This is a genomic window from Paenibacillus thiaminolyticus (assembly GCF_003591545.1).
In the GTDB taxonomy this organism is placed as follows: Bacteria; Bacillota; Bacilli; order Paenibacillales; family Paenibacillaceae; genus Paenibacillus_B; species Paenibacillus_B thiaminolyticus_A.
Genome location: NZ_QYZD01000016.1, coordinates 57,672 through 115,342, shown reverse-complemented (window position 1 = coordinate 115,342; position 57,671 = coordinate 57,672). Strand labels below are relative to the sequence as shown.

General features: G+C 46.3%; 53 protein-coding genes, 6 pseudogenes and 1 riboswitch (1 of these 60 only partly in view). Of the genes and pseudogenes, 20 read left to right on the top strand and 39 right to left on the bottom strand.

Going from position 1 to position 57,671, the window contains the following annotated elements; genetic code table 11:
• Positions 1-39: 39 nt before the first annotated feature.
• Positions 40-375: a metal-sensing transcriptional repressor gene (locus tag DQX05_RS17750; RefSeq protein WP_119794851.1), complete on the top strand. Its 336-nt coding sequence runs from the start codon at positions 40-42 to the stop codon at positions 373-375.
• Positions 376-385: 10 nt separating this feature from the next.
• Entirely contained in the window at positions 386-1,756 is a 1,371-nt protein-coding gene (locus DQX05_RS17745) for an MATE family efflux transporter (RefSeq protein WP_310735677.1), read from the top strand.
• A gap of 331 nt (positions 1,757-2,087) precedes the next feature.
• On the opposite strand, the gene DQX05_RS17740 is transcribed toward DQX05_RS17745, so the two are convergent.
• The 5 genes from DQX05_RS17740 to DQX05_RS17715 form a co-directional block, all read right to left on the bottom strand.
• Positions 2,088-2,351 carry an AraC family ligand binding domain-containing protein gene (locus DQX05_RS17740; protein WP_119794850.1) on the bottom strand — a complete coding sequence of 88 codons (264 nt, stop codon included), beginning with the start codon at positions 2,349-2,351 and terminating at the stop codon, positions 2,088-2,090.
• Between the two features lie 334 nt (positions 2,352-2,685).
• Positions 2,686-3,978, bottom strand: a complete 1,293-nt coding sequence (locus tag DQX05_RS17735) for a helix-turn-helix domain-containing protein (protein WP_119794849.1) — start codon at positions 3,976-3,978, stop codon at positions 2,686-2,688.
• 583 nt (positions 3,979-4,561) lie between these two features.
• Positions 4,562-4,984, bottom strand: a complete 423-nt coding sequence (gene arsC / locus DQX05_RS17725; RefSeq protein ID WP_119794847.1) for an arsenate reductase (thioredoxin) — start codon at positions 4,982-4,984, stop codon at positions 4,562-4,564.
• Between the two features lie 24 nt (positions 4,985-5,008).
• Positions 5,009-6,070, bottom strand: coding sequence for an ACR3 family arsenite efflux transporter (gene arsB, locus DQX05_RS17720; RefSeq protein WP_119794846.1), 1,062 nt, complete (start codon positions 6,068-6,070; stop codon positions 5,009-5,011).
• 14 nt (positions 6,071-6,084) lie between these two features.
• Complete coding sequence (locus DQX05_RS17715; RefSeq protein WP_397335647.1) at positions 6,085-6,408, bottom strand: ArsR/SmtB family transcription factor; 324 nt, start codon at positions 6,406-6,408, stop codon at positions 6,085-6,087.
• 196 nt (positions 6,409-6,604) lie between these two features.
• Between DQX05_RS17715 and DQX05_RS17710 the strand changes: the two genes are divergently transcribed.
• Positions 6,605-7,060, top strand: coding sequence for a putative iron-sulfur cluster-binding metallochaperone (locus DQX05_RS17710; RefSeq protein ID WP_119794844.1), 456 nt, complete (start codon positions 6,605-6,607; stop codon positions 7,058-7,060).
• Positions 7,061-7,146: 86 nt separating this feature from the next.
• On the opposite strand, the pseudogene DQX05_RS32270 reads toward DQX05_RS17710, so the two are convergent.
• Positions 7,147-7,419, bottom strand: a pseudogene (locus DQX05_RS32270) (GNAT family N-acetyltransferase); the annotation flags it as partial.
• A 42-nt stretch (positions 7,420-7,461) separates the two neighbouring features.
• Positions 7,462-7,677 (bottom strand): annotated as a pseudogene (locus DQX05_RS32265) (MarR family winged helix-turn-helix transcriptional regulator); the annotation flags it as partial.
• A gap of 384 nt (positions 7,678-8,061) precedes the next feature.
• On the opposite strand from DQX05_RS32265, the gene DQX05_RS31450 reads away from it, so the two are divergent.
• From DQX05_RS31450 to DQX05_RS31445, 3 genes and pseudogenes are all read left to right on the top strand, one after another.
• Positions 8,062-8,229, top strand: coding sequence for an EamA family transporter (locus DQX05_RS31450; RefSeq protein ID WP_220483204.1), 168 nt, complete (start codon positions 8,062-8,064; stop codon positions 8,227-8,229).
• A gap of 49 nt (positions 8,230-8,278) precedes the next feature.
• Positions 8,279-8,419, top strand: a pseudogene (locus DQX05_RS32260) (EamA family transporter); the annotation flags it as partial.
• 117 nt (positions 8,420-8,536) lie between these two features.
• Positions 8,537-8,812 (top strand): EamA family transporter, encoded by a 276-nt coding sequence (locus DQX05_RS31445; protein WP_220483203.1) that lies wholly within the window; start codon positions 8,537-8,539, stop codon positions 8,810-8,812.
• Between the two features lie 217 nt (positions 8,813-9,029).
• On the opposite strand, the gene DQX05_RS17690 is transcribed toward DQX05_RS31445, so the two are convergent.
• Positions 9,030-9,890 (bottom strand): hypothetical protein, encoded by an 861-nt coding sequence (locus DQX05_RS17690; protein WP_119794843.1) that lies wholly within the window; start codon positions 9,888-9,890, stop codon positions 9,030-9,032.
• 1,030 nt (positions 9,891-10,920) lie between these two features.
• Between DQX05_RS17690 and DQX05_RS17680 the strand changes: the two genes are divergently transcribed.
• Positions 10,921-12,213, top strand: coding sequence for a hemolysin family protein (locus DQX05_RS17680; RefSeq protein ID WP_119794842.1), 1,293 nt, complete (start codon positions 10,921-10,923; stop codon positions 12,211-12,213).
• An 82-nt stretch (positions 12,214-12,295) separates the two neighbouring features.
• On the opposite strand, the gene DQX05_RS17675 is transcribed toward DQX05_RS17680, so the two are convergent.
• The 9 genes from DQX05_RS17675 to DQX05_RS17640 form a co-directional block, all read right to left on the bottom strand.
• On the bottom strand, positions 12,296-12,493 hold the full coding sequence (locus tag DQX05_RS17675) for a hypothetical protein (protein WP_119794841.1): 198 nt from the start codon (positions 12,491-12,493) through the stop codon (positions 12,296-12,298).
• Between the two features lie 24 nt (positions 12,494-12,517).
• Positions 12,518-12,925, bottom strand: a complete 408-nt coding sequence (locus DQX05_RS17670) for a NusG domain II-containing protein (protein WP_182914804.1) — start codon at positions 12,923-12,925, stop codon at positions 12,518-12,520.
• Positions 12,926-12,957: 32 nt separating this feature from the next.
• Positions 12,958-13,170, bottom strand: a complete 213-nt coding sequence (locus DQX05_RS30905; protein WP_182914803.1) for a hypothetical protein — start codon at positions 13,168-13,170, stop codon at positions 12,958-12,960.
• Entirely contained in the window at positions 13,167-14,435 is a 1,269-nt protein-coding gene (locus DQX05_RS17665; protein ID WP_259392084.1) for a sensor histidine kinase, read from the bottom strand. The genes DQX05_RS30905 and DQX05_RS17665 overlap by 4 nt, the downstream gene beginning before the upstream one ends.
• Before the next feature lie 137 nt (positions 14,436-14,572).
• Complete coding sequence (locus DQX05_RS17660; protein ID WP_119794838.1) at positions 14,573-15,280, bottom strand: response regulator transcription factor; 708 nt, start codon at positions 15,278-15,280, stop codon at positions 14,573-14,575.
• Positions 15,281-15,707: 427 nt separating this feature from the next.
• Complete coding sequence (locus tag DQX05_RS17655) at positions 15,708-15,911, bottom strand: DUF2933 domain-containing protein (RefSeq protein ID WP_119794837.1); 204 nt, start codon at positions 15,909-15,911, stop codon at positions 15,708-15,710.
• 115 nt (positions 15,912-16,026) lie between these two features.
• Positions 16,027-17,616 (bottom strand): multicopper oxidase family protein, encoded by a 1,590-nt coding sequence (locus tag DQX05_RS17650; RefSeq protein ID WP_119794836.1) that lies wholly within the window; start codon positions 17,614-17,616, stop codon positions 16,027-16,029.
• 210 nt (positions 17,617-17,826) lie between these two features.
• Positions 17,827-18,207 carry a VOC family protein gene (locus DQX05_RS17645; RefSeq protein ID WP_119794835.1) on the bottom strand — a complete coding sequence of 127 codons (381 nt, stop codon included), beginning with the start codon at positions 18,205-18,207 and terminating at the stop codon, positions 17,827-17,829.
• A 158-nt stretch (positions 18,208-18,365) separates the two neighbouring features.
• Positions 18,366-19,337, bottom strand: a complete 972-nt coding sequence (locus DQX05_RS17640) for an alpha-L-fucosidase (RefSeq protein ID WP_119794834.1) — start codon at positions 19,335-19,337, stop codon at positions 18,366-18,368.
• Between the two features lie 129 nt (positions 19,338-19,466).
• On the opposite strand from DQX05_RS17640, the gene DQX05_RS17635 reads away from it, so the two are divergent.
• Positions 19,467-20,345 carry an AraC family transcriptional regulator gene (locus tag DQX05_RS17635; protein ID WP_119794833.1) on the top strand — a complete coding sequence of 293 codons (879 nt, stop codon included), beginning with the start codon at positions 19,467-19,469 and terminating at the stop codon, positions 20,343-20,345.
• A 193-nt stretch (positions 20,346-20,538) separates the two neighbouring features.
• Here the strand turns inward: DQX05_RS17635 and fabG are convergent, their stop codons facing one another.
• Positions 20,539-21,318, bottom strand: a complete 780-nt coding sequence (gene fabG / locus DQX05_RS17630) for a 3-oxoacyl-ACP reductase FabG (protein ID WP_119794832.1) — start codon at positions 21,316-21,318, stop codon at positions 20,539-20,541.
• Positions 21,319-21,881: 563 nt separating this feature from the next.
• Positions 21,882-21,966, top strand: a riboswitch (cyclic di-GMP riboswitch).
• A gap of 102 nt (positions 21,967-22,068) precedes the next feature.
• Between fabG and DQX05_RS32870 the strand changes: the two genes are divergently transcribed.
• Positions 22,069-26,187, top strand: coding sequence for a glycosyl hydrolase family 18 protein (locus DQX05_RS32870; protein ID WP_220483200.1), 4,119 nt, complete (start codon positions 22,069-22,071; stop codon positions 26,185-26,187).
• 221 nt (positions 26,188-26,408) lie between these two features.
• Positions 26,409-26,714 (top strand): DUF5316 domain-containing protein, encoded by a 306-nt coding sequence (locus tag DQX05_RS17615; protein ID WP_119794831.1) that lies wholly within the window; start codon positions 26,409-26,411, stop codon positions 26,712-26,714.
• 529 nt (positions 26,715-27,243) lie between these two features.
• Here DQX05_RS17615 and abc-f read toward each other — a convergent pair.
• Positions 27,244-28,800 carry a ribosomal protection-like ABC-F family protein gene (gene abc-f / locus DQX05_RS17605; RefSeq protein ID WP_119794829.1) on the bottom strand — a complete coding sequence of 519 codons (1,557 nt, stop codon included), beginning with the start codon at positions 28,798-28,800 and terminating at the stop codon, positions 27,244-27,246.
• A gap of 135 nt (positions 28,801-28,935) precedes the next feature.
• Positions 28,936-29,088, bottom strand: a pseudogene (locus DQX05_RS17600) (aspartate/glutamate racemase family protein); the annotation flags it as partial.
• Between the two features lie 608 nt (positions 29,089-29,696).
• Here DQX05_RS17600 and DQX05_RS17595 point away from each other — a divergent pair.
• Positions 29,697-30,377: a chitinase gene (locus tag DQX05_RS17595; protein ID WP_259392083.1), complete on the top strand. Its 681-nt coding sequence runs from the start codon at positions 29,697-29,699 to the stop codon at positions 30,375-30,377.
• Between the two features lie 189 nt (positions 30,378-30,566).
• Here the strand turns inward: DQX05_RS17595 and DQX05_RS17590 are convergent, their stop codons facing one another.
• Positions 30,567-31,913 (bottom strand): 4-hydroxyphenylacetate 3-hydroxylase N-terminal domain-containing protein, encoded by a 1,347-nt coding sequence (locus DQX05_RS17590; RefSeq protein ID WP_119794828.1) that lies wholly within the window; start codon positions 31,911-31,913, stop codon positions 30,567-30,569.
• A gap of 224 nt (positions 31,914-32,137) precedes the next feature.
• Between DQX05_RS17590 and DQX05_RS17585 the strand changes: the two genes are divergently transcribed.
• The 3 genes from DQX05_RS17585 (at position 32,138) to DQX05_RS32235 (ending at position 33,999) form a co-directional block, all read left to right on the top strand.
• Entirely contained in the window at positions 32,138-33,079 is a 942-nt protein-coding gene (locus DQX05_RS17585; protein ID WP_119794827.1) for an LCP family glycopolymer transferase, read from the top strand.
• A 157-nt stretch (positions 33,080-33,236) separates the two neighbouring features.
• A complete protein-coding gene (locus tag DQX05_RS32245) occupies positions 33,237-33,530 on the top strand; it encodes an SGNH/GDSL hydrolase N-terminal domain-containing protein (protein WP_259392082.1) in 294 nt (97 codons plus the stop codon).
• 220 nt (positions 33,531-33,750) lie between these two features.
• Positions 33,751-33,999 carry an SGNH/GDSL hydrolase family protein gene (locus tag DQX05_RS32235; protein ID WP_259392080.1) on the top strand — a complete coding sequence of 83 codons (249 nt, stop codon included), beginning with the start codon at positions 33,751-33,753 and terminating at the stop codon, positions 33,997-33,999.
• 97 nt (positions 34,000-34,096) lie between these two features.
• Here DQX05_RS32235 and DQX05_RS33225 read toward each other — a convergent pair whose 3' ends face one another.
• The gene (locus tag DQX05_RS33225) at positions 34,097-34,282 is read right to left on the bottom strand and encodes a hypothetical protein (RefSeq protein ID WP_397335638.1); all 186 of its coding nucleotides are present in this window, start codon (positions 34,280-34,282) and stop codon (positions 34,097-34,099) included.
• Between the two features lie 388 nt (positions 34,283-34,670).
• Positions 34,671-34,832: pseudogene (locus DQX05_RS17575) on the bottom strand (SDR family NAD(P)-dependent oxidoreductase); the annotation flags it as partial.
• A gap of 251 nt (positions 34,833-35,083) precedes the next feature.
• On the opposite strand from DQX05_RS17575, the gene DQX05_RS17570 reads away from it, so the two are divergent.
• A complete protein-coding gene (locus DQX05_RS17570) occupies positions 35,084-35,401 on the top strand; it encodes a magnetosome magnetite crystal formation protein family (protein ID WP_119794865.1) in 318 nt (105 codons plus the stop codon).
• A gap of 204 nt (positions 35,402-35,605) precedes the next feature.
• Here the strand turns inward: DQX05_RS17570 and DQX05_RS17565 are convergent, their stop codons facing one another.
• The 3 genes from DQX05_RS17565 to DQX05_RS17555 all read right to left on the bottom strand — a co-directional run bounded on the left by DQX05_RS17565 (position 35,606) and on the right by DQX05_RS17555 (position 37,212).
• Positions 35,606-36,340 (bottom strand): thioesterase II family protein, encoded by a 735-nt coding sequence (locus tag DQX05_RS17565; protein WP_119794825.1) that lies wholly within the window; start codon positions 36,338-36,340, stop codon positions 35,606-35,608.
• The gene (locus DQX05_RS17560) at positions 36,337-36,585 is read right to left on the bottom strand and encodes a hypothetical protein (RefSeq protein WP_119794824.1); all 249 of its coding nucleotides are present in this window, start codon (positions 36,583-36,585) and stop codon (positions 36,337-36,339) included. Before DQX05_RS17560 ends, DQX05_RS17565 begins: the two co-directional genes overlap by 4 nt.
• 243 nt (positions 36,586-36,828) lie before the next feature.
• A complete protein-coding gene (locus DQX05_RS17555) occupies positions 36,829-37,212 on the bottom strand; it encodes a 3-hydroxyacyl-CoA dehydrogenase family protein (protein WP_119794823.1) in 384 nt (127 codons plus the stop codon).
• Between the two features lie 396 nt (positions 37,213-37,608).
• Here DQX05_RS17555 and DQX05_RS17545 point away from each other — a divergent pair, with 396 nt between their 5' ends.
• A complete protein-coding gene (locus DQX05_RS17545) occupies positions 37,609-37,998 on the top strand; it encodes a hypothetical protein (protein WP_119794822.1) in 390 nt (129 codons plus the stop codon).
• Between the two features lie 50 nt (positions 37,999-38,048).
• Here the strand turns inward: DQX05_RS17545 and DQX05_RS17540 are convergent, their stop codons facing one another.
• From DQX05_RS17540 to DQX05_RS17525, 4 genes are all read right to left on the bottom strand, one after another.
• The gene (locus tag DQX05_RS17540) at positions 38,049-39,170 is read right to left on the bottom strand and encodes a Ger(x)C family spore germination protein (protein ID WP_182914802.1); all 1,122 of its coding nucleotides are present in this window, start codon (positions 39,168-39,170) and stop codon (positions 38,049-38,051) included.
• Between the two features lie 8 nt (positions 39,171-39,178).
• Positions 39,179-40,276 (bottom strand): GerAB/ArcD/ProY family transporter, encoded by a 1,098-nt coding sequence (locus DQX05_RS17535; protein ID WP_119794820.1) that lies wholly within the window; start codon positions 40,274-40,276, stop codon positions 39,179-39,181.
• The gene (locus DQX05_RS17530) at positions 40,269-41,735 is read right to left on the bottom strand and encodes a spore germination protein (protein WP_182914806.1); all 1,467 of its coding nucleotides are present in this window, start codon (positions 41,733-41,735) and stop codon (positions 40,269-40,271) included. Before DQX05_RS17530 ends, DQX05_RS17535 begins: the two co-directional genes overlap by 8 nt.
• Before the next feature lie 282 nt (positions 41,736-42,017).
• On the bottom strand, positions 42,018-42,596 hold the full coding sequence (locus tag DQX05_RS17525) for a DNA-3-methyladenine glycosylase I (protein WP_119794864.1): 579 nt from the start codon (positions 42,594-42,596) through the stop codon (positions 42,018-42,020).
• A gap of 926 nt (positions 42,597-43,522) precedes the next feature.
• On the opposite strand from DQX05_RS17525, the gene DQX05_RS17515 reads away from it, so the two are divergent.
• A complete protein-coding gene (locus DQX05_RS17515; RefSeq protein ID WP_119794818.1) occupies positions 43,523-44,266 on the top strand; it encodes a YheC/YheD family protein in 744 nt (247 codons plus the stop codon).
• Between the two features lie 41 nt (positions 44,267-44,307).
• Here DQX05_RS17515 and DQX05_RS17510 read toward each other — a convergent pair whose 3' ends face one another.
• From DQX05_RS17510 to DQX05_RS17495, 4 genes are all read right to left on the bottom strand, one after another.
• A complete protein-coding gene (locus DQX05_RS17510; RefSeq protein WP_259392079.1) occupies positions 44,308-44,955 on the bottom strand; it encodes a histidine phosphatase family protein in 648 nt (215 codons plus the stop codon).
• Between the two features lie 79 nt (positions 44,956-45,034).
• Positions 45,035-46,402 (bottom strand): sensor histidine kinase, encoded by a 1,368-nt coding sequence (locus DQX05_RS17505; RefSeq protein WP_119794817.1) that lies wholly within the window; start codon positions 46,400-46,402, stop codon positions 45,035-45,037.
• Complete coding sequence (locus DQX05_RS17500; protein ID WP_119794816.1) at positions 46,395-47,102, bottom strand: response regulator transcription factor; 708 nt, start codon at positions 47,100-47,102, stop codon at positions 46,395-46,397. Before DQX05_RS17500 ends, DQX05_RS17505 begins: the two co-directional genes overlap by 8 nt.
• A 69-nt stretch (positions 47,103-47,171) precedes the next feature.
• Positions 47,172-47,438 (bottom strand): FAD/FMN-containing dehydrogenase, encoded by a 267-nt coding sequence (locus DQX05_RS17495; RefSeq protein WP_119794815.1) that lies wholly within the window; start codon positions 47,436-47,438, stop codon positions 47,172-47,174.
• A gap of 90 nt (positions 47,439-47,528) precedes the next feature.
• Between DQX05_RS17495 and DQX05_RS17490 the strand changes: the two genes are divergently transcribed.
• On the top strand, positions 47,529-48,869 hold the full coding sequence (locus DQX05_RS17490; protein ID WP_119794814.1) for an MFS transporter: 1,341 nt from the start codon (positions 47,529-47,531) through the stop codon (positions 48,867-48,869).
• Between the two features lie 628 nt (positions 48,870-49,497).
• Here DQX05_RS17490 and DQX05_RS17485 read toward each other — a convergent pair.
• Positions 49,498-50,685, bottom strand: a complete 1,188-nt coding sequence (locus DQX05_RS17485; RefSeq protein WP_119794813.1) for a multidrug effflux MFS transporter — start codon at positions 50,683-50,685, stop codon at positions 49,498-49,500.
• Between the two features lie 197 nt (positions 50,686-50,882).
• On the bottom strand, positions 50,883-52,289 hold the full coding sequence (locus DQX05_RS17480; RefSeq protein WP_119794812.1) for an aminotransferase-like domain-containing protein: 1,407 nt from the start codon (positions 52,287-52,289) through the stop codon (positions 50,883-50,885).
• A 149-nt stretch (positions 52,290-52,438) separates the two neighbouring features.
• Here DQX05_RS17480 and DQX05_RS17475 point away from each other — a divergent pair, with 149 nt between their 5' ends.
• Positions 52,439-53,374 carry a DMT family transporter gene (locus DQX05_RS17475; protein ID WP_119794811.1) on the top strand — a complete coding sequence of 312 codons (936 nt, stop codon included), beginning with the start codon at positions 52,439-52,441 and terminating at the stop codon, positions 53,372-53,374.
• A gap of 1,024 nt (positions 53,375-54,398) precedes the next feature.
• Here the strand turns inward: DQX05_RS17475 and DQX05_RS17470 are convergent.
• Together DQX05_RS17470 and DQX05_RS17465 are read right to left on the bottom strand one after the other, a co-directional pair.
• Positions 54,399-54,800, bottom strand: a pseudogene (locus DQX05_RS17470) (response regulator transcription factor); the annotation flags it as partial.
• 134 nt (positions 54,801-54,934) lie between these two features.
• Entirely contained in the window at positions 54,935-56,044 is a 1,110-nt protein-coding gene (locus tag DQX05_RS17465; protein ID WP_119794809.1) for an MGDG synthase family glycosyltransferase, read from the bottom strand.
• Between the two features lie 173 nt (positions 56,045-56,217).
• Between DQX05_RS17465 and DQX05_RS17460 the strand changes: the two genes are divergently transcribed.
• Positions 56,218-57,087 carry a metallophosphoesterase gene (locus DQX05_RS17460; protein WP_119794808.1) on the top strand — a complete coding sequence of 290 codons (870 nt, stop codon included), beginning with the start codon at positions 56,218-56,220 and terminating at the stop codon, positions 57,085-57,087.
• Positions 57,088-57,119: 32 nt separating this feature from the next.
• On the opposite strand, the gene DQX05_RS17455 is transcribed toward DQX05_RS17460, so the two are convergent.
• A protein-coding gene (locus tag DQX05_RS17455; protein WP_259392078.1) for a YkoP family protein crosses the window boundary here: on the bottom strand, positions 57,120-57,671 show its 3' portion. It continues 18 nt past the right edge of the window; the window shows 552 of its 570 coding nt (coding positions 19-570); its start codon lies beyond the right edge, outside the window; its stop codon occupies positions 57,120-57,122.

Genomic DNA, 57,671 nt, shown 5'->3' with positions numbered 1-57,671 from the left:
AGGGGGGATATAATCAAACAAAAAGGAGGTTTTTATTCGATGTCAAACCAGGAGCACGATCATGGGCAAGGAATTGAACATACTCATACGATTTCGCATACCCATTCCCATACTCATAAAAATACGAAAGCGGTTGTCAATCGACTTGCCAGAATTGAAGGTCATGTCCGATCGATCAAAGAAATGGCTGCCAATGAACGAGATTGTTCCGATATTTTGTTGCAGATTGCAGCAGTTCGAAAAGCGTTAGATAGTACAGCCAAGGTACTCTTAAAAGACCACCTTGAAACCTGTGTGGTAGAGGCTGTTTATCATGGAAATGAATCCGAAGTGCTTCGAGATCTCAACAAAGCACTGGACCACTTTATAAGATAGTGAGTGATGAATGATGCCTGCAGATTTAATAACCCAGCCAACATCAGATAAACAGAGACTGAGGATTATTCTTGCTTTAGCAATCCCTGCAATGATTGAAAATTTACTGCAAACCGTTGTTGGTTTTGTTGATACACTTTTCGTTTCAAAATTAGGACTTATTGAAGTCACAGCAGTTGGGATCGCTAATACACTGATCGCTGTATACTTAGCTATATTTCTCGCTCTTGGTACGGGGACGTCAGCTTTAATCGCAAAGTATGTCGGTGCCGGTGAACTTGGGAAAGCGAAAGCTATTGCCCATCAATCAACTTGGATCTCAATTCTGCTTGGTCTCCTATTCGGAATTGTCACCTTTTTCTTTGCGGAGCCTCTACTATTATTAATGGGTGCTGAACCTGCTGTAATAGCTGATGGTGCTATCTATTTTCGAATTGTTGCTATTCCCTCTGTTTTCATTTCACTAATGACGATATTCGGAAGCATTCTGCGGGCATCTGGCGATACGAAAACCCCGATGAAGGTCGGGTTATGGATCAATTTGATCCACATTGGTATTGATTATATACTGATTTTCGGTTTTTTATTTATCCCTGCCATGGGGATAGCAGGGGCCGCTTGGGCGACAGTCATCATACGGATAATTGGTTCAATTGCCTTATTTCTTGCCATACGTAAATCAAAACTGTCTTTCAACTTATGGAAAGAAAACTCCAAAGAGTACACCAAACCGTTGCTTACATTATCAGTCCCTGCCGCAATAGAACGTCTTATCATGCGATTTGGACAGGTGCTTTATTTTGGGTTAATTGTCCGGATCGGAACCGAGGTATACGCAGCTCATACCATAGCCGGTAATATCGAGATTTTCTCGTACATGCCGGGTTATGGCTTGGCCGTTGCCGCTACAACGCTTGTAGGGCAGCATATGGGGGCTGGTAAGCCGCAAGATGCCTATCGATACGGGATCCTGACTACAGCTGTTGCCGTGGGTTTTATGTCGATAATAGGCGCCTTGTTATTCTTCTTCTCTCCATTGGCTGCGACATGGTTCACTGGTGAAGGTAATGTGGTAGAAATGGTCACAACCGCACTTCGAATAGACGCTTTTGCTCAGCCCTTTCTTGCAGTTAGTTTAGTAATTGCAGGTGCATTACAAGGTCTTGGAGATACAAAAAGTCCAATGTATAGTACAGCTGTTGGTATGTGGTTCATTCGGGTCGTCGGGGTTTATGTGTTATGTCTTTATCTTGGTATGGGGATAGCAGGTGTCTGGCTCTCAATAGCCCTAGATCTACTTGTTCGAGCATTATATTTGTTCATTCGCTTCCGAAACATATTTAATAACCAACAGGAAGAACAGATACCTATGAGAAATTAAGTATGGAAAATCAAAAAATAACGTCGACGATGATGGTGTTTTTTGTTTAGGATGACATTAGTTCCTTTATTGAAGATGTGGAGTCCGATGCCTCCTTGAGAACAATTAGGACATGTCGGCTTCACTGATGCAGTCCCATGAAACGGACATTGACTATCGCTTGAAAATTGATTGGTGAAGCCACTCCCATCGATGGTGGATCACGACATTATTTTCTGTGATAGTTTCCGAACGCGGGATGTTAAACTGCAGAAGAATCCCACTGCGATGACCCTTCTGCCCCATAATGGTTTCAACTTTGGACCAATCAAAAACAGAAGGTTGTTGAATGTTAGAAGGCGAGCATTTTGTATTTCCATTGCGCATCTTCCGCAGGCTGACAGGCGTAGAGAATGAGCGGCGGAAAGCTGATCATTCGTCCCGTCTCTACGCGCCACAAGACGCCGTCACACCATGCTTGCGTCTCGCCTTCATCGATTAAACCGATGGAATATTCCTCGTGAAAATGCTTCTGATACGCCAGGTCATTCTTGTGGCATCGCTTTGCCTCCAGAAAAGGCAGCGCTTCGTCCCGGTAAAAGGTCACATTCGCCATTTAAAAGCCTCCATATTAGAATAGCTGGTAAGGCCAGGCTAATGCCTGACGTGTACGTACCAGTTTAACACAATAGTTACAGTTCGTATTGGGATCACTGTGAACGTAGTAACCACCTGCCACATCAGCCTCTTTTCGCCTTTGTTATCCTTAGCTGATTTTGCCTAACGTCATATCTATCCCAAGAGATGAACAAATAAAAAGAGCACCATGAAGGTGCTTTACCAAGGATGAATGATTCCAGTATCACCAGAGAATGCCGCCGCCGTTGTTACGAAGATAACTGTGTAGAGCAAGGAATTGAAATATAGATTTTTAATAAGTTTTTTCATGCTTAACCCTCCATTTTATTAGCGCTTTTAACATAGTAAGAACTTAACTTTTCAAGTGTAGCCTTGTGCATAGGGATATTTTGTTCTATATGACTTCGTATAATCATGTTAAGACATTCTTTCTCTTTGATAGTATCGTTAATCTTTGAGAAATATAAAGCTCCTTTCATTAAATGGCTTATATAGTTATCATATTCACCTATAGCTAAGTAGTACTCCCCTTGAAGCCGAAGGTACTCAGCGTACCCATAATAAGTCAACGGATTCGTATTATCTAATATAGATGAGCTTATTTTGCTATTTTCTAGCACGGCTTTAACGCCTTCGGTGTTGTTCTGTTCCAAGTACAATTGAATGAGATGCCTTGTTGCAGAAAGAACAAAGATATCACTACAAGTATCGAGGAATGACCACAACTGTTCAATGGCTTTAGCGGTATTGCCCTTCTTAGCATGGAATAATGCTTCCATCAGAACAACTTGCTCGTGCGTGTGCGGATAATTAAACTGTTTGTATTGTATAGAGTACATCTCAGCCTCTTTGTATTCCCCTATACCAAAGTGCGCGTCTCTAAGCACACCAAGTGCATATATTTTGTAAGGACTTTGACCGCCATCTTCCGCGAGTACTTTTTTGCAATGGTCGATACTCTCGCTGTAAAACCTCAAGTTGTAAGCGTGAACCCCTAATTTGTAGTGTAACTCAAGTTGCTCATCTTGCGGCAAGAAATCGATGTAATGCAAAATGTACTTTCCGCTATAGTATGTTTCCTTCAATCGGCTGAAATCATTTCGTTCAATAAGATAACGTTGATACATGCTTTTAGCTATGTAGGGCATAATTCCGTGGGAACGTGAGTAGTCAAGGATGAGGTCATACAACGAAAGTTTAATGGAGTCGATATCGATGGAGTCGATTTCGCGATACAATTTCCCTACTAGGTACAGGCTGTCTTCATTCGGTGCTTGAAGAAATTTTGCGGCTATTTTCGGTATCAGCGAAGGATATTCAAGTGTTGTTAATTCGTTCTGTAAAATAGTGTAGACGACTTCTGACTTATGTCCAATTTCGATGTACTTCTCTACGACGTCGTTATGGGGAATGTCTAATACTGCAGCGATGGACAAGATGGATTGAAAATCAGGGCGCTTAACCTCGCTGTTTTCAATTCTCGACAGGCTGCCTTTATCGATGCCGACCGCTTCCTGCAGCTTAGCCAGAGTCATTTTCTTCCTCTGACGATAGTGCTGTATTAGCTCCCCCAAGCACTTGGGCTTTGCAGCAACGGTACTCACAGACTCACTCCTTTCGCAATGCAAGTGGTTGACCACCTATAGATTACCATAAAATTCGATTTTTGCGAACACCACCCAACAAATATATTCATATTTCGTTCTCTTCATTACCAAATGGAAAGATGCGCCTTCGGACTTAGACGCATCTTTTGGGGAGATACTTATGGACATCACCGGTTATTCAGCATGTTGGAGGTTTGACAGCTTGAATATTCGCAGACACAATATAATTCTCTGCATTGGCTCCAGATACCCTAGCCCTAAGTTAGCACCTCCAGGAACCGACGATAATTCTTCAATGGAGTATCCCATCTGAATTAGGGCTTGATTAGGTGCTGCATTTCCGTTGCAGATGGAGCTACTTATTTTAGGAGAGCAGCAGCTTGTTTGTTCTTGTTCCTGAACTACAACCTTTTTATAGTGGGCGCGTACCGCCTGGCGCACTTGATCTTTTTTTTGATTCCATTACAACCCCTCCACCTTAGAGTTTTAGCTTCGCATGTTCTTCCTTACCTCTACAATCATTTAATAATTGAATGGAGCGAATTACGATTTGACGCAATGGATGCCGACCTTAATTAGCTTACTTACCTTCTTTCAGAAACTGTTCAATGCGAGCCTTAATATCATCACGAACTTGACGGAACTCGGTCATGATCTTTTTTTCGATTCCTGTTGCTTTAGCGGGGTCATTGAAGCCCCAATGCCATTTGACTACATCCTTGTTAGAGATGACTGGGCAATGCTCGTCAGCGTGGCCACAAAGTGTAATCACATAATCTGCACGATTCAAGAGCACTGGATCAATAACATCGGATGTATGTTGTGAAATATCAATCCCTGCCTCCTTCATGACCAGAACTGCTCTAGGATTAAGTCCATGAGCTTCCAGACCTGCACTTTTCACCTCATAACGGTCACCACCGAGAGCTTTCAACCAGCCATCTGCGATTTGGCTGCGGCAAGAGTTGCCTGTACAAAGAAAGTAAACTAATTTTTTGTGCATGATGTCGTTAACTCCTTCAACTTCTTAGGTTGAGTGCAGCTTTGAGTCAAAATACTTACGTCTGAACCAGAAGGCAACATTAACAAGTCCAATCAACACGGGAACTTCAACAAGTGGCCCGATTACAGCGGCAAAGGCTGCTCCAGAATCGATGCCAAACACCCCAATAGCTACCGCAATGGCCAGTTCAAAGTTATTGCTGGCGGCTGTAAAGGATAAGGAGCAACAAATCGGATAAGATGTCCCTGTTCGAATGGACATAAAGAATGAAAACAAAAACATGATAACAAAGTAGATTAAAAGCGGAATCGCGATTCGTACCACATCAAAAGGTAGAGTTACAATGAGATCAGCCTTTAACGAGAACATGAGGATGATTGTAAACAGCAACGCAACAAGCGTTAATGGACTGATTTTGGGGATAAAGACATTCTCATACCACTGTTGTCCCTTCAGCTTTATGCCTATAACCCGTGTAAACATCCCAGCTACGAACGGGATACCTAAGTAGATTAACACACTTTCCGCAATCTGTCCCATCGAGACATTCACTTCAGCCCCTTGAACCCCGAACCATCCCGGCAGTACTGTGATAAAGATGTAGGCAAATACGGAGTAGAACAGGATTTGAAAAATGGAATTGAACGCGACGAGACCGGCCGTATATTCCGGGTCCCCTTTTGCTAAGTCACTCCAGACGATGACCATAGCGATGCATCGTGCAAGACCGATCATGATGAGACCAATCATATATTCTGGCATATCACTCAAGAACAGGATAGCAAGAAAAAACATAAGAAAAGGCCCTACAACCCAGTTCTGGACTAAGGATAGGCTTAAAACTTTCCAATCTGTAAATACTCGACCGAGCTTCTCATATTTCACCTTTGCAAGCGGTGGATACATCATGACGATTAAACCGATGGCAATGGGAATGGATGTTGTCCCAACCTGCATCCCTGACAGGCCCTCCGAGAATCCAGGTACCAAGTACCCCAACACTATTCCTAACGCCATCGCGCCAAAAATCCAAAGTGTTAAGTATCGATCCAGAAACGATAATCTCTTCGTCGTTCCCTGGCTCATGCTAGTCACTCTCCTCAATCACAAATCGATTCATTCATTTTCTGTTTGAGAGCTTCATCTACATCCGGTAAGTATTTAACGATATCCTGTAAGTGAGGCTTACCTTGAAGGTGTAAGGAATAATAACTCCACTGGCCTCTCTTCTCTTCTCGAACCAACCCTGCATCCTTTAATTTGCGTAGGTGTTGGCTAATATTTGGCTGTGTTGTATCCATTAATTCGACAAGCTGACATACACACATTTCTTGAAAATAAAGCATAGAAATAATTTTTAATCGCGTGCGATCACCGAGCAGTTTGAAATGTTCGGCCATAACCTCAATCAATACGGTATTCATCATTTACACCTCCCTGTTCGAAATCATTATATAAGTGCTTAATTATATAATCAAGTAATTATTTAAAGTGAAAAGTCTTCTTGAACTATATAAGTGGTGTAGGCTGAGGCTAACATGTTTATTCTCTTAGCAATTGGTGAGATAATTATCTGGGGAATTGCAGAAAATTAATGTATCAGATATGGGGTGACCTCAAATGGATTGCTGTGCATCATCTAATAATACAGGAGTTATAAAAATAAGAGAGTGCCCTTCCTGCGGTGAAAAGGGTAAGAACGTGCAAATTATAACGCTCAAGTCCCTGCTAAAAGCGTTGGCTTTAGAAACCATTGAATCCGAGAACTCTTACGCCTTTTGCTCCAACCCTGCTTGTTCTATCGTCTACTTCAGTGGGAACCATTCGCAAACATTTATGGAGAACGACCTCAAGGTACCTGTATACCAAAAGAACCCGAGCACGAATGTGCCAGTATGCTACTGCTTCGATTGGACAAAAGATCGACTCCAAGCGGCAGGCACCGATCAACGACCTGCTGACGAAATCAAAGCCCATGTTCAGGCGGGTAGCTGTGGGTGCGAGGTAAACAACCCCCAAGGTGCTTGCTGCCTAGGAAATGTGAGTGCTTTTGTGAGAGGTCTCAAAAAGGGTTAATTCCTTTTAACTTGAAAAAGCCGGTAATCCTTAGAGTAGGAAAATCCGGCTTTTTCGCATATATAAATGTCTTGGCGTATATTTTCCCGATCAATGTAAATAGACAGATCCGCCACTCCTTGATACGCACAGCGCTGTGAATATGGGTTTAGTGAAGCCCAACCAATGGTCTTGCCATTATGACAAGCAAGGAGAATCTTATATCGGCCTTGATGATTGTCATACCAATTCATCATATAACCCAGGTCTTTAAGGTCAGTCTCTAACGTAGCAATTCGGTCCTCAATACCTTGGTTATATATCTGTAAAATAGCTGGAATATCTGAATCATAAGCAAGCCGTATTGTAAGATTAAGCAGAAATAATCCTCCTGTATACTCTGGAATTTGCAACAAATCTTATTATGAGCAGCATGTTTTAGATTTTGCCATACATTCATTTAGCAATTGAATGGAACGAATCACAGTTTGACGCTCAAATTCATTCATATGGGAGAAAACTTCATCTAAATATGCATTCATCTGTTGATCGATATATCCCACAACGAAGGCACCTTCTGTTGTTAGAGATAAAATATATACCTGATCGGATTTCTCGTATCGACGAGGTGTTCTCCTCGTTCACCAAGAGGGATCGGATCGAACATCTCGAACAAGAGATAGATGATCAGGGAGATGATGACCATGCTGAGTCGCCATAAACATCGATCACACCTCTCCCCTCCAACCCAGCAAAGACGATTAAGAACAAATTGGGCCGCTTAAATTTTCTTCTCCAACGCTCGAGACAAGCCATTTATCGAAAAGTCCGCTTTATTATTCGTTCTGCCTCCAGCGGAGACCATGAAATGTTGACGAGCGGTTTCATGACTGGCGCGCTATTCACTTGTATGATCTATGTAACATATTGCTTTAGGGAAGAAAGGTGAACTGAAAAATGCGGAATCTGACTAATCTAAACTTAATTTGATTGCTCCTAATCTAAAGTCAGGGGAAGGTTGCATGAAGAAAAGTACAGTTATATCGTTTCTTGTGCTTGCGAATATATTTTGGGCAGGAAACTACATATTCGGAAAGTACGTAGTGGCAGAAATGACACCGATTCAAATGACGTTTTCTAGATGGCTAATCGCAGTAGTCTTCCTTTTTCCGATTGCCTCATCTGATTGAACATCCGAATTGGAAAGAAGTATGGGCACGCTGGAAGATACTGCTTGTGATGGCGGTAACAGGTGTAATAACGTGCAATTATTTGTTGTATGAGGCACTCCGATATACTTCATCGCTGAATGCCTCCCTTGTGAATTCGGTGAATCCGGTACTTATAGCTCTATGTTCAGCACTTATTTTAAAAGAAAAGATCCCTTTTAAAAATAAGATAGGACTATGCATCTCTTTATGCGGAGTACTGCTCGTCCTAACGAAGGGGCAGCTGCTGCAGATCTTTCGTATTGAATATAACACAGGAGATCTGCTTATGATTCTTGCAATTCTGGTCTGGACGGTGTATTCGATTCTTGGTAAAAAGATTCAGTCCATACCGCCGATATCTGCAACAGCGGTATCGGTACTCAGTGGACTTGTAGTGATGATCCCCTTTGTGCTGTACGTAGGAATCCAGATTCCTCAAAGTGCTCAAGCGATCATGGGCATTATCTACATGGGACTATTCCCATCTTTAGGGGCCTTTATTTTCTGGAATATTGGCAATTGCAGGGGGCATTGTCGTCTTTATCGGGGTATATATGTCTAGCAGTAAACCTAAGTGCGTACATGATGCAAGACAATAGAATAGAAGCTTTAGCAGTATCCCCTACTACATTTCTAATTTAGTAAGTGGAACTTACTCACCTTTTTAAATTGGTCCGGTAGGTCGATGACGTATCATCCGTCGCAAACAAAAATACCGCAAATTTCGCGGTATTTTTGTTTGTGATTTTTCTCTTAGTTTAATGGAGCTGGGTTTAAAATTATTTTGAGTCGTCAGTCAGCTTGGAAATAAAGTCTCCAGGGGCATAAGTCACTTTGTGGTAACCCAAATCCAATACTCCCCACTTATCTTTATTGATAACTCTAACTTTGTCCCCTTTTGCAAAGGTCTTGTTGCTTTCATTCGGAAAATCGATTTCTACCGTCTGGATGTTTCCCTCAGAATCCTGATATTCAACAGTTGCAAAGTATGTATCTGCATCTGTGATTACGCCGATGACCGAGTTTTCAACTTGTGTGTTGCTAGTTAGCTTAAAAATATAGTCTCCAGGGGCATAAGTCACTTTCTGGTAACCCAAATCCAATACTCCCCATTTATCTTTATTGATAACTCTAACTTTGTCCCCTTTTGCAAAGGTCTTGTTGCTTTCATTCGGAAAATCGATTTCTACCGTCTGGATGTTTCCCTCAGAATCCTGATATTCAACAGTTGCAAAGTATGTATCTGCATCTGTGATTACGCCGATGACCGAGTTTTCAACTTGTGTGTTGCTAGTTAGCTTAAAAATATAGTCTCCAGGGGCATAAGTCACTTTCTGGTAACCCAAATCCAATACTCCCCATTTATCTTTATTGATAACTCTAACTTTGTCCCCTTTTGCAAAGGTCTTGTTGCTTTCATTCGGAAAATCGATTTCTACCGTCTGGATGTTTCCCTCAGAATCCTGATATTCAACAGTTGCAAAGTATGTATCTGCATCTGTGATTACGCCGATGACCGAGTTTTCAACTTGACTTTGGGACATGTTAATCACGTTGGAAATGGAGTCTGCAAAAATAGTAGACGGATTTAAAAGTAAGGTTCCTGTAACAATTCCTGCTGCAATAAGATTTTTCTTCATCAACTCTACACCCCTAATAAATTTTTACTAGTCGGTAAAATAGTAGAGAAACAAGGATTCTAATATATACCAACTCAGTTGTAACTAGTATAGTTACAACTGATAAGAATCGTCAATCAAAAAATTATTACACTTTTGTAAGGTAAGAAAGCTTCTCTCTTTTTTAGCAAGATTAAGAAACTTCATTTTCAGTTCATTCCTTGGTCTTCCCGATGCTTTTTCCTGTATCATGTATACGAACCGTACTTTGGATCATACTAGCCGTAACGAGATTGGAGTATTTTCTGCGAAGACCGGTTCTGTTCCTGGACAGGATGGAAACGGAAGTCGCCGTGCTCATCCACAGACACCTCGTCAAAATATACGTTCCCTCGATTCGGCCGCGACTCCAATTGGATTATATATATGTCAGCCGGCATTTCCGAATTGCTTCAACCGAGGTCATCACGAGCTTCCCTGTTGCATCGGATCATTTGCCCCTGAAGGCGACGTTATGCTTGACCAATCGTTTCTTTTCCTGATTTCCGGGGATGGCGTGTATAGCCCCGCAGCTTCCCGGGGAGTTCCTCATTCAAGTTATTAACCATAATAACGGTTAAAAAAGAAACAATAGAAGATGCCATTTTTGCGTCTGATTTCTTACGAAAAGATGCACGTATTTATTCAAACAAAATATTTATTTTAGGTCATAGTTTAGGGGGAATGCTGGCTCCTCGAATTGATGCAGAAGGTGGAAATTTTCGTAGAAAGAGATTTTCATGGTTATAAAAACATTTTGGGCGATACGCCAAATGCAACATATAAACTATATGCGAACCTAAATCATTTGTTCATGCCTTCTGTTTATGGAGAGATACTAAAAGCCAAAAAAGAATATAAGGTTGCACAACATATAGATAAACAAGTTATTAATGACATTTCAGACTGGATTCTTTCCTTCCAGAGCTCGGATCCGCTCTTCGAATGATGAATATTTTTTGCTGCATGGAACCAAAATAACTTAAAAGCTTCTGGAAAGAGAGGATTGTGAGTGTTCACGCTTAATTTATTTCTTGTAGCTATCTTAATTATTGCGACAGCTTTTTTTGTTGCTGCTGAATTTGCGATTGTTCGATTACGATCCAGCAGGGTAGATCAAATGGTTATGGAAGGCAATAAGAATGCTACGGCTGTAAAGCGAGTAACGTCCAACTTAGATGGCTATCTGTCAGCCTGTCAATTAGGGATTACCATCACAGCATTGGGTTTAGGTTGGCTGGGTGAACCTACAGTTGAACGTATGCTGCACCCTCTTTTTGAGCATTTTAGTCTGCCCGTTGGAGTAAGTACGATTTTATCTTTTGCGATCGCGTTCGCTCTCATCACATTTCTGCATGTGGTTCTCGGTGAGCTTGCGCCCAAAACGGTTGCCATACAGAAAGCGGAACAAGTCAGTATGCTTACTGCAAAACCTCTTATATTTTTTTATAAAGTCATGTATCCGTTTATTTGGGCTTTAAATGGCTCCGCTAACTGGTTTGTACGCTTATTTGGTGTAAAACCAGCTAAAGAGCACGAAGAGGCCCACTCTGAGGAAGAACTGCGCATTATTTTAACAGAGAGTCTGCGAAGCGGAAAAATTAATCAATCTGAATACGGTTATGTCAATAAGATATTTACATTCGACGAACTGCTTGCTCGCGCAATTATGGTACCCAGAACAGACATGGTATGTATTGATATTCAGGATGACAAAAACGAAATCATTGACCTAATGAAAACGGAACAATATACACGTTTTCCTGTCATGGATGGGCATAAGGATCAGATCATCGGCTTCATAAATACAAAACAGTTTTTTATGCAATTAAATGACAATCCCGATGTGGACATATCCGAGTTCATACAACCGGTTCTCAGCATTTCAGAAGCCATGCCCGTAAAACATCTCCTTCACAAGATGCAACAGCAGCATGTTCATATTGCAATACTTGTGGACGAATATGGAGGAACATCCGGATTAATCACGATTGAGGATATATTAGAAGAGATCGTTGGAGAAATTCGGGACGAATTTGATGACGAAGAAACTCCCGATGTCGTAATCATCGACGAGAATCACATCTTAGTTGACGGCAAGGTGTCACTGGATACGATAAGTAATATTTTAAATTTAGAACTAGAGAGCGAAGACTTAGATACGATAGGAGGATGGCTCTATACTATAAATCCATCACTAAAGAAAGATGTAACGTGGACATACGATACATTGCATTTTATTATTAGGGAGAAGGATCGGCATCGAATCCGAAAAGTGGAAATTAAAAAGATGAATGCGAAGTGACAAAACATAAATTGCCTACCGTATCGGTTAGGATAACCCCAGTGCGCTCCGAGGCAAGTTCTCCTTCAAGTAATCTGGTTGTTTAGAGATTATCTTTACCATTTTGCTGCCAATCTTTTTCCAAGCCAAACCGTTCCTCCACTTGAGAAGGCGGTGTTGCAGATTGAAGTCTCTGTACTTCTGCAGGCTCATCCGTGTGAATGTTAATAGCATTAATTACTACGAATATGACGACAACAGAAAGCAATGAAGCCCCTATCCATATCACTGATTTTTTCAAAGCAAGTCTCCTTTTAAAATAGGTTTATGACACGATCGCATCCAGCTCGTCCGGATCACTTGGGTTATCACTTATGATGGTGATGTACATGTGAAGCGGTAAACATATAATTGCTTCATTTTTCTTCGTAATATGACCGAAAGTAAAACAGATTTTTTGTGGACAGTCTGACTCGACAACTTCTATGCCATAATCACGAACTCGAAGCAAGTCATAGCCCCTGTCTGTTCGAATCTCAATCCACTGAGTCTCCTTGGTGAGCTTGACTGTCTGGTAGATCTCGCCATCTACCTGAATTTGGGCGTGAGCTTCACCTGCCAGCAGCTCATCATAAAATGGCTGCAAAGCGTAAACTCCGTATATCATCACTGCGGCAAGAAGCAGAATGGATATCAGGATGCAGTCCCCTTTTTTTAGTTTGAACGGATTCAATTTTTTCCTACCTCGTGGAGTCCGCATCGATATTAGTCTTTCTTTCCTTTCCGTTGTTTGAACTGAACGAGTCGATACATGAGATAGGTGACTGCCCCAATTATCGCCATCCAGATGCACATTGATTCGAAAACACTCCATCCGCCCGAAGCAGAATTGTTTTGATAGTATGAAGCTGACACGGTTAAACACATCAACCCGATAGCGATAAAGCACGCCGCAATGAGCCAGTCAACTTTTTTCATATTTTTTCCTCCTGCATGGTCGGGAGTGTGAATGTAACCGTGAAGCGAGTACCAGCATCTTTCTGACTGCTTACTTGAATAGACCCTCCTTGCAATTCCACCAATTTCTTGACGATGGAAAGCCCTAGACCCGTACCGCCTGTCTTCCGCGATCTTGACTTCTCTACCCGATAGAAGCGATCAAAAATATAGGGCAGCTCATCCTCAGGAATCCCAATGCCCGTGTCCTCTATCGACAGGGAGAGTGTGCCAGGTGTGCTCCGTAGATGGACTTCAATTCGTCCTTCTTCGGTATAACGGACTGCATTCTCCAACAGGTTGCGTACAATTTGCTCCATTCGCCTCCCATCGCCGTGGATTAACGGTACAGATGCGACAGGATGAACGATAAGTTCGAACTCTTTCTCCTTCGCTTGTAGCGAGACCGCCTGTACAGCTTGGTCCACAACATCCTTCAAGTCCACCCATTCCATGGACAGACTGATCTTTCCCTCCTCCATCTTGGCCAGTTCAAATAGATCATTCACCAAGTGCTGGATACGCACACCTTCTTGATAAATAATGTCCAGATAGCGATCCTTCTCTTCCTCCGTCTCATATAACCGGTTCTTCACGACCTTGGCATAGCCTTCCACGTAAGTGATTGGCGTTCTTAGCTCATGAGAGATAGCCGCGAAGAATTCCTGCCGTGTATCTCGATACCTCTGCAGATCGGCAGCCAAGTTATTAATCGCTGCTGCCAGATCACCAATCTCGTCTTTACTATGGATATCTAATCTAGTTTCTAACTCTCCGATAGCGATTTTGTTCGTCGCTTGCTGCATCATAATGAGAGGCCGCGCAAAGAGCAGTGCCATAATCCAGGTGATTCCAATAGCGAGCAAGAAAGCTCCAACTCCTGACAGGAGTATCAGATTGCGCACCGTAATAAGAGATCGATCCATGCTTTGCATGGAGGCCATCACATAAATAGCCGAGGAAATCTGATTATCATGATAGAGCGGCTGGCCAATGACCATGTAGCGATTGCCTAGCGGATCTTCGTGTTCTAAATGAATGGACTTCCCCGCAAAAATTTGCTGTACATCCTCTGTCCGAATAAATGACCGATCAGCAGCGCTATGTCCGCCTGAATGAAGGGTGACCTCACCTGCGGCGTTGATATAGAACATACTTACATTTGAAAAATCTGCAAATGTCCGTATCATTTCTTCCATGGATGATGAATCCGTTGTCTCCGCCATGGTTCTGAAATGAGAGGTCAACTCTGTGACCTCCGTTCTCATCTCGGCATGATAAAAGTTGGAGAACATTTGATACAAGCTCACGCCAAGAAGCAGGAGGACGATAAACACGATCGAAGCGATGACGAGTCCGAGTTTCATCCCAATTCGATTCCGTCTCATCTCTCTCCTCCGTCTGGCGAGAATTTATAGCCCACACCCCACACCGTTTGTATCGGATCATAGCCAAGTCCAGCGCGTTGAAACTTTTCACGAATATTTTTGATATGAGTATCCACGACACGGGCATCCCCCGTATATTCGTAGCCCCATAATCGTTCCACCAGTTCTTCTCGTGAAAATGTGCGTTGACTGTGTTTCCCCAGATAGAGAAGTAAATCAAATTCTTTTGGCGTAAAATCAACGCTTTCTTCATGAATGTGAACTTCACGAGCTTCTTCATTTATTTTGAGGTTATGAAAATTTATGGTCGACTCTTGAAGCTTGTGTGCTTGATTGATCATAGAACGTCTCAATAACGAAAAGACACGTGCTAGTAACTCTTCAGGTTCAAATGGTTTCGTTACATAATCATCGGCTCCGAGTCCGAGTCCATGGACTTTATCTTTGGTCTCCGATCGAGCCGTAAGCATCAGGATCGGCATGGTTTCCGTTTCTCGAACGGCTTTACAGACCTGCCAACCATCCATGCCCGGCATCATCACATCCAATATCAGAAGATCGAACGAATGCTGCTTCATCATCGACAGGGCTTCATATCCAGACGAAGCCTCCCTGACTTCAAAGCCCTCTTTCATAAGATAAATGCGAAGCAGATTCCGCATATTCCATTCGTCATCTACGACAAGTACCTGAATTTTAGCCATATGTTCACCTGCTTCGTGTGTAACTTGTAACCCCAATGTAAACGATCCAGACACTGCATTCAAGATGAAGCGGGAATGAAATCATCCTCAGCAAACGAAATGCCGTCAGCATCAAGCAAACGGCATTCCGATCGTTAATTTGATGTATTTCGATTACTTATCTTGTTCATCAATGGCATGAAAATCATATGGGAAAGTGGACAAATCAACAGGATGCCCATAAGCAGATAATTTGTCGGTTCACCTCGATATGCATTGATAAGAACGGTCAATACAACAAGCACGATTGGAAGTACACAACATAATGTCATCATCCAATGATGTGATTTTGAACCCTGTCCATCGTGGGAAGGATGTTTGGTGTTGCTGTATCTATGATTATGATTTCCACAACACTTCAATGTTCATTCCTCCTTGGTGGACGTACTTATCGAGACAAGTTTTGAATATCTTTTCTCATTCGCTCATTCTGAGCTTTTACTTCGTCCAGCTCTCTTTGCATCTTTTGCATATCCTCTGGAGTCCCTTTTCCATGATTCCCATGTCCGTGTCCGTGACCTCCATGCATACCGAACATCATCAGAACCATCATGATGGGACAAGCCAGTAGTAATAACCATGTCCAATCCATCTTTTACGCCTCCCTATGCTAGAAAGTATTTGTATACTTGAATGGTAGTTCAAAAATGTGTGGATTCTGTGTTGATACCACGAAGTATCGATGCAGTTGAACTGGACCCTCCACATTATTCTGGTTTATTACCAACGCTCGGGTCAGGGGTATAGTTGCTTTGATAATCACTATACTTTACATCCGTAACCATACCTGCTGACGCGTGGTGCAGATCATGGCAATGGAACATCCAATCCCCCGGATTATCCGCTTCGAATGCAACCACATATTCCTCGCCCGGCTTCACGTTGAGGGTATCCTTAATGACAGGTGCTCCTTCTAAAGGTTGTCCGTTTTTACTTAACACTTGGAAGAAATGTCCGTGCAGATGCATGGGATGATCATCGGTCTTCGATTGGTTCACGAAAGTGACCTTTACCTTTTCCCCTTTATTAACTTTAATGGGATCAGTATCAGGAAATACCTTGCCGTTTATGGTATAGACCATCTCTCCGTTCTTCATTTCTGTATTCAGATTCAGAAGAACATCCTGATCAAAGGATTCAGTCAATGAGAACTTGGTTTCGGCTTGTTTACCGTAGTTCATCAGATCGAATTGTGGCAACGATTCGGATGCGTTAGAAGCATCGGATTGTACCGTAGAGCCTTCGTACGCAATAACGGCTCTCATGTTGTTCACTTTGTCATCACTTCCATGCTCTTCCAGCAACCAAGACCCAGGGTTGTTCGCTGTAAATTCAAGATCATAACGTTCTCCTGGAGCGATGGCAATCCCTTGATCCGTAATCACCGCAGGGCTATTTACAGGTTGACCATCTGAGGCAACTACCTTGAATTCATGCCCATGCAAATGCATCGTATGCGTCAGATATCCAGCATTGATCAGGCGGATTCGAACTTTCTCACCTTCTTTAACCATTAGCTTATCAATGGCCTCGCCAGTCTTTCCATTGATGGTGTACAGGTCGTACATGCTCATATCATGACCTTCCATGCTTCCCATGCCACTCCTATTCATCTGACTGTGATCCATGCCTTTCATATCTCCCATGTCCATCTTGCCATGATCCATGCCTTCCATATCCGTGCTGCCTGAACTTATCCATTCGTCCAACACAAGGGTGTAATCCCGATCGTAGCTATCGTTCGGATCTTCCACGATAAGAGCACCGTAGAGCCCTTTATCAAGTTGATTGACACTATCTTGGTGCGAATGATACCAATAGGTACCGGGAACGGTAGCTTTGAACTCATACGTGAACGTTTTGCCTGGAACAACAGCATCTTGGGTAACGCCAGGAATCCCATCCATATCATTCGGTACAGGGTAACCGTGCCAATGAATGGACACGGGTTCTTCGAGCTCATTCTTTAGGTTGATCTTTACCGTTTCTCCCACGGTGACACGAATCTCTGGACCGGGTACAGAATTATTGAATGTCCATACAGGCAGAGTCTTATCATCGGATACCTTCAAATTGCTCGCTTGTGCCGTGATGGTATACTCCTTGCCATCTACCCTCGTCGTTTCATTCGTCATGATGTTGCCAGTATTATTCGAGCCCTGTGTCTGGTTGCTTTCCACGTTCATTTGGGAAGAATCCAATTCCTCCATCGCATCTTTAGCATTAGAACTAGCACAGCCAGCCATCACGATGCTAATCGCACCGATTGCAAGGATTATTTTTAATTTACCTTTCATCAGACATACCTCCACTTCATATTCTGGTATTTCATACTGTAACCAGAAATTATGTGGAAACGATGAAGATATCAAAATTTTTAAATATCACTTGTAAACCGGCCTAGTGTATCTTGCCCCCGAAAAAGCCAAGAGCATCTCTTCCTCGTGGGAGAAGATGCTCTTTGACGCTTATGCTTTCCGCTGGACTCTAGTATGACTTTACGTCATTTATTTTCTTTCCATTACCGCAAAGTAATTATCTTCATTATCGGCAAAGTTAAATACTCTGCCGGAAGGCATCGTTACAATGTCCCCCACTTTGATATTTTTAGTTGATAAGTCACGATGTAATTCATCCAGATTCTCCGAAAAAAACATTAAAGACGGCGTACCAAGATGTAATCCAGGTGACATTTTGGCTACGAACTCTTTATTGTGCAAAATGATGCTTGTTTCCGCATCCTTTGTCGGGGCAATTTCAATCCACCTCATACCTTGACCGTTATTTTCTTCAGACATTACATGAAATCCTAATTTGCCTGTCCAAAAATCCACTGCCTCATCTTGGTTACTCACATACAACATAACTTGGCCAAGCTTATTAACCATAGACTTTTCACTCCCTTATCTAGGCAAATACCACCCCGATGCTCCCATTCCTTTCCATCGCCAGGGTTTCTTATACCCTAGTAACTTATCTGTATCGTTGGTAGATTACTATTATCATGGGCAAATAACAAGAGAAATCTTCGCTTTTTATTACGTTCTCACTTTCTAAATAACCAGTTTCCCGGAATTGAATCGAGAGTTGCAGGCTGCCGGTATCGTTCTCCGATTTCTTGAAAGCGTTCCAACACATTTATGTCCAACAAACCTTGCTGATTTGGTGCTCCATTTAATAGAAATGAGACGTTATGATTGTTCGATTCATGGATTTTATCCAGTACCCAGTCAGCCGATCTCAGATCCATCGTCGGATCCGATGTTCTCCAGAACCATGTTTTCGTCAAAATATTACAGCTCGCGCCCGGTCCGGCAAATGAGTCCTCTACTTCCTGTCCGGCGGCATTTTCATAAAAAACAACATCGGTATGATCCAGACTGGATTCACAGCTAATATTCATTAATAAACAATTTGGCTGCAGCCGCTTTACCCATTCATCGATTTCTTCAAAAGGAAGATCCTCATAATTCGGGCCGCCCCAATGGGCGTTCCAGCCGTCAATGATCAGGAACGGAATGTCGCCGTAGCCTGTTAGCAGCTCTTCAAGCTGATTTTTAATAAATTGCTTGTCTTCCGGGGTACATTTTTTCCGGCCGATGTGATGATGCAAGTCCAGCATGGAGAAATAAAGCCCCGCTGCGATCCCTTCCTGTCTGAACGCATCGAGATATTCCTTTACGACATCCCTTTGGCAGGTTGCATTGCGGATGCAATGCTCCGTGTACCGGGTTGGCCACAAGCTGAATCCTTCATGATGCTTCGCCGTCAGGGCGGCAAATTTCATACCTGCTGATGTAGCGGCCTGCGCCCATTGCGCGCAATTCAGCCGAACCGGGTTCCAGTCTTGCGGCTCAAATATGAATCTGCGAGGTTCATCATGGTTTTCATGATCGTATTCCCAATCTTGTATTTCCGAATCGGCAAACTGAAACGTAGCGCTATTGAAGTGAATGAACATCCCAAATCTCTGGTTAACAAACCATTGCTGTCGTTGTACCAACTCGTGATTATTCATGCAAATTACCTCCCCAAATTGCTGGAATCATATGATATCTACTACTCTAAAGTGATATTGTGCTTAGTACAGCTGACAAGAACGACTTCCTATAGTACAATCTCTACATATTTGCTAGAAGGTGATGGAATGCTTGTACTTGAACTGCAGGTTCCGCCGTTCCCGCTGCTGGCCACGATCGGCCACACCGTATGGCAGCCGGGAGTCGTGCATGCCGAACGTCAATTTGATGTATTTGATATGATTGTGTGCGTTAAGGGCACGTTGTATATGGAGGAACACGGAATTAAATATGATGTAGAGGAAGGCATGGTACTGGTTCTGGAACCTGGAAAGGTACATCGCGGCTACCGTCCGACCGAGACAGAAACCGAGGTATATTGGATTCATTTTCAATATCCGCAGTCCTCACAGCCGATGCTGGCCGAGAAAATCAACTGGCAGCAGCCGTTGCTGAAGCGGACGGATCAGGATACAGAATCCCATCCGGCCATGATCGATATTCCTAAATTTGCTGCCATAGATTTGCGGACGGTCGTGCCTTTAATGACAGAAATGCTTAACTTGCACAGCGTGCTTACACAGTACCGTTCCTTCGAGCTGCATATTTTGTTGGGCCAGCTTCTCATTCAATTGCAAACTGGGATGAGAAAGAGCAGTCCGCAAGCCCGATCCTATTTTCTTGGCGAAAAGGTGGCTGCCTACTTGGCGAACCGCTTGGAGCTTCCCTTCGACTCTGGACAGATGGAGCGCGACTTGCACTATCATTTCGATTATTTGGCGCGATGCTTGAAGCAGTATTCGGGGATGAGCCCGCTGCAATACAGACATCATTTGCAGATTGATCGGGCCAAGCGGCTGCTGACGCATTCGGAGCTGCCCCTCAGCAAACTCGGTGAACAATGCGGGTTCCAGGATCACAATTATTTTACTCGTCTGTTCAAACGCCATACATCGTTCACGCCCGGAGAGTACCGGAAGCAATATCAGGTCTTTCGCGTGGATTAAGCACAGCAAGGCATCCCCGGTAATATAGGGCACTTGGTCCTCCCCAGGCCCCTACTCCCATTCAGCTTAACAAAAAAAGTGGACATAAACCGTTCTTCTAAAACGGTTGTCCACTTATACATAGGTTATATGATGATTACATTAAGCTCGACCAGCAGACGCTCATGATGAACGGTATCCTATGGGAATCGAATCAGGTATGCACCATCGCTTCCAGACTCTCTGGAATAATCTGACCGCCATCAACGATGATGGTCTGGCCCGTAATAAAACCAGCCTCCTTCGAAGCCAAAAAAAGAGCGGCGTAAGCGATATCTTCGGCGCTTCCAAGCCGCTTGAGCGGGATGGACGCCGTCATCGCCTGCAGATAATGATCTCCAAGGCCTTCCAAGCCTTCCGTCATTATGTTGCCGGGCATGACGGCGTTAATTGTAATGTTGTAGCGCGCGAGCTCGAGCGCCGCGCTGCGCATGAATCCAAGCTGAGCGGCTTTGCTTGCGCCGTAATGCGACCATCCGGCATAGCCGGTGGCCGGCCCCGTAATCGAAGAGGTAACAATGATCCGGCCGTATTCCGCTTTCTTCAGAAAAGGCAGGCAGGCTTGAAGGGAAAACAGCGTCCCGCGTGCATTTGTGTTCATCACCTGATCCCAATGCTCGCCGGTCATCTCCTCGATCGTCGCATTCGGAAAAATACCGGCGTTGGCGCACAGCACGTCGATCCCCCCGAAAGTAGCGGCCGCCTCGCTCGCAACGCACTTCATCGACTCCAAATCGGCGACATTTCCTTGGAAGGCATGAGCAATACCTCCGTTATCCCGGATTTCCACCGCGGTTTCCTCCGCTTTCGTCAAGCTGCGTGCGACGACCGCGACTTTCGCCCCTTGTGCAGCGAAGGTTCTCGCAATTCCTTTGCCGATTCCTTTGCTGGCTCCGGTCACGACGACCGTCTTATCCTTCAGTGGCGTCAGCATGTAGCAACACTCCTATCCTATGTAATACAAGTTACAATTTCCCATTGCTTGGATTCCTTATCATCGTACTACAAATCCAAATGTGGAGGCAACATGCTGAACCTCTCTGAATAGGTATAATTCCCCTAAAGGAACTGCATTGTACTACTGGTTTGACTACAATAAGGATAGTTATATTCGGTTATCATTTTGCGAACTCTGGCTAGTTCATCCAAACCAATATACATCTCCCCTCCTCCCTAAGACCTATTGGCCCAATCCTTACCGGACATCTTAAAAATGAAGAAATGCAGAACAAGGAATGCCAAGGGAATGGCGCAGTTACTAGGAAGATGCACAGCATGAAACCACATGAAATAAAAATACGTTCCTTTATCGAATCCGCAATATTAACCTTATATGTTGCAAGGAATAATAAAATCGACCCATGTTCATATATTCACAAATAGGTTACGAGACCCATTAAATAAACGGAAAATTACTGTATATTAAACGGTGCATACATGCATCGTTATACAATACATCGCTGCCATTAAAAGTAAAAGCGTATGCATTTTTGTCCAGGTATTACTAGGCAAACCTAGGGAAATCTAGTGACGCAAAGCTAAAGGGGCTAAAGAATAGATTCTATGCCAGCCAGCTGCCGATTAATAGAATCCAATTCCTGTTAGTCGTATGCGTTATCAATGTAAGCGTTACCCTGCCCTAGCTGCCTATTAATATAATATATTGATAGGAAGTGAATAACGGATGAAGACTAGGAGAAAGCAGAGTGCCCGAAGATTGTTCGCCATGACGGTAATGACCATCATGATGTTCGTGTCTTCATTGGCGCCAGCTTATGCAGGAACGACTGTTCCTGCAGCACAGGAACCTGCGGTCAATAACTCGACACAGGAAATCCGGAATGTCATGTACTATGGCGATTGGTCGATTTGGGGAGGACAAGGGAACTTTTATCCCAAGGATATTCCCGCCGATCAATTAACCCACTTGAACTATGCATTCCTCGATTTTGATGCCCAAGGCAACCTCGTCTTTACGGACAAGGATGCAGCTGTAGGCGCGCCTGTCGGCCAGGATGGCGTACAATGGGATATGGCCAATTCAGGCAGCCTTATCGCCCTGCAGCAGTTGCGGGCAGAAAATCCGAATCTGAAAATCGGCATCTCTCTTGGCGGATGGTCCAAATCAGGTGACTTCTCCGTTGTAACGGCCGATGCTTCGAAGCGGGCGAATCTGGTCCAGAATGTCATGAAGTTCATCAAGTACACGAACATGGACTTCGTTGATGTGGATTGGGAGTTCCCGGCTGAAGTTCGACAGCCTGATCTGGTGGATAATAAAAACGATGAAGGCACGAAATACGCCACGCCGGAGGATAAAAATAATTATATTTTGCTTCTTCAGGACTTCAAAAACGCATTGAATAAACAAGGAGCCGAGCTTGGTAAAGCGTATGAACTGTCTGTTGCCCTGCCCGCTCCCAAACAGAAAATTGATATCGGCATTGATGTGCCAAGACTGTTCAACATTGTAGACTTTGCCAACATCATGACTTATGATATGCGCGGCGCATGGGATGAGGTGAGCGGTCATCATACCGGCTTGTATCCGAATCCAAATGACCCGCTCACCGGCAACAACCTATCCGTTGACGAGAGCGTGAACTATTTGATTCAGCAAGGTGCCGAGCCGAGCAAGATTGTTATCGGGGCGGCCTACTATACTCGCGGCTGGGATAAAGTGTCGCAAGGCACCGATCCGAATCATCCGGGGCTGTTCGGTGAAGCCGCACTATCTGCCAAGGATGCGGATCAGACTCCATCCCGCGGCGCGGTTGGTGAATCCCCTCTCGTCCTTGGGGACGGCGGACGCCGAACAGGGACTTGGTCTTATCGCAATCTCGATAAGTTGAAGGCCACTTACCCGAACCTCAAAGAATATTGGGATGATGCAGCCAAAGCTCCATATATGTATGATGAGACGACCGGCGTATTCTACACGTATGATAATGAAAGATCGATTCAAGAGAAAACGAAATATGTGCTTGAGCGCGGCCTAGGCGGCGTCATTGCTTGGATGGCTTCCAATGATGCCCCTACTACCGACCCTGCCAAGCGTGACAAATTAACAAAGGCGACCAAACAAGGCCTCTTTGGAAGCCAGCCGTTGAAAACACATGAGATCCAATATGCCAAGCTGGACGTGACGGTTGCTATGAAGCCGTATACAGAGCCTTGGGGCAACAATAAAGGGTATGAAATTACCCTCGTTAATAACGAGTCTTTGACCGAATCGAATCAAGTATTGAGAGCCGTGGAAAGAGGAGCAAAAACGGTTAAGCTGCCTAAGCTTTACATCCAAGCCGATGGTCCGTTGACTTCCGGCGATTATTTGGCGGGAACCGTAACCAATGAGAACGGTTATACCGTCGTCGATTTGAAATCGGTTTATGACGCCAAAACGATTGAACCGGGCAGATCCTATACGTTCAAACTCAAGGGAGATGCCGAGATTACAAGCATGGAGCTTGTTCAGCGGGTCTCGAATAACAGCCCGGAGATGAACAGACAACTCATTCTGGGTGATGAAGCTCCAAGCAAGAATCAACCGCCTGTATTGCATGGCGTAACGGACCTGACGCTTCAAGTCGGCGATAACTTCGATAAGCTGGCCGGCGTAACCGCTACGGACGCAGAAGACGGAGATCTGACATCCCGTATTACCGTGACGGGAGAAGTCAATACGAATGTGGCCGGCAAGTATGAGCTGGTGTACTCCGTTACGGATTCGCAAGGATTAACGGCAGAGAAAAAACGCAACATTACAGTTATCGAAGCTCCAAGCAACAATCAACCGCCTGTATTGCATGGCGTAACGGACCTGACACTTCAAGTCGGCGACAGCTTCGATAAGCTGGCCGGCGTAACCGCTACAGACGCAGAAGACGGAGATCTAACATCCCGTATTACCGTGACGGGAGAAGTCAATACGAATGTGGCTGGCAAGTATGAGCTGGTGTACTCCGTTGCGGATTCACAAGGATTAACGGCCGAGAAAAAACGCACCATTACAGTTATCGAAGCGACAGCTCCGGGGTATGATTTTGGGGTTGGCCAAGGCATCGAGTGGCCGAAGCAAGTCAATTCTCCCTTCGTCGATATGGTTGCATGGGTTACCAAGCCGGGCTATTCCAACAACGGCGCCCCTAACCTCGCCAGAATTTCCGAGGACACAGGCGTGAAATTCTTCAATCTCGGCTTTATTCAAACCATTTCGCGTCAAATCGTTGACGGCAAAGTGCAATGGGGCTGGGGAGGGTACTCCGTCCTCAATGAAAAGAATGCAGATAACGCCCAATATCAAGGAATCAAGCAGTCTATCCGGGAGATTCGCGAGATGGGCGGAGATGTCACGATCTCGCTGGGCGGTTTGAACGGGGTTACATTCTGGGAAGTCACTCAAGACACAGATACGCTCTTCAATACGTATATGGAGCTGGTTCAAGGCTATGGACTGACCCGCTTAGACCTCGACATTGAGGGCGGTGCTCAGAACAAAGCCCTGAATGCCGCCAACGCGAAAGCGATTAAGAAGCTGCAAGATGCAACGGGAGTCGATATCGTCTTAACACTCCCTGTACTGCCAAGCGGTCTGACTTCTGTTCAATTGGATGTGTTGGAAGCTTACTTGTCTGCCGGCGTGGATGTCAAAGTCGTGAACATCATGACGATGTGCTACGGCAACGGAACGCTCCTGCCTGGCGAGAACTATGGTTCCGCTTCTCTGAGAGCCGTTGATTCGACGAAGAATCAAGTAAAGCAGTACTTCAAGCAATTTGCCAGCATTGATCTGACCGATCAAGAGGCTTATGGAATCATTGGAACGACGCCATCCATCGGTTTTGAAGGCGCGGCTCATCCGGTATTCACGACGGAGTGGTCTCAATGGGTTGTGGACCATGCGATCGAGCAAGGGCTGGCGATGACCTCCTTCTGGTCGATGAACCGGGATGCGATGTTGGAAAATAACAGTGGCGTAACAGCGCAATATCAATTTACCGATATTTTCAAAGCATTCGGAAATGGAAGCACCCCGCCGGTCGCTTCAAAACCCGTGATTCATGGCGCAACGGATAAAACGATTTTCGTTGGCGAGCAGTTCGATCCGAGAGAAGGAGTTACCGCTACGGACAAGAAGGACGGCGACCTGACCGATCGCATCGTGATCGAAGGAACGGTTGACTCCTCTACTCCGGGAACCTATAAGGTGGTATACACCGTAGAGAACAGCCAAGGGCAGCAAGCCGTTGCTGAACGTGCTATCACTGTTGCAGAAAAGATCAATCACAAGCCTGTGATTCATGGCGCAACGGATAAAACAATTCTCGTTGGCGAGCACTTCGATCCGAGAGAAGGGGTTACCGCTTCGGATGAAGAGGACGGCGACCTGACCGATCGCATCGTGATCGAAGGAACGGTTGATTCCTCTACTCCGGGAACCTACAAGCTGGTGTATACCGTAGAAGACAGCCAAGGCCTGCAAGCCTCTGCAGAGCGCAATATTACCGTTATCGATGGACTTGCGGATACGTATGATCCGAAGAAGATCTACTACGAAGGTGATTCTGTCATCTACAAAGGAGAGAAATACACAGCGAAATGGTGGGTACAAGGCCAAGCGCCGGATACCTCCCAAGCATGGCAAAAAGAACTAATTCCAAATGAAGACGGCAGTGTGGATTACGTGCCGGGCAATGTGTATGTAGGAGGCGATTTGGTTCGCTATGAAGGCAAGCTCTATCAAGCCAAGTGGTGGACACAGAGCATTCCGGGAAGCGATGACACCTGGAAGCTTGTAGAATAATAGCAAGTAGAAGCTCTATCTAAGCTGTATCTACCGGGACTAACCCTGCATGGGTTAGTCCCTTCTGCTTGCGGGTATGGATATTCCCTTCATTCTTGCGGAAGGAATCGATTACCCATGCGCAGACACCCCAACGCCGTCATTGAATACAGAGTGCCCCTATTTCATGATCTGAAGGATATGGTAATATAAGTTATAACAGTCATGACAAGGAGGCAATAATGAAAAAAGCGCTCGGGATTGGACTTTTTATACTTAGCGTCATTGCCGCTATGTCCATCGTCGCTTGGGATATTTCCATTGCGATGAAGTTATCCGGGTATGTTGGATTGGCTGCTTTAGTAATAGCCGCTCTTTTTTCTGGTGCCATGATTGACCCTGATTCCAGACGTGTGGACTTGGCGACCGAAGGCAAGGAATCCATGAATCGCAGGTTCCGATTACCCACTTTTTTATTACTGGTCGCTTTACCGAATCTGCTTGCGTGGCTTATCCTCTACTTCGGTTCGAAATGGTTAGGAGATTAAAGTGTCCGCCCCCATAAATCCGTCTTCCCTCCCAGGCGTTAAAAAGTCCAAGGGATTTTTCGGTACTCCATTTGGACTTGTCTCTCCGTAGAAAAAATGGATGTAAAACGCTCTGAACTGCACGATTTCTCCAGACACGTTGATTCGGCAAGCGAAATCCTGCGCAAATACAGCAATTCGATATGGACGACTTTACCAGAAAGGGAATCCTGCAAAACGGCAGCAATTTCACCCGTTTCTCTTCGACTTGGAGCAAAAGGGACTAAAATGATGTAGATGTGCAGCATTTCCTCGGGGTACGGACTCATTGAGCCGAAATTCCTGTAACATAGCAGCAATTCCCTCCACATGTTCAAGCCCCAGGAGACAGAGTGCCCAGTTTCGTTTCAAGATGCTCGTCTCCATATCCTAACCTTACGAAGAACAGAAACAAGGCGGAAGACCTGCTTCCACCCCCTAAAATTTATAAATTCTTTAATCTAAAAAAAGACTCTATCGCACCAATTGCGATAGAGTCGATGCTCCAACATCAAAATACTTTCGTCGTCCAGGACTCACAGTTCCATGTCTCCGTCACGACCTCACGATAAAATTCAGGTTCGTGGGAAATGAGCAGGATGCTGCCCTTGTATGCCTTGAGTGCACGCTTCAGCTCTTCCTTCGCATCGACATCCAGATGGTTCGTCGGCTCATCGAGCACGAGCAGATTGGTCTCGATGTTGACAAGCTTACAGAGGCGAACCTTCGCCTTCTCGCCGCCGCTGAGCACCGCGATCTTGCTCTCGATATGCTTCGTTGTCAGCCCGCACTTCGCGAGTGCCGCACGCACCTCGAATTGGGTGAAGGAAGGGAACTCCTTCCAGATCTCTTCGATGCATGTATTGTAGTTCGCATCTTTGACTTCCTGTTCGAAATAGCCGATATCCAGATTGTCTCCGCGTTCAACAGAACCGGAAATCGCCGGAATCTCGCCGAGAATGCTGCGCAGCAGCGTCGTCTTACCAATTCCGTTCGCACCGACAAGGGCGATTTTCTGACCGCGCTCCATACGGAGGTTCAACGGACGGGACAGCGGCTCATCGTAACCGATGACCAGATCATTGGTCTCGAACACCAGCTTGCTGGATGCCCGGGAATCTTTGAAGTTGAACTGTGGCTTCGGCTTTTCCTTCGCCAGCTCGATAATCTCCATCTTATCCAGCTTCTTCTGCCTCGACATCGCCATATTGCGTGTAGCCACGCTCGCCTTATTGCGTGCGACGAAGTCCTTCAGGTCGGCAATCTCCTGCTGCTGACGCTTATAAGCCGCTTCCAGCTGCTGCTTCTTCATTTCATAGACTTGCTGGAACTTCTCATAGTCACCGACATAGCGCGTTAGCTCCTGGTTTTCCATATGGTAGATCAGGTTAATAACGCTATTCAAGAACGGAATATCATGCGAGATCAGAATAAAAGCATTCTCATAAGCTTGCAGATATCGCTTCAACCATTCGATATGCTGTTCATCCAGATAGTTCGTCGGCTCGTCCAATAACAGGATGTCCGGCTTCTCGAGCAAGAGCTTCGCCAGCAGCACCTTCGTGCGCTGACCGCCGCTCAGATCGTTGACGTCCTTATCCAGACCGATATCATTCAGACCGAGTCCGCGTGCGGTCTCTTCGACCTTGGCATCAATCATATAGAAATCTTGATTCGTCAACGTGTCTTGAATCGTGCCGACTTCCTCAAGGAGCTTCTCCAGCTCTTCTGGCGTGACGTCCCCCATCTTGCCGTACATGTCGTTCATTTCTTGTTCCAGGTCAAATAAATATTGGAAGGCTCCCCTTAATACATCTCGAATCGTTAAGCCCTTGCTAAGAACGGCATGCTGATCGAGATAGCCGACGCGTACGCGCTTGGACCATTCAACCTTGCCTTCATCTGGCTGAAGCTTGCCTGTAATGATATTCATAAATGTGGACTTGCCTTCTCCATTGGCGCCGATAAGTCCAATGTGCTCGCCTTTGAGCAGGCGGAAGGATACATCCTTGAAGATTGCACGGTCTCCAAAGCCGTGGCTTAGTCGCTCTACGTTTAATATGCTCATCCATGACACCTTTTCTTATATACTTTATGCTTGATTTATTATAAACGTTATCGGGTCTAAAAGTAAGCGTAAAATAGCCGCCCGTATGAAGAATGCGCATTCCCTTTCCAGTTATGGCTGTAATGCTATATTAACTTATTCAACAGCGTGTATTACCGTCGTATCAAATAAGGGTACCTCTGAATCACTTGATTTTACCAATAAACCAATTTCAGTACAACCGAGAACGATTCCTTCCGCCCCATCATCAACTAAGCGTCTGATGACTTGTTTATAATATTCTCTTGATATGAGAATCCCGCTTCCTTCCAACTAGATTAGGAATATGATACCATCGTTATTGAAAAGAAAGAAAGCCCCGCTAAGAAGCAGGGCTTTCAGGTCAAAATCATTCTTGATTTTTTTGCCGAATATGATAGTATTTACCTCGAAGATGCCCTCATTCTTAGGTGATTTTGTCCCAGAGAACCACGATTACGCTAAGAATTGGGGTTTTTTCATTTTTTCGATTGAAGCATGAATGAATCAAGTTAGGAGGTAGGGATATGAAGGTGTGAGGTTTGTATTCGCGATGGGCGATTTCCCATTCACTGAAGTCTTGTTGACATGCGCTTTGCATAAAAATGGAGGTCTGCCATGAGAAGTAGTGTTCTAAAACCGATCGGCATGCTTGTCATTATGATAGGAACCGTTCTAATATATCCCTTTACCGCATTCGGAGCTTTATCCACTGCACCTTAAGTTGGAATGCGATTTCCGGCGCTACAGGTTATGATATTTATCGCAACGGCAGCTGGTATCGATGGACCAATGCTGTATCTGCTGCCGATACCGGACTACCAAACGGAACAACGTACACGTATACCGTCGCCGCGCAGAATGATACGACCAATCCGGTGACTACTTCTCCACAGAGCGCCAGCAAGACATGCACCCCAACGGGCGGCAGTACCGGCGGCGGATTCGTCGTTACCGAGGCGCAGTTCAACCAAATGTTCCCTGACCGCAATCCATTCTACACGTACTCCGGTTTCGTATCCGCCCTCTCCGCCTACCCTGCATTTGCCAATACGGGGAGCGACACGATTAAAAAACAAGAAGCAGCCGCTTTTCTCGGAAATGTTGCCCAAGAATCAGGACATTTACGATACATCGTTGAGCTAGATCCCGCAAATTACCCGTTCTATTGCGATAATTCGAGCGTGCTGTACCCATGCGCTCCCGGCAAGCAGTATTACGGCCGAGGTCCGCTTCAATTGAGCTGGAACTTTAATTATGGCGCTGCAGGCGCTGCTCTAGGACTCCCCCTTCTTACCAATCCGGATCTGGTGGCACAGGATTCCGCCGTAGCCTGGAAGACGGCCTTGTGGTTCTGGAACACGCAGAACGGCGCAGGGACGATGACCCCGCATAACGCAATGGTCAATAGCGCAGGCTTCGGCGAGACGATCCGCTCCATCATCGGCGTGAAGGAATGCAATGGGGTCAATCCAGGTGCCGTAACTAATCGAATCAATTTCTACACGATTTTCGCCAATATGCTTGGCGTCCCTACGGGCAGTAATCTCGGTTGCTAGGCTGGATTTCGATGTTAACATAGCTCGTGTCGATCGATTTATATCAGGAACAGGTACAGATGGGAGCTTCCCGAAGCGATAGGCCGCTTGCCTGTTCTTTTTTCACGGTTCAATAAAGTTGCGAAGAGTCACCTGGATTTATGCCCTCCAGATCTCTAAAAAAGGGAGGTCCTATTTTCGAAAAAAAACCTATGACAAAAAGTCCTTGACCCGGTCTTGATATTTCTGCCTGGTGCTTTGATAGTCCGTATACAGCCTTGAGTTCATGGCATCCAGATCGATGCCCTTCATGTAACGGTGCAATTGATCGCTCATGGCTGTAGCAAAATCTTTTTCTTCGGGAATCATAATCAGATTGCTGGCGCCAATTAATTGAATAATTTCTATTATACGCGGATATACCTGTTGGAAATATACATTCGCTGCAAGCAGCGGTTTCCGGGCGGGAAGCATATTGCCCCATCGATCAGAAGAAGCCCCTTTCTCGGCGGCAAGCTGAAATGCCTTGAGCGTTTCTAAGGCTACGATCACCTCTGTCACCTTCTCGATAATATGACCATAACTCTCCAATCCGTACGCGTTAACCATCATGTCAATGGTTCCTAACAAAAACTCCGTTTTGGCAATGTTTTTGAACATGATCTGCGTGCCGGCATAGGTATGAAAATGACTTTCATCCAATAACCGATACGCCATTTTTTCATCCCCGCACACAAAAACGCGGTCCCACGGAACGGCAGCATCATCGAAAATCACAAGCGTATCCATTTCTTCAAACCGGGAACTCAACGGATAATTGTAGGCAGAGTCTCCGCCAACCAAGCTTTCCCGGCAGACAAAACTAACGCCTTTCAGGTTGCTCGGAACAGCAAAGGCGAAGGAGTAAGGACTTACCTCCTCCCCTGATAAAGTGAAAGGCTTGGGGAACACCAAAATTTCATCCGAAGTTGCCCCTTGTGTATCTAACAGAAAGGCCCCGCGAATCACGATCCCGTCTTTATTTTTCTCCATGATTCGTGCGGCCTCCGGCTTTTCGAATGTCCGGAGAAAAGTGGATACTCTTCCCGCCTTCGGCTGGATGAATACGTGAGAAAGCGTAATATCGTTTTCCCGGCAATATTCATAATAATGTTTCAAGTTAGAAGCATACTCGGGATATTTTTCTTCTAGTACTCCCGCCGCAGCGGAGAAAGCCATAATAGCGGTGTTCATGTAATCGGGAGATCGTCCCAGGAAGCCGTGATGAATGCTAGCCCATACCTGCATCATCTGCCTGCGCAGCGCAAGATCCTTCTTTGTTTTCGGTTGCTTGAAGGACAAGCCGACCGGATCGCCCGTCAAGGGCGAAGAATATACCATTGTCGCTTGCGAATCTTCGGCATGCTGCATGTCATACATAGAAGCTTGTGTTGCCATAAGTCCTTTGAAAGCTATATGATTCGACACAGGCTCCTTCACCCGCCCTCCGGCGATCCAAACGTCTGGGGAATTTTTATCTATCCGCTCGATATACTCGCTCCCATTTTTGACCGGCATTCAGATCGCCTCCTCGTCTTTTGTTACTTTATTCGTTCCAGGACAGCTTGGATTGAACGAATGTCCCTCCATTCGTTCGGGCTTTAACCTTTTCATAACCCTTTCTGTTGCACGGTGAAATATGATAAACATCGCATAGAGATCGAAGAAACGCGCCAGAGCGTTGCAAGCTCTCTCGTGGAGGGAGCTCTTTGTGCTTACATTCAGTGATTGTCGGAGGTTTTATGAAAAAACATGTGATCATCAGTTCATCAGTCTTGTTGTCACTCCTCTTGATTGCATTAGGCTACACATTTTATCTGTACCGGTCGATGGAAAAAACGGTGGACAAAATGCAGATTACGTTCGATGAGGCAGAAGACAAGGAGATGCCGAAGCCCGAAGACATTCGGGACTCGCTTACTTTTTTATTGCTCGGTATCGGCGATCGGCCGAAAATCGGCGATGCAGGACGGGCGGACAGCATTATCGTCGTGTCTGTTAATCCGAAGGTCAAAAGTGTATTCATGTTTAATATTCCTCGCGATTCCCGCGTCGAAATTGTCGGCAAAGATAAAATGGACAAAATCAATCATGCCTACGCCTTTGGCGGAACCGAAATGATGAAAAAGACGGTCGAGCGGTTTTTGGATCAACCGATCGATTACGTCTTACAGACGAATATGGAGGGATTGACGCAGCTTGTCGATGTGTTCGGAGGCATCGAAGTGGAGAATGCATTTACCTTCGAGCAGATGGATCAATATGGTAAGAAGAAGCATCACTACGATAAAGGACTTATTCAGTTGGACGGGGAAAGAGCACTGCATTATACCCGCATGCGCAAGTCGGACCCGAAAGGCGATTTGGGGCGGAATGAGCGGCAGCGTCAGGTGTTAACAATATTGCTCAATAAAACGGCATCGTTATCCTCTGTTCTCAAGATGGAAGAAATATTGAACATCATGGGGGAAAATATAAAAACCAATATTTCGTTTGAAGAAATGAAGACCTTTTTTCTCCAATTCAAAAAGGACTGGGACGAATATCAAATCACAACGCAGGAGATCGCCGGCTCCAACCAAATGATTCATGGCATTTATTATTATCATGTATCCGATGAAGAGCGTGAACGCATCTCTGCTATATTGAAAGAACATGCCTCGCTCGATCTTACCCGTATCTGATATACGCCATATAAAAAGCAGCGGCACCAGTGAATCCACCTGCTCCGGGAATATTCTGGTAATATCGAAGAGGCATACCATTTCTATTAAGGAGGCTTATCGTCATGGCTGACCAACCAGATGGGGATGATAGGAAAGTATCCGAGCTTATCCTCATATGCACTTGGAACAAAATGGGTTGGTGGGGCTGCAATGGTTGTCCCCTACTGAAAAGCCGTTTCGGTTAAGCGGCTTCTCTTGGTTCGAGCAGGAACAGTTGTTCCGCAGACTGCCTCTTCGATCACTGCAACCAATCCCTCCCGTTGTCGATGTGATCGCCAACCATACGGCAGGCGGGCAGCTTGCGTTCCAGACCAGCTCCCGTCAATTGGCCATCGCGTACAATTGGCCAATAAGGCCGATTTGTATCATATGCCTGCCACCGGGCAATGCGGGTTTGATCTTTATTTAGGCAAGCCCGGAGAACAAGTTTTTTATAAAACAAGCCTATATGATCCATACCCAGGACCATTGTGACATTGAATTTTCCGCTCTACCAAGGTGTGTAATCGGCGGCGATCGGAGTCAATCCGGATGCGGTAATCGAAGCGCCGCTCCCCTACCGCAATGACAAAAAAGTCATCATCTACGGCACCTCGATCACACAGGGTGCCTGTGCGTCCCGGCCTGGAATGGCCTACACGAATATATTGAGCCGCCGCATTCCTCTGGAATTTATGAATCTCGGATTTTCCGGGAGCGGCTGCGGGGAGCCGGAGATGGCGCATGTGATTACCGAGATCGCCAATCCGTCGATGCTGGTGCTTGATTACGAAGCCAATGCCATTAATCCGGATCTGCTCAAGCAGACATTGCCGGAGTTTATTCGTATTTACCGGGCAGCTCATCCCGTTGTTCCGACCTCGTTATTTCGAAAATAGAGTACCCGAGCGAGTCTTCGTGCCGGAATTGCGGCTGGAGATGGGCCGGATCCAACGGGAAACTGTTGAGCGGCTTCGTCAGCAAGGAGATTCACATCTACATTTTTACGACGGCAGTGGGCTGCTTGGCACCGATGATACCCGCTTTGAATGTACGGTAGATGGCGTTCATCCAACGGATCTCGGCTTTATGCGCATTGCCGGCAAGCTGACGCTGCTCTTCAAGCAGCTGCTGCAGCACGAGCTTGCCTGATCCGGCTACAAAAAAAGAGGGGTGTCCCAAAAGTGAACTGCTCCCTTGATTCTCAAAGCTCGACTTTCCAAAAACTGCAAAACTACACCATTCCTTTTTGACGTGTACTCCGTTACAGCGAATCCCGCAAAACGGCATCAATTTCTTACCATCCAATCGATAAAAGACAAAAATCGATGAACATGATGTACTTTTGCAGGAATTTCATCAAATAGCAGCTTAAAGAGCAGAAATTGATGCATCCACGCAGCATTTCACTGCTTCATCCATCTTCCACCGTTGTGCGCGCAGCCATTTTTCGATCTGTACAGTTTCTATGCGAGCGTTTCCGTTTTTCCCGCATCCACTTTCTCTGTTGACTCGTCACCTCAATCATTTTGCAATGCCTGTGAGACACTCCCATTCATTTACCCTTTCTAAGTATGTTCATAGCCCCCTTCGGCATGCTGTAGGCAAAAACACTCGGGGAAGCCGCTCGTGTGACAAACGACGAAATCTTGATCATTCGCCCTCCATTATTGAGGCCCGGCAAAGCATGCTGGCTTACAAAAAACGGTGCTTTGACATTTATGCTCATGACGCCCCCGGTTACTATCGCAATTTTACCTTTCAACTTGCTCATTGCCTCATCTCCTTGTGTGGAATTCACTTTAGTTATATCACAAGGAGGGTTTTGGAATGTTGCTCTCTCATTCGGACCGATCCTCCACTTTTTTGAAATCTTACAATTTCATAAGCCTCTTGAAAGCTGGATCGATTAGTTTGCAGGAGTCTTCTCCTGTATATTTAAGCCATGGAACAACAACGACAAACTTGCTTGAGGTGATAGATATGAACGGAAACAAATTAGTATCTGCTCTGTCCTACTGGAGTGTTCTCTTTGCCCCGATTTTATTCCCGATTATTGTCTGGATTGTCGGAGACGCTGAGAGCAAGAGCCATGCCAAACGAGCGCTGTGGACGCATATTCTTCCTACGGTGACAGCTATTGTAGGGTTTTCCGCGTTAGGAATCATTAGCATGAGTGTGCGGGAGGTAGAGGTAACCCTGGGGATTGGCTCGGTTATCACCGTCGCGCTGTGCGGTATCATTAGCGTATACTTCTTCATTTGGAATATTGTCAAAGGGATTCAAGTGATCAAATCATAACTATGATCACATAAGAGGGAGATGCCGGCCGGCATCTCCCTCTTCCCTATTTCGAACCAACATCTTAATCATGGTCAATCGGACTGTCCCCTTGTTCCAGTCCGCCGGGATGTGGTAATCCAACGCTTCCGCGTAGAAATTTCCCGCTAAGCTGCCAATCCTCAGCTTGCCTTCATAGCACATCAAATACTACGTTCACGCACATCACCCTCTCGAATCGTTCGTGCTGCCATGTCCCAGCAGCTTGCGGTTAACCAGCATACAGATTTGATCCCATACTTCATGAATGAAGAAATGCCCGCCCTGAAATGGATGATATTCAAATGACCGCTTGCTATATTGCTTCCACTCCAAAATATCGGGCAAATTGACATATTGATCCTCATGGCTTAGAAAAAAGACAATATCCCCATCCACCGGCTGCGGCTTTCCGCTCAACCGATATTGTTCGATCATCCGGTAATCATGCCTCAGAATCGGCAGGAAAAGCTTCAGCAGATCCTTGGATTCGAAGAACTGTGCCGGTGTTCCGCCTATCTTGCGGATTTTTTCCAAAAATTCCGCATCAGACAGCTTGTGCATAGGCTCTTCGTTATACTTCAGATGGGGCGGTATGCGGCCGGATAAAAATAACGCCGCCGGCTCCGGCAGTCCGGAAGCCCGGGCAGCGACTGTGAGCTCATAGGCTAAGCCCGTTCCCATGCTATGACCATATACGGCATACGGACGCTGTACAATTGAAGGACGCATCTTGTCCAACAAGTCCTGGACAGCTTCCGCGACATTCGCGTGAAAGGGCTCCCCCATTCTTCGGCCATGCCCTGCCAATTCCAAAGGATGCAGCTTGATTCCCGGGTCAAGTTTTTCAACCCATTTGCCATAGATGGCATGCGCGGAGCCGCCGGCATAGGGAATGCAGAACAGATCGATCATGCTCATACCGATCTCTCTTCACATTCGTGCTTATGTTGGTTAATTTGCTCCAAGACCCCGGCCAGGGTCGAATTTTTGGTAAGCTCCAGCTCCGTGTCATACTCAACGCCAAAGAGATGCGTCACCATCATCACATCCAGTGAATCGAATCCAGGGGAGAGCAAGCTGTTATCTTCCGATGCTCCCTGCAGCAGCTTCGCGAACCCCGCATCCTTGTTCAATATCTCTACTAGATCTGCCAATCCCGCCATGCACGTCACTCCTCTGTTTCTGTATATTTTAAAAGACAATGTCCTCACTTAAAACCGACGCCAAACCCGCTCGGCATCTATCGCTCACCTCCGTGCTCCATCGGGAAGCATCCATCACCACGGAGACCGCCATCGCCGGCACCTGCCGCCGGAGGACAGCTACGGCAACAAACTGGTTGATTCTGTTCCCTATTGTCAGCCTTTCCACAGATGGAGCAACGGTGCGCCGAACGATTTGTTAAGCTAGTGCGCCAGGACCAGCGAACGGACGACGGTATCCAGCCCGATCAGATCCGCCGTTTCCAGGGGGCCCATTTTATGGGCATACCCTTTCTTGAACATCAGATCGATCTGCCTTGGCTCCGCCACCCTCTCCTGGACCAGGAACGCCGCTTCATTCATGAATAAATGAGACAACCGGTTGGACACGAAGCCGGGAGAATCCTCGACGAGAATCTGCTGCTTTCCGATGCTTTTGATAAGTTCATCCGCCGATGCGATCGTCTCCTCTGAAGTGTGGAAGCCGCGAACCGTTTCCACGATTTCTTTGAGCGGCAAGGGATTCATGAAGTGCATACCGATCACCTTGTCCGGCTTGTCCAACTCCGTTATGTCCCAGTAACCCATAAATTTCGCCTTCCTGCACACTGAAGCTAAGGTTATCGTTGGCAACGGTCTTCGCACTTTTTTTACCGGAAAAAACTTTGGTCAGGTTCTGAACATTGTGGTCTGTTCGAAGCTCACGATGAGCATTGAGAGGGTGAAGCTAGGAAGAAAAGTGATAAAAATAAAAACGGATGCTAATGATTAGCGTTGCCCGTTAGGGAAGTCCTTCCGATGCTGTTCTTTTCAAAAGATAACACATAATAGTAGAGTATACCATTATATATTTGATAATAATATATTTTAGTATACGACGCAGAACAGTTTCCCCTAAAGGCTAATGGAACAAAGCCCTCCTTCCGATAATAGAACCATCGCCCAATTCCAATGAATGGGGGCATCGGGAAAGGAGAATTTAATATGCGTATTGATTCCAACTATCGATTTCCGTCTTCAATGCAACGGAAAACTCAAAATAATGATTTATTATTTGAAGCCGTCCTGAAGGATGCGGCAAAACAGGAAGAAGAAAAACAAGAGGATAAAAAAGGGAAGCTCGTTACCACTCGCGAAGGCGCCTATATCAGGCAATATATCGTCAGACCCGATGGCAGCAGAGTGCTGCTAAGCGAGACACGACAATCCGTTGGGACAGATGACATGGGAAACGATCAGAATCTGCCTGACAATGCCCCCCTTGTGCAAAGCGGAATAAGCCAAAGCACCAAAGAAATCATCGTTCTGCTAAATTTCCAGGCTGGCGCAGGCATACCGTTCTCGGTCTATAAGCAGGAAGAAAAATTAGATTAACTTGCCAGTCAGCGCTAACAAAGCAGCCGATCCGGCTGCTTTGTCGCCCTTCAGTACATGATTCCGTGGTTCACAATTTCTACTTTTACGTTAGGGACAAACTCCACCTTCGCGTAATCCTCATTCCAGTTCAATCTTCTCCATGTATTGGGATAGTAAGCCATGATTCTTCGGCCGATTCCGAACCCGTCATGATGGTCCTGCAGCATTTTCTCCGTAATCGCCCGCGCTCTTTTCGTCAGTTCTTCCGACAGTTTCTTATCTAACTTTTCCACTCTTCGCCGATCATTTAAATGATCCTTCGGGTACTCGATTGCGGTTACTTTTATTTTCAAATCCAGCGTCACTTTAATAGTTCGGTTGCCTTCAACATACACTTTCATCTTCCGTTTAACTTTTTGAAAGTCCATCGCTATAAATTGTTCCGGGCTTTGTTTTTCCTCCTCGTTGACTTTAAGCGTCAGGCTTGCAGTCTTGGCTAATTTGTTGGCCATGAGAAGGTACAACAATGAATCCTCTGATTTTAACGTGCCAGTCATTTTATCTCCTTGAAATATGGCTATCCCGGAAACCTGAGGATTCACCTCATTATGAGATATATACGGGACAGCAAAATCAGCGCCCGGATCCAACATGGGAGGGCGTATCAGTTGAAGATTAACCGCGGGTACAACGGTTCTATTCTCTGCGCTTCGGATCAGGTTGTTGTAATGCTCGCCAATCGATTTTGAACCTTTAAGCTTCAGATTGATCTTATCATGAGCTTTCCCCTCAACGACAGCAACCTTGGCATTCAGCGCGCTTCTAGGATCACGGTATAATACATCGAGAAACGGATAAATGCCTTGTCTCGCCAAGGCCTCTCCGATTAGAATCACACGGAGCTTGGAGGCCGATAATCTGCCGGATACTTCCCGGTCAATCATGTCCCGGGTATGTCTGCTTGTGTAGCCGGTCTTTGTATGAATTTCGCTCTGCTTCTTCATTCCGGTCTCCGAACCGGTTTGCGAACCGCTCACATCAAGTATTGAAATGGTAGACTGAAGCTTCCCATCGGGATTCAAATCTAATCCGACAATATATGCAATTCTGTCATCCTTCAGCATTTGCTGATCCCAGCAGCCCGCAAGCAGCGTTGCCATAACGCAGGCTTCGAAGAAGATGATCGCCATTCTACATCTCATCCCGTACTCCCCCTTGCTTCCTTTACCTTGAACACAACGGAAATCATGAGTAGAACGAATGGTATCCCAAGTACAAACACATAAGTTACGTTGGATAAAATTCTTCCATATTCTCTAATCAAGAGCGGAGATTGAAAGAACAGGGAAATGACAAAGGCAAGCACCACCACGTAAGGAGCCGCCTTCCTGTGCTGCGCCTGAAAAAGACTGGCTCCCCCCCTGGATGCCAAAAACATATAACCTATGCATGAGGTGGTCGCCACGACCACCCACAAGGAGAGGAAATAGAGGTCCGCCCGCTCAATTATACTAAAAGATAACGCCTTAACCATGTAAAGCAACGGTTGAGGAAGCAGCTCCAATTCCGGAGGACTAAATACAACAAGACTGGTAAGTATCACAAACGTATACATCAATGTGGTGAAAATAATTGCAAAGGTCGCAGCCTTTAATTTGACAGTATTGCTTCCTTCCACGAAGGGATAGCACACCAACAAGATTTCATACCCCGCAAAAGAATTTACGGCCTCATGCACTCCCTTCCCTATTTTCCATAGGCCTTCCTGTCCCACTGGCAAAACATATAGGAAGTTAACATTGGTGTACGCAAATGCTGCAATGATAATCACCGCAAAATTGCAGAAGAAGACGATTACAAAAAAACGGGCAATCGTTCGCAAGCTCTCCCGGAGCAAATAAAAGCATACGCCTGACATGATACTCATGACGATCCATTTGGGCGTATCGATTAATACCCATTCCCGCAGCGTATCGCTGAACTGTATAATGATAAAGCTGGATACAGAAATAAAATAAGCGGTATATAAAAATTGGATACATTTTCCGATATATTTGCCCAACAGCACAGGCAAGTAATCATAGAGCGTAAGCGATGGAAACCTTCTGCCTAAACACCACATGATGAAAATAAACAACTGAGCAAGCATCCCCGCGAGAAGTACGGATATCCATGCATCCCCTTTCGCCGCACCATGTACCTTGCTTGCAAGACTTAATAATCCGATACCAATTTGAGTCTGGGTAATCAAAAACACAAGCTGCCCCGGCGTAATTTGATCCTTGGCGCTACTCATCGGTCTGCTGACCCTCCCTTGATGATCGCTCCTGAACTAGTTTTTGCGGAGTTGAATCGTTCGATCTCTGATTCAACATCCATTGCGGAAGCCGGATAATCATATCCTTCCAGTCCTTCAATCGAAACGGTGCGACGGGTGCAAAATAGGGCGTCCCGAACGATTCCAATTTACATAAATGGATGAGAATGATCAGTAAGCTGAAGACAATCCCGATGAATCCGAATAAGGAGGCGGCAATCATGACGGGGAAGCGCAGCATGCGGACCGACGCACTCATCTCATGGGAAGGCACCACGAACGAAGCAATCGCCGTTAAAGCGACGACAATGATCATCGCGTTCGATACGAGACCTGCTTTGACAACGGCATCTCCGATGACGAGACCGCCGACGATTCCAATCGTCTGTCCCACCGGCCCAGGGAGGCGAATCCCGGCTTCGCGAAGCAATTCGACCGTCAGCTCCATGAACAGCGCCTCCAGTATCGGCGGATACGGGATATGCTCGACACTGCTTTTTATGGGTAGCAGCAAATCCTGGGGGATCACTTCGTAATGAAAAGAAACCACCGCAATATAATAAGCCGGAAGAGCGATGGCGATTACAAAGCTGAAGACCCGGATCAAGCGGATGAACGACCCTTGAAGAGACCGAAAGCTATAATCGTCCGGCGATTGATAAAAGGAAAAAAAGGTCGCAGGCAGGATTAAAGCCGTTGGGCTTCCTTCGGCCATGAGGGCGACTCTGCCTTCCAGCAGATTCCCGATGACCCGATCCGGTCTCTCCGTATGCAGCAGCTGCGGAAATGGCGAAAAAGATGCATCTTCAATATATTCTTCGATAAATTCGGAAGCGGTAATATTGTCGGCATCGATATTTTGGATTCTCCGATCGACTTCTTCAATGAGGCCGGGATTGGCCAAATTGTGCAAATAAACGATGACCGCCTCGGTTTTGGTTTCATTCCCGAGCTTATAGCGCCTCACTACCAAATTCCGATTTTCGATATGTTTCCGAACGAGTTGGAGATTGATGCTGATATTCTCCACGAAGCCTTCATGTGAACCCTCCACGATTTTCTCATTGTTCGGTTCGGAGACGTTTCGATTATGCTCCGCTTTCACCTCGATGACAAAGCATTCCCTCTTCCCCTCGATAAAAAGTACTGCATTTCCTTTTACCAGTAAATCAATCACTTTCTCAAGATCATCATGTTTATTGGCACGCATGGCGAGTAATATATCTTCTAGATCTTCGTCTTTATTATGAGAAATGGGTTTTATGATTTCCTCGCGGATTTTGTTCTGGTCGCACATCGTGTGCAGAAAGAGAAACTCGCTCGTGTGTCCTGGGATGGAAACCTTTTGGCGCACGAGATCATCCGTATGAAACAGGGCCTCTCTTAAATAATGAATGTTCTCCAGAACGTTCGGGTATACCGGTTGGGGAGTTAGCACAGACTTTTTTGATTTTGGTTTGCTCTTTCTCTGATTGTTGTTGAATAGCTTATGCAGCAAGCCCACAACCCTGCCTCCTTATCACGTATGATAGCTACACTGTAGAATCCCCCTAAATTTGTTCAAATATCCATGTTCCAGGAGAGAAGGTGCAAAGGAAAACAAAAAAGCGGAACTGCGTTATCACGCAATCCCGCCAAACATCTTTCTCTATGTACTTGGCATCAAGCCACCATGCAGCTATTTCCCGTCCATGCGCCATGCTGCTGACTCTAGCAATCCTTATGGATGAGCTTTCGGATGAGAAGGATGACAGAAGCATTCCAACGTATGGTCATTTACCATACCTACCGCTTGCATATAAGAGTAACAAATCGTGCTTCCTACAAATGTAAATCCGTCTTTTTTTAATCTTTTGGACATTTGATCGCTGATTTCATTGGACACGGGGACTTCCTTTACCGTTTCCCAACGGTTCACGATAGGATGGTTATCAACAAAACTCCATATATAACCGGAAAATGAGCCGTACTCTTTTTGAATCCGTAAAAAAGATTTGGCATTCGTGACGACGCTTTGAATTTTCAGCTTATTGCGAACAATTCCTTTATTCTTCAGTAAGGATTGCAATTCTTCATCGGTATAATGAACAATTTTTTCCGCATCGAAATGATCAAAGGCTGTCCGGTAATTTTCTCTTTTTTGCAAAATCGTCCACCAGCTGAGCCCCGCCTGCGCTCCTTCGAGGCACAGCATTTCAAATAAGATTCGGTCGTCGTATACGGGAACACCCCATTCTTGATCATGATACTCCCTATATAATGGCTCACTTTCCTTTACCCATGCGCATCGCTTTATCATTCGCATAATCCCCTCTCCTCTTCATTCCATTTTGGGAGCACACGGCAAATTGAGGGTCCGGTAGACGGGTCACGCCTCGACCGTCAGATCCAATAACCGCTCAAGCTGTTCCTTTACAGGGGATGCCTCCTTTTTTGCCGCCTGAAGCCGGCTTCGGTCCGGCAGCTCGTTAATTCTCTAACTCTCTTTATCGTAAATGGCAGTGATGTGATCCCATATATCGTTCAAAAATGCTTCTGCAGCCTGGTTCAATACTTATCCTCCTTGTTCGCCATTCTATCTTCCATACGGACCGAGTTCGTACTGTCATTTAAATTGTTCCGGATTGCTGATATTTACATTATCGTACCGGCACACGACTTCATCAAGCCCGACTGGAGCATCAAAATCAATGGAGTGCCATGGATTCATATCCGGCGGACAAAGCTAACCTGGAGCTTCATTTCCGTAATATTAAAGACCATACTTCTTAACGTCCCCATCCCGCTTGAATAAAAGTGGCAGCATGGACCATACGGATATGGAGTGGACAACAAGTTCTTTACCTTTTCATCATTCATATATCAATTATCATCATCCTCTTGTGTGCGGTCGCTGCTTTCCCACTTCATAATGGCTTCCTTCCGCCACATGGATATCAAAAATCATCGGTTCTTTCTGAACGTTAGATTTCACATCTTACCACCTCTCCGGGATAAATTTATTGGTCTAACATCTTCAATAATCAACTTGGTGCCGTTTCGTCTTAGCATTATAAAAAATTTAGTCTATAGCCTCCTCCTATGACGCCATTGCCGTCCCAATAGGTTGTTGTCCACTCCGAATCGGGGACACCGTCATACATTGATAGCACATAATCGAATCCTAGTCCTTGTAGTAACTATCAACCAGATACAATCAATTTATTGGAAAAGGGTGATGCTTGTTTGCCTGCTCAACATGTATTTAGCAAATGGAAAAAGACGCGCGTGCTGCAAAACTCATCGTTGAAGCGTTACATCCCCGAGACCGCCGTATACAATTCCAGCAGCTTATCGGATATGCTGAACCGTTACAATATGGTGTATGTGAAGCCGGACAAAGGTACTCACGGGAAAGGTGTCATGCGCGCGAAAAGACGCTCCAAAGGATCGTTTGAGCTGAGAGAAGGAGTTTTAACCAAAGTGTTCCCTTCCGTGAACCAATTGCACGCCGGCATCAAGTCCAGAATCGGGAAGCGGAAGTATTTGGTGCAGAAGGGCATTCAGATGATGAGCCACCGGGGGAGAAAATTCGATCTCCGGGTCTTGGTTCAAAAAAATCTGAACAATAACTGGGAAGCCATGTCCATCTTGGGGCGCAAGGCAGACGCCAATAAGATTGTCACGAATGTCAGTAATGGCGGGTCTATGGAATCGCTGTCTACCCTGCTGCGTCCTCATATGAATAAGGCCTCCATCCGCAAGCTGCGCCGCGAATTGAACCAAATGGGATTATCGGCAGGCAAACGATTAAGTAAAAAATATCGTGGTCTAAAACAGTTGGGACTCGATATCGCCCTCGATAAAAACATGCAGCCCTGGATTCTGGAAGTGAACACAAGCCCAGCCATATATGTCTATCGTACATTCAATCCTTCCGCCTATCGCCGGATTCTGCGTTATGCCAAAGCGTACGGCCGATTCAAGTAAGCCGCGAAGGAGAAAACAAAAAGAGGACGCCTGCAGATAAACTATCGATCTGAGGCGGCTTTCATAAACTCTTCCAAGCTGATTATTCGTATAACATCATAACCATTCCCCTGCCCTTTGGGTTTGATTACGGCCGTTCCCATATACGGAATCTCGCCAATCGCCGTTCCGGCAGGAAAACTGTGTCCGATTATGATTTGATTCAATCCGCGAGCGGGAGCGGTTTCCAGCATTCTTGTAAAGTTTGCAACAATGTTTTGCTTTTCTTCGGCCGACACATTTTGATTGCTTACTTTTGCAATGTCAGCTAGAAGGGGAACCACTTTGACGTTCTGGCTGCCGAATGCAATCCGGGCCGTGTCCCGAGTGCGGCAATAAGGACTCGCCCATACGGGATATTGAATCGGTATGTTTAATTTGTTCATGATCTGGCCGATCGCCTGAGCCTGCCTTTTGCCAAGCTCGCTCAGATTTCTTTGCGTTCCGCAGTCGTCAAAGATCACATGCGGCAGATCTTGGCCGATCGTCGCTTCGCCATGCCGCATATACAGGATATAGCCGCCGTTCCGGAGTGCCTCAACGATCGATGGCTTCTCAGCTTCAGGCAAGTGGCCGGCTTCAGTGCGGTACCCGAACAAAAGCAGCAACATGACTACGAGGGGTAGCAGCAACATTTTCTTCGGGAGCATGTTTGTTACAACTTCCTTTCAGAACAGTTTGTTCAAACATGCTTTATTCTCTCTCCAATATGTTACTTTATGCCCTTAACTATTGCTTGGGAAGACGAATAGTGAATTCGCTGCCTTGGCCAACCGCGCTTGTGACTTCAATACTCCCTCCATGCGCTTCGACGATTGCTTTGACGATGGCCAGCCCGATCCCGGCTCCGCCGGTCTTGCGATTCCGGGATTTCTCGCCCCGATAAAATCGTTCAAATATATACGGCAGCTCCGCTGGATCAATGCCTGTTCCGGTATCCGTAATGGTGACCTTCGCATAAGATGGCTCTTCCGATATGACGAGACGGATACTGCCCTCGTTCGTATACTTGTATGCGTTATTGAGCAGATTCACAAAAACTTGAACGAGCCTCCCGTAATCGCCGCTTAAAAACACGTCATGGTCTTGCTGTATATCCATTGAAATATTTTTATTTTCGAACTGGCCGGTTACCGTTTTTACGGAATCTTCGATCACTTCATTCAGGCTCACTTCATGCTTTTGCAGCTGCAGCATCGGATTCTCAGCCGCCGTTAATTTTTCAAGATCATGGATGAGCTTCACCAATCGAATCACTTGCTCATGGCACACCTCCAGCTTATCAGGCGTCGCCTGCCACACCCCATCCTGAAAAGCTTCGATATGGCTTTGAATCGTAGTTAACGGAGTTCGTAACTCATGAGCGATATCCGCAGTCAAATTTTTGCGCAGCTTATCCTGCTGCTCCAGAGCATCTGCCAGATGATTCAACGCCAAGCCCACCTCGTCGATTTCGGTTGTCGGGTTCGCCAGGGCAACCCGAGAGGACAAATCTCCTGTTCTCATTCGGGTGGCAATCTGTTTGATTCGCATAAGAGGCCGGCTTAGACTGTTCGCCATAAAGACGCTGAAGAGCGAGACGCCCACGATCACGATCAGAAGGGCACCCCATAATAAAGAGTTAAACAACCGCAGGAACTCTTGATTTTGAGAGGCAAAAGCGCTTTCGATTCCTTGAATTTCGATCATGCCGATTTTTTGCCCGTTTTTCATCATATCACGGGAAAAGATATTATCTTGGTCGCTGAATCCTGCTTCCATACCTCCAGGAGAAGTATGCATCATCATTCCCATGCTGCCCGTATCCCAGATCAATCGGTTCGTCGCATCGTAGATTTTGACGTTATAATTACGGTGCATGGCTTGATGGGAAATCTGCATGAGGGAACCCATCGTCCACCCGCCTGCTTCCACGTTGTAGGAGGCCTCCAAATCTTTAATTAGCATGTCGGCTTCTGCTTCCTGCTGCTTCTTCATATACTGGCCGAAGGCAAAAGTCATGACTAAATAGACAAGGAGCGTAATCGTCAGCAGAGACGTGAGCGCTACCCCGATATGCGATAACAACAGCCTTTTCCGAAGTCCGCCCTTATTCATCCGGATTCACCTGGAATTTATAACCGACCCCAAAAACCGTCGCAATAAAATTCGGTTTTCTCGGGTTATCCCCAATTTTCTGGCGGATGTTCTTAATATGAACATCGATCGTGCGCTCAAATCCTTCAAATGTGTCCCCTTGGATAAGGTTGACGAGTTCCAAACGGCTGAACGCTCGCTTGGGATGCTTCGCCAGAAGCTCAAGCAACTTAAACTCAATGGGTGTGAGTGAGACAAGTTCTCCCCTGACTTTCACTTCATGCCGCTGCGAATCAATGGTCAGATGGTTGTTGCCGAAGGAAAGAGACTTGTCTGGCTGCGATGCGACGGGAAGCTGCGATCTTCGTAACAAACTAATCACGCGAACGACCAGCTCTCTGGGGCTGAACGGCTTCGTAATATAATCGTCGGCGCCGATCAGAATTCCATTCACCATATCATCCTCACTGCTTTTGGCGGTCAGCATCAGGATGGGAACGTTGGATGTCTTACGGATGGTTCTGCAGACTTCTTCGCCGGATATGTCAGGCAGCATCAAGTCCAATATGATCAGGTCAGGCTGCAGATGCTCGAATAGACTCAGCGCCCCCTTCCCGGTATCTGCCTCATACACCAGATAGTCATTTTTCTCCAGATAGGCTTTAATCACCTGAAGGATATCCGCCTCATCATCCACAATCAAAATTTTTGCACGGTCCATACGTATCAACCTCACCATATATACAAAGATAGGCCTAGCGATATTCGCGAGGCCTATCATAGCACAGTATTAATTGAAATTCATCATACTGCCGCGCCATTGAGAATTGTTCATCATTCCCCGTCCCGTGCCATTGCCATTGTGGCAGCTATTATACATCTGCTCAATTTGTTGATCCGAGAGCTCGGGATGCATTTGCTTCGCGTGCGGCAGCATCTGTTCAAAGAAGCTGCGGTCGTCGCCGGTATTGTTATCGGCTGATGCTGCATATACGCCAGCTGTGCCAATTCCCATAACCAAGACCACGGTTGTTATGCCTAGCCATACTTTTTTCATTTAGTATCTCCTCCCTATGGTTATAATATAAAGGAGAGTTATGAAGAACGTATTTGCAAGTTGTGAAGAAGTTATAAAGGAGCTTTTTCGGTGATCCACAAACAGGCATTGATATACGGCATCATGAACACGACAATATTTATACCTTATTTCATTTTCATTGCTTTGGGAGATCATTACTCTATCACTCTAGGCGGCTGGCTTCCGCTTCTGCTGTTCTATTCCTTCAAGTATACAGGAACGTATCTGCTGAATATTATAGGCACCCGAACCCAATCACGCGATTTGCTCACCCGGCTCCTGCTGTTGTCCGTGATCGCATGCTGCAGCGGTGTTTTGGCACCGCTCTCCTCTTATTGGCTTGAGCTGTCCGCTGTCCTGTTGGGTTTGTTTTCCAGCCTATTATTGCCGCTCTATACGACAATCCGGTATCATGAACGCGAGGAACATCAGCATGGCATGAGCGCTAAGCATTATGTTTGGGCTTTTTTGTACGTAATTCTGTTGATGATCTTATTAGTGCTTACGCTGACAAGCATATATCCCCATATGGCCTTTATGATTTATGGAGCCGCTTTGCTTATCTGTTTCCTCGGTCTGCGGGAGCTGCCGCATTATGAAGTTGAAGTCCAGACAGGGTTGACGTTTAACCGCTATTCATTGTTAGCGTTCGTCTCGCTTAGCGTCCTTCTCTTTGCGGCCAAAGGAATCAGACAGACGAGCTACCTGAGCTTTGCGGAGTTGATGTTCATCGGAACAGGCATCACGGCGGCTGTTCTGCTCCTTATGCTGCGGAAGCATAAAGTGATGCTGAAGCTGTCGCCCAGCATACGTTATTTTGCGTTTATGCATGGCATGACAATGAACTTTTATGTGTTGTATGGCACCTTCTACGCATTGTCCCGCTATGGGAAGCCATTTTTAATGTATGGAGTCTATCTGCCCTACTTTGCAGGAAATATCCTGTCGCTGCTTTTTGGCGGAATTGTGTTGCGCAAGCTTACTAGACATTCCTTGCTGCCTCTGTTGGTCTCAGGCTGCCTGTCTGGATTGCTGCTCTGTCTTGTTCCCCATGCTCTGCCGCTGGGAGGCGTCATTGTGGGGTTCTGTGCCTCCAGGCTCGGCATTTTGTTGAATCGCTGGTCTTATGGCTTCAGCATCGATCAGAAGGATTCCAGCATCGTTACACGCAGCCGGTGGTCCATGCTGGGGAGTGCGGTCGGGCAGATCAGCCTCGTTACGCTTCTTATGTCGATCGCCCTGCTATGGCATCTCCCGGTGCATGACACGATAGTGGACATCTCCGGACAAGGGCTCCTCCACAGTCAGAGCCTGATCCGCACTGTGCAGGCCGGGGGGATTATGATGCTGAGCTGCATAAGCGCTCTATTCGGTTATGGTCTATGGAAATATAGAACCTTTTTAACTTAGCGCTGTTAGCAGCCCCCTGAACGTTCCGGCAAGCTCATTTGGTAGCATCATACATCTGGTGCTGAGCAGTTTCAACTTCAGAAGCTGGCTCGCCAGCGACAATAAGCGATAATGAGCTTGACCTTACGTTGAATAACTGAATATCTGCAGTGAGACAGCCCCCCACCCTTCTTCTTGCAGCACGGCTTGCGCGAAAAACTGCAATAATACAGCATTTCCTTGGGGCGATCACTCCATCAGAGGAATTCCTGCAAAACTGCAGGAATTGAAGCCATGTCAGCGGATAGAAAGCAAAAATCGACGAAAATGATGCACTTTTACAGGATTGGCATCAGATAGCAGCTGAACTAGTGAAAATTCCTGCATCTGTGCAGGATTCGCTGCCTCCTCCCTCTTCGGCCACTCGCCCCGCCGCTGCCTCCCCCACCTTAATGGTGTTTTTATGTAGAAAAGGGGGTTCTTGCATAAGAAAAGGGGTTGCCCCCAAAGTCATTGAAAATGACTCGGGACACCCCTTAAAAATGTAAACCCTAACTCAGCCTTTTTTGAATTTTGCGGCCATCCTAACAGGTAGAAAATACTACCTATGAGCCAGCCCCTTCTTCGTTACTTATTCAATTCTCCAAAATTACTTCGTTCGGAGTCTCGCCACCTTGCGGCTGACCAGGAGCATCATAAGAGCCAATACGAGAAAATACGCAGGCATGGTGACTAAGGACTCATTATGCAAGTAACTCATGCCGCTCGTAATCAGGCTCACCACCACATAGTAACCTAATCCGAAAATCGCGCCCGCCGTACCAAGCACATCGCCATATTGGACGAGCGCCAGGCTCAGGCAGTTCGGAATCGCCATGCCTATTCCCAGCAAAAGGATAAAAATGCAGGCGACCATAAGAACCAAGAATATAGCGGACCGGCTTATTCCATACAGAGCCAGTCCCGTAAGGCATATAGCCCCGACAGCCGTCACGGTACAACCCATCAGAATAATTCGTTCTGCCGGAAAGCTGGCGACCAGTTTTTTCGACAACATCGCCCCGAATATGGAAGACATCGCGACTAAAATACCGAAAAAGCCGAACAGCCCCGGGGTCATCCGGAAAAAGTCAATAAAAATGAATGGCGCTTCGGCATAGTAGCTGAACAGTATCCCATTGGTGGCGCCGATGAGAAAACCAAAGGCCCATATCCTTCCGTCCGACGCGAGGCGCTTCGCTACCGCCAATGTGCTCACCTTCGCCGTGGCGGACACTCGTGTCTCAGGCAGAGCCGCCAGCGTGTACATAAAGATAGCAATGCTCATCACAACCAGTGTGGCGAACACCGCCCGGAAACCAAGCGCTTGATCCACCCATCCGCCAATCAAGGGCCCGATTGCAGGCGTGAAGGCCAGCGCTGCGGAAATTTGAGCAAACACGGCATGACGCTTGGCTCCATCGATACTCTCCCGCAAAATGGTCTGAGTCACGACGGAACCGGTACTTGCGCCAAAGGCCTGGATGAAGCGGCTTGCCAATAACCATTCAGCCGAAGGAGACAGATAACAGCCCAAGCTTCCGGCTCCATAGACGAAGATTCCCCACAGCAATGCGGGTCTCCGCCCGATGGAATCCGAGAGCCTTCCCCAGCAAAATACGCCGCAGGCGAAACCAAGAAAGTAAATGCTGAGCGTCAGTTGAATCATGTTGCCGCTTGCCTGCAGATGATGAGCGATATCCCGCAAGGACGGCGTATATATCGTTTCGCTAATTTGCGGAAAACCGACTAAAACAATGAGCAACCATAATGATGGCGTTGAGATTTTTCTTTGCACTGCGAATATCCCCCTATAAATTCGAAAATCTCGATTCGCGGCAAAGAAATTACGGGATCGGGGGTTTGCATTTGCACAATCTGGAAAATGAGAGCATAACAGTTCACCTTTATCTTATAGGGGGTTAAAGCATATCAAGCATTATATCAAGTTTCCAGGAAACTGACAATCTGTTCACAGAAGAATGGATTAGCCGGTCATCGCTTCTGGATGCGCTGCGCAACGTCCGCAAGCCGTTGAATGCCAACGCGCAATTGCTCTTCATTCACCAAGGAATAGCATAGCCGAATCCACGATTGCATGTCATGAAGCGGATCGCAGATTTGACCGGGAACGAAGGAAATGGATTGCCGTGAGCTCTCGTGGAATAACGCGGCCGCCGGAACGGTATCCGGAAGCTGAAGCCATATATTAAGCCCCCCCTTGGGACTGGTCCATCGCCAATCGATAGGGGCTGCTGCCAGTTCTGCCTCCATAATGTCTCTTCTAATCTGTAGAGCGATGCGCAATTTTTCCAGATGCTGCTGCATCCGTTCCGACTGAAAATAATGCAAAAATATTTTCTGCGTCACTAACGGGGTTCCGTTATCAGCCAGCGCCTTGGCCGCAATTAGAGGCTCAATGACCGGATTGCGTCCAAATACGGCGCATATTCGCAAGCCTGGGGCCACATATTTGCTGAAGCTGCGGAGATATACGACCCATCCTTCGGTATCATACGTGAATAAGGGCTGCGGCGGACGTTCATCAAAATAGATATCGTAAAACGCGTCGTCTTCAATGAGCACGCAACGATACCGTTCAGCCAGTTCCACCAGCAGCTTGCGTTGATTGGTTGGCAATGTGTACCCCGTTGGATTATGGAAAGTTGGGTTCATGTAGAAGAATCGAGGCCGATGCTGCTTCATCAGCATTTCAACCGCGTCCACATCATAACCTTCCGGAGAAATCGCTACGGGAATCAATCTGGCTCCCTGTGCCCGGAATATATCAAGGGCCGCACTGTATGTCGGCTGCTCCACCAAGATCGCATCCAGCGGGCGGATGAAGATTCTCCCAACCAAATCGATCGCTTGCTGCGAGCCTGTGGTGATCAACACCTCGCTTGGTTGCAGATGAATCCGGAAATGGCGCTTGAGATACTGACAAAGAAATTCACGCAGCTCTTCATCCCCCTGCGGGGTGGAATAGGTCCCCATTAGCTTCGGGTAGATGTCAAATACCTTCTTCACGTACTCGGATAGAAACAGATTCGGCAGTAAATTCGGATCGATCACCGCTCGGGAAAATTGATAGGAAGCCGTTATCTTATGAATGTCGGACAGCTTGCTGTTCAACTGCACCGCGGAGGAAACGGCCGTCAGTTGCTCATCATGCCCGTCAGCAAGCTGGCTTCCGGCTTCGGGGCAGACATAATACCCCGATTTCTCCTTTACATATGCTTTTCCGTTCTGCTTCAGCAGTTGGTAGGCTTTGAATACCGTCAGCCGGTTCACCCCCAATTCCAGGGCAAGGCAGCGAATCGAAGGAAGCTTGTCATGTGCGCTCCATTCCCCCCGTTCCATTCGCGTTATGATGTGATCGTACACTTGTCTAAAAAGCATGCAGCCCCTCCCCCTGTCGAGGTTGTTCAAAAGTCTGTTCAAACAAACTTCTCGATAGTATTGTACCTCAATCCGCTCCCATCTGTTCTATCGGCATACATCTGTTCTATTTCTGCCCGTATAACATGATGGGAAAAGGAGGAGCACTTATGATCATCTTGAATTACTTACTTGTCTGTCTTATCTTTGGCACAACTTTTCTCGCCATCAAAATAGGTGTCGATGTCTCTGCCCCGCCGTTTTTATCGGCAGGACTACGATTTCTCATCGCGGGGGGGCTGTTATTCGGCTGGATGGTATGGAGGAAAAAAGCCAGTCTTTCGCTCCTGCTGCATAAAGATATGCTGCTTACCGGTATCGGGCTCACTTTCGGCACCTTTGCCGCCTTGTATTGGGGCGAGCAATTTGTCCCTTCGGGTGTCGCTGCCGTTTTATCGGCCACAGGGCCGATGATGATTCTGGTCCTGCAAATGATCATGCTGCGTCAAAAGCCTGCCGGCCGTTCTCTGCTTGGCTGCCTTATCGGATTATTCGGCGTCTTCCTGATCATCGCGCCAACCATTACGTTAACTGCCAGTATCGGGCTGCTCATTGGCAGCATTGTCATTATTACCGGCGAGGCATTCTATTCATGGGGCGCGTTGTACTCCAAACGCGTTACGCAGCGTTTCCCGGAGGTGTCGCCAATCGCGCTTAATGCGGCGCAGATGATATATGGCGGATTATTGCTACTCTTGCTGTCTGCTTGCACAGAGCCGTGGCATGTCCAGAGCCTGCTGTCCGCGCAAGCGCTCGGCTCCCTGCTCTACCTGATCATTATCGGTTCGATGATCGGGCACAGCCTGTTCTACTGGCTGGTGGCCAAGACGGGTCCTGTCTTCGCCTCTACCTGGCTGTATGTATCCCCTTTGGTTGCCATTGTCATCGGTGTCCTGCTCTATGGAGAGTCGGTTACCTGGCTTACAGGAATCGGTGCCGTCACCGTCATTGCAGGTACCGTGCTTGTCAATTGGGACAGCCTGCATCAGTTATTCCGGAAGCCGCAGAGGGAAGAGGCGGCACTTCAGGAGGCTCACTCCCGATAGAGCTCCATTGTCTACCCGGCATGTTGGTGTCATCACGGCAAATTCTCCCGTCAAATAGCCTCCGGCAGCGTGAACGGATTCCCGGAACGCTGCCGGCAGCAAAAAAAACCGCATTAATGCGGCTGGTGGAACCCCCCTGTTTTTTACGAAGGGGTGGAGATGTCCATCTACCTAATCAAAACTTGGCACTCAGAGCGCTTTAAGTCGATTTTTTCTACTGAGAGACGAGATCCACGATATAAAAAATGAAGTCTTCAGGAAGCATCATTGCCTTCTGGAGGCATCATCGTCTTCTGGAGGCATTGTTGCCTCCTGGGGCTTGAACGTGTGGAGGGAATTGCTGCTATTTTACAGGAATTTCGGCTCAATGAGTCCACATTCCGGGGAATTGCTGCAAATCTACATCATTTTAGGCCCTTTTGCTTCAAGCCGATGCGAAACGGGTGAAATTCCTGCAGTTTTGCAGGATTCCCTTTCTGGTAAAGTCGTCCATATCGAATTGCTGTATTTTCACAGGATTTCGCTTACCGAATAGGTGTAGAAATCGTGCAGTTTTGCAGATTTAGCTTACCGAATAGGCGTGTCTGGAGAAATCGTGCAGTTTTGCGGATTTCGCCTACGGGATAGACGTGTCTAGGGAAATGGTGCAGTTTTCAGGCCGTTGGAAAACCCCTGTTTTTTACGAAAGGGCGGAGATTGTCCATTTTCCTACTCAAAACTTGGCACCCATAGGGTTTTAAATCGAGTTTTCCTACTGAGAGACGTGATCCGGACTTTCTCAACAGCCTGATTAATGCAGCTTTTTGCAATATATGACCGGCTTCCCGGTGATGCAGTTTAGTCATTCAAATAGGTCATTACTCTGTTCTAAATCAGCTTGCTCACTTCTTCCGCCGGCTTTTGTCCGCTCATGAATGCTAGTAATTCTTCCATGGGGATTCTTAAAATTTTTGCATCCGCATGGCTAGTTATCCCCGCTTCCTCAAGCATTCTCTTCAGGTGAGGGATTCGCTCATCTACCCGTAAACCCGACCTTATTCTGCGTAACTTCGTTGCACCGGAGAATCCCCAGAGCGGTTGCGTTCCCTCTTCTTAATGCGGCTTCCACCCGTTTCTTAAGAATATTGAATGAGAAGGGCTTTGTGATATAATCATCAATTTCCAGCTCAAAGCCTTTGATTTCATCGCTCTCGTCGGAGAGAGCCGTCAACATGAGAATAGGCAATGAAGGCGATTGTTTTCGTATCATTTTACACACACTGTAGCCGTCCATAGGCAGCATCACGTCAAGCAGAACGAGATCATACTCGTTATTTTGGAATAATCGAACTCCTTCCACCCCATCGTCCGCCACATCGATCTTGTAATTTTGAGCGATTAAAAATTCTGTAATCAATTCCTGAGTATCAAAATCATCTTCAATCACTAATATTTTGCTCATGCGCCACCTCTCGGTTCAACATTATATACGAATCAATTATTCAAATGATCATGACAATTCACGTACACCAACTCTTTGGGGACGCCGCATCAACTCTTGCATTCCAACTCCTGCTCCTACTACGGCAGCTTGAGCACATGACGAAGCGTTGATCGCAAATCCGAAATTTGCCGGCCGTATTCATTCATTTGTGCCGTCAGACGCTCCATCACCGTGTGATTCCATAACAGCTTGATTTGCTTGTCCATCGTCTCTCGTGCCCAATCCTTCACATGAACGATCAATTGTTGCTGCAGCAGACGCAGAAGATTGATTTCTTCCTGTCCGGGCAAGGCATGGTAGACGAAAATCGGCACTTTTTTATACAGACATTCGCTAATCGTTACTCCCCCCGGCTTGGTCAGTATCGCGTCGGCTTGATTATATAAATCATTCATTTCCGCTCTCGATTCAATATAGGGCATCGGAACAATGTTGGGGCAGTTTTTCTTCTTCAGATGGCGATAGAGAGCTTTGTTCTTCCCGCACAGTACGATATAACGTACTCCCTCTGCCTTCCCGATAGTGCGGCACATCGATTTCATGACCCCAGCGCCGAGATTTCCCCCTGTAATCAATACCGTGATTTCGGAATTCGCTTGCTTCCGTCGCGGACGCAGGGCGGTGAATTGGGGATGCAGCGGTATGCCGGTTACGAAAATATGCTCGGCTTGAACGGAACAACTCGTCAACCAAGCCTTGACATGCGCATCCGGAACGAAATGATAATCGATTCCGTCCCTCCCCCACACATCATTGACAAAAAAATCGGTATACACATTGATGACCGGAATGGCAAGCAGCCCGTTGCATTTCAATCGATCAAGCAAGTAAGACGGCAGAGCATGAGTGCACAGGATGCAATCCGGCTTCTTTTCCCGTATCAATTTTTGCATCGCTTTCAAAAATATCATCTCATAAAGCCGGTAGCGCCTCTTGTTGTGGATCTGGCCGCCGCAGTTTTTTCGGTACATCCAGCTGTAAGTGACCGGAAGGAAGTGAATCCATTTCAAATAAGTCGAGGATACCAAGCCTTCCACACGTCTGCCGTAGCTGTAGTCTAAAATATCAATGATTTCGCATTCGATGGACGGATCGATCGCTGTCAAATGCTCCACCAGCGCATCAGCCGCTTGGTGATGTCCCATTTTGATTTGCAAGAAGGGCAGTAACAGAACTTTTGTGGCCATGTGATTTCCTCCGCTAACCAAGCTTCCTCTCGAATGTTTAATTTGCGCGAAATCACCGGCCGTCATGCATGAAGCCCTGAATCGAACTCGGAGTACAGCCCCGCTCCATGAATTACCGCAGACATGGACCTGCCGATTTTTATATACTGGTATATAGAAAGGAGTTTTAAGCTATGCTATTATTTTTGTTTATCGCAATGACCTTGGCTATGCTGGGATGCCTTTTATATAAAGCCTATCTGAATACGCAGCAAGTAAATATGAATAAGATTAGCTTGGCGAGCAGCGCACAGAATCAGTCCGGACAGGACATTCATGTGCTGCATTTATCGGACATGCATCTGGAGAACATCTCGATTACGCCGAATCAATTATTCGACAAGCTCGCAGATGAACAGATTGATCTCATCGCTCTTACCGGCGATTTTCTCGATCGGCCGCGCTCCATACCGAAGCTGGTTCCCTATCTGGAAGTGCTGAACCGCCTGCAACCGAAATACGGTATGTACGCGGTGTTCGGGAATCATGATTATGTGCTGATGGGGGCAGACTTTGCTTCGTTACAGCAAACCTTAGAGCAGTGCGGTTGTAAAACGCTGCGGAACGAGAATGCCGTCATTGACATCAATGGAACGCGGCTGAATATTATCGGGATTGATGACTCCAGCACGGAACGGAGCGATCTTGCCGCCTCCTTCCATGGAATCGGGAATGGATACCGCCTTGTGCTTACGCATGATCCGAATATTGTACTGAAGATGAGACGATATTCATTTGATTATTTGCTTTCCGGTCATTTTCATGGAGGACAAATTCATTGGCCGAAGCCGTATCATTTGGCGGCTATGGGCGAGCTTGTCGGCATGAATATGATTAAAGGGCTGCATGTCCATGACGGGAAGCCATTCTATATCAGTGAAGGCTTGGGTCAGACCGGAGTCAATATTCGCGTTGGCAGCCGGCCTGAAATCACGATCCACCGCTTGCCGGTGGCATCATCCGCATCGCAAATACAACAAGAACAGACTCTGGCGGCCATGTAGCCATCAGAGTCTTTTTCCATTACGAAGCAAGATTACGTTTTGGGTGCCCCGTATCTTTCCAGCAATGCATGTTTAGACATGAATAAATAAGCTGGCGTTTGTTTTTTGATATGCTTGACGGGATCGCTCGCGGAAAAGAAGTAGATCGGCGTCATGGTTACGTATTTGAGCCCTTTATAGACGGCGCTGTTGATCGGTATCGTCTCAAATCCTAATCCGCTTGCTCCCCGGTTTAACATCGTTATCCCGATAATTCCTTTAATATCCTCTGTTTTGGGATGGTTCCCCACATATTCGGCAAGGTCAGGCAGCGATTTTTCAATGAGACGGTACAAAAATTTTCCCTTTCGAAGCTCGCCCTTGATCAACAGCATCTTGTTCAACAGCAGGACATTATGCAAATGAATCTTTAACAAGGTATCGCCCCTTGTGATCAGGGTTCCATCGGAGAGGAGCACCCTCTTGCCGCGGAAGGACGTAAGCCTGACTCGAAATGCGCTCCGCTTCCCGTCTTGCTGCACAATGCATTTCAGCCGGGTGCACGCATAATAGATCGGATCAATGATATTCCAGATGGATAAGAC

Bases quoted from the DNA above. Each gene is read 5' to 3' on its own strand.
- DQX05_RS17750 (WP_119794851.1), top strand. From the start codon at position 40: ATGTCAAACCAGGAGCACGATCATGGGCAAGGAATTGAACATACTCAT.
- DQX05_RS17745 (WP_310735677.1), top strand. From the start codon at position 386: ATGATGCCTGCAGATTTAATAACCCAGCCAACATCAGATAAACAGAGA.
- DQX05_RS17740 (WP_119794850.1), bottom strand. From the start codon at position 2,351: ATGGCGAATGTGACCTTTTACCGGGACGAAGCGCTGCCTTTTCTGGAG.
- arsC (WP_119794847.1), bottom strand. From the start codon at position 4,984: ATGCACAAAAAATTAGTTTACTTTCTTTGTACAGGCAACTCTTGCCGC.
- arsB (WP_119794846.1), bottom strand. From the start codon at position 6,070: ATGAGCCAGGGAACGACGAAGAGATTATCGTTTCTGGATCGATACTTA.
- DQX05_RS17715 (WP_397335647.1), bottom strand. From the start codon at position 6,408: ATGAATACCGTATTGATTGAGGTTATGGCCGAACATTTCAAACTGCTC.
- DQX05_RS17710 (WP_119794844.1), top strand. From the start codon at position 6,605: ATGGATTGCTGTGCATCATCTAATAATACAGGAGTTATAAAAATAAGA.
- DQX05_RS31450 (WP_220483204.1), top strand. From the start codon at position 8,062: ATGAAGAAAAGTACAGTTATATCGTTTCTTGTGCTTGCGAATATATTT.
- DQX05_RS31445 (WP_220483203.1), top strand. From the start codon at position 8,537: ATGATTCTTGCAATTCTGGTCTGGACGGTGTATTCGATTCTTGGTAAA.
- DQX05_RS17690 (WP_119794843.1), bottom strand. From the start codon at position 9,890: ATGAAGAAAAATCTTATTGCAGCAGGAATTGTTACAGGAACCTTACTT.
- DQX05_RS30905 (WP_182914803.1), bottom strand. From the start codon at position 13,170: ATGAAAAAAGTTGACTGGCTCATTGCGGCGTGCTTTATCGCTATCGGG.
- DQX05_RS17660 (WP_119794838.1), bottom strand. From the start codon at position 15,280: ATGGCTAAAATTCAGGTACTTGTCGTAGATGACGAATGGAATATGCGG.
- DQX05_RS17655 (WP_119794837.1), bottom strand. From the start codon at position 15,911: ATGGATTGGACATGGTTATTACTACTGGCTTGTCCCATCATGATGGTT.
- DQX05_RS17650 (WP_119794836.1), bottom strand. From the start codon at position 17,616: ATGAAAGGTAAATTAAAAATAATCCTTGCAATCGGTGCGATTAGCATC.
- DQX05_RS17645 (WP_119794835.1), bottom strand. From the start codon at position 18,207: ATGGTTAATAAGCTTGGCCAAGTTATGTTGTATGTGAGTAACCAAGAT.
- DQX05_RS17640 (WP_119794834.1), bottom strand. From the start codon at position 19,337: ATGAATAATCACGAGTTGGTACAACGACAGCAATGGTTTGTTAACCAG.
- DQX05_RS17635 (WP_119794833.1), top strand. From the start codon at position 19,467: ATGCTTGTACTTGAACTGCAGGTTCCGCCGTTCCCGCTGCTGGCCACG.
- fabG (WP_119794832.1), bottom strand. From the start codon at position 21,318: ATGCTGACGCCACTGAAGGATAAGACGGTCGTCGTGACCGGAGCCAGC.
- DQX05_RS32870 (WP_220483200.1), top strand. From the start codon at position 22,069: ATGAAGACTAGGAGAAAGCAGAGTGCCCGAAGATTGTTCGCCATGACG.
- DQX05_RS17615 (WP_119794831.1), top strand. From the start codon at position 26,409: ATGAAAAAAGCGCTCGGGATTGGACTTTTTATACTTAGCGTCATTGCC.
- abc-f (WP_119794829.1), bottom strand. From the start codon at position 28,800: ATGAGCATATTAAACGTAGAGCGACTAAGCCACGGCTTTGGAGACCGT.
- DQX05_RS17590 (WP_119794828.1), bottom strand. From the start codon at position 31,913: ATGCCGGTCAAAAATGGGAGCGAGTATATCGAGCGGATAGATAAAAAT.
- DQX05_RS17585 (WP_119794827.1), top strand. From the start codon at position 32,138: ATGAAAAAACATGTGATCATCAGTTCATCAGTCTTGTTGTCACTCCTC.
- DQX05_RS32245 (WP_259392082.1), top strand. From the start codon at position 33,237: ATGCACTTGGAACAAAATGGGTTGGTGGGGCTGCAATGGTTGTCCCCT.
- DQX05_RS32235 (WP_259392080.1), top strand. From the start codon at position 33,751: ATGGCCTACACGAATATATTGAGCCGCCGCATTCCTCTGGAATTTATG.
- DQX05_RS17570 (WP_119794865.1), top strand. From the start codon at position 35,084: ATGAACGGAAACAAATTAGTATCTGCTCTGTCCTACTGGAGTGTTCTC.
- DQX05_RS17565 (WP_119794825.1), bottom strand. From the start codon at position 36,340: ATGAGCATGATCGATCTGTTCTGCATTCCCTATGCCGGCGGCTCCGCG.
- DQX05_RS17560 (WP_119794824.1), bottom strand. From the start codon at position 36,585: ATGGCGGGATTGGCAGATCTAGTAGAGATATTGAACAAGGATGCGGGG.
- DQX05_RS17555 (WP_119794823.1), bottom strand. From the start codon at position 37,212: ATGGGTTACTGGGACATAACGGAGTTGGACAAGCCGGACAAGGTGATC.
- DQX05_RS17545 (WP_119794822.1), top strand. From the start codon at position 37,609: ATGCGTATTGATTCCAACTATCGATTTCCGTCTTCAATGCAACGGAAA.
- DQX05_RS17540 (WP_182914802.1), bottom strand. From the start codon at position 39,170: ATGGCGATCATCTTCTTCGAAGCCTGCGTTATGGCAACGCTGCTTGCG.
- DQX05_RS17535 (WP_119794820.1), bottom strand. From the start codon at position 40,276: ATGAGTAGCGCCAAGGATCAAATTACGCCGGGGCAGCTTGTGTTTTTG.
- DQX05_RS17525 (WP_119794864.1), bottom strand. From the start codon at position 42,596: ATGATAAAGCGATGCGCATGGGTAAAGGAAAGTGAGCCATTATATAGG.
- DQX05_RS17510 (WP_259392079.1), bottom strand. From the start codon at position 44,955: ATGCTCCCGAAGAAAATGTTGCTGCTACCCCTCGTAGTCATGTTGCTG.
- DQX05_RS17505 (WP_119794817.1), bottom strand. From the start codon at position 46,402: ATGAATAAGGGCGGACTTCGGAAAAGGCTGTTGTTATCGCATATCGGG.
- DQX05_RS17500 (WP_119794816.1), bottom strand. From the start codon at position 47,102: ATGGACCGTGCAAAAATTTTGATTGTGGATGATGAGGCGGATATCCTT.
- DQX05_RS17495 (WP_119794815.1), bottom strand. From the start codon at position 47,438: ATGAAAAAAGTATGGCTAGGCATAACAACCGTGGTCTTGGTTATGGGA.
- DQX05_RS17480 (WP_119794812.1), bottom strand. From the start codon at position 52,289: ATGCTTTTTAGACAAGTGTACGATCACATCATAACGCGAATGGAACGG.
- DQX05_RS17475 (WP_119794811.1), top strand. From the start codon at position 52,439: ATGATCATCTTGAATTACTTACTTGTCTGTCTTATCTTTGGCACAACT.
- DQX05_RS17465 (WP_119794809.1), bottom strand. From the start codon at position 56,044: ATGGCCACAAAAGTTCTGTTACTGCCCTTCTTGCAAATCAAAATGGGA.
- DQX05_RS17460 (WP_119794808.1), top strand. From the start codon at position 56,218: ATGCTATTATTTTTGTTTATCGCAATGACCTTGGCTATGCTGGGATGC.